This window comes from Streptomyces sp. AP-93 (assembly GCF_022808175.1).
GTDB lineage: Bacteria > Actinomycetota > Actinomycetes > Streptomycetales > Streptomycetaceae > Streptomyces.
On record NZ_JALGBX010000003.1, the window covers coordinates 362,792 to 420,462 of the forward strand.

Consider the following 57,671-nt stretch of genomic DNA (forward strand, 5'->3'; position numbering starts at 1 on the left):
GTCACGAGCAGCACGTTCTCCGGATGGTCCGGGGCCTCGAAGCTGCGGTAGAGGCTCTCCAGGAAGGCCCCGACCCGGTCGTACACGTCCGCGCCCGACTCCCCCTGCGCGAAGCGGTAGAAGAAGTGCCCGTACGCGTCCCGGTAGGCCTTCTGCAGCCGTACGTCCTCCCGCTCCTGCCAGTTCCCCCAGTCCTGCTCGCGCAGCCTCGGCTCCTCGCGCATCCGCACGCGCGTGGGGTCCAGACGCAGCTCCCGGAAGGTCTGCAGGGTCCGGCGGTACGGGGAGACGTACGCGCTGACGTGCTCGTCCCCGAAGAGCTCGCGCAGGCGTCCGCCCGCCTCCGCGGCCTGCTCGCGCCCGGTGTGGGTCAGCCGGAGGGCGTGGTCGGGCTCCCGCTCGTACACCGTGTCATCGGCATTGCCCTCCGATTCCCCGTGCCGGACAAGGACGATGCGCCGTGGTCGAACCATTCCACGACCCTATTCGGCCACCGCCGGGCACACCGACCGGGCTCGCCGGTCGAGCCGGCTGCGGCCATACAGTCAGCTCGTCAGTCAGCTCGTCAGGCAGGTCGGCAGGCAGGTCGGCAGGCAGGTCGTCACACCGTCCAGGACGCTTCGAGGTCGACGACGTCCCCGGTGAGGGCCTCCACGTCGGCCTGGATCTGGGCGCGCAGCGACAGCCGTTCGACGCGCTCCTGCCGGTACTTCCCGTGTTCGGCCGCCGCGTGCCACATCGACAGCACCAGGAACTCACGGCCCGGGGCCTCGCCGAAGAGGCCCCGGACCATGCCGGGCGAGCCCGCCATGGCCGGGTTCCAGACCTTCTCCTGCATGAGCGCGAAATGGTCCACGCGCCCCTCCCGCACCCTGGTGTGGGCGACCCTGACGACGTCGGCGTCGGTGAAACGTGGCTCAAAACCGGTCTTCACGTCGAAGCGGTGGTCGAAGAGCGTGACCCGCGCGTCGGTGTAGGTGCCGTTCTGCGAAGCGGCCAGCCGGTCGTGCGAGCGGGCCATGAAGGAGTCGTAGAAGGAACGGCTCTCCCAGAAGGTGAAGACGTGCGCCACCCCCTGCCGGCCCCGGCTCCAGCCGCCGCCCTGCCCCCGGAATCCCGGCTCGCCCGGCAGTCCCGCCCATTTGCGCTGCCCGCGCTCGAACCCGCGTCGGTCCGTCACCGTGCAGCGAATCCACTTGACCAGCACTGCGCCATCGTACGGTCCCGGTGGGGCCCGGGTCAGTCCTCGGCGCGGTACAACCGAAGCAGTTCGTCCACGTCCCGCTCGGACAGCCGAAGTCCGAACTCCCGGACGAGCAGGGCCGGCACCTCCTCGGCCGGCACCTCCCGCCGCTCGATCCGCCCGTCGGGCAGCAGCCGGGAGAGCTCCCGCCCTACGAGGGCCAGCCGGGCGCAGTCGCCCGGGTACTGGACGATGGCCCGGGCGAGGAAGGCGGAGCGGGGGTGCGAGGAGCTGTAGTGGTTCAGCACCACGTAGTCGACGGGATGATAGGGCTGCGGGGTGAAGGCGTACAGGTCGCGCCAGGCGCCCTCGCGCCATGCGCAGAGCGCGAGGACCCCGTCCGCTTCCTCCCGGACGCGGAACACCCATTCCTCCTGCCGCACTTCGACCCCGGGGCTCGCCAGCGGGACGGGCTCCCTCGGTCCCTGCCAGCCGAACCCGGCGTCACAGAGCCACGGTTCCCCTTCGACGGTGACGACGAGGACGGCGTGCGTCACCGCGAGCAGGGAGTCCCCCCGGGTGCGGTTGCGGGCGCCGCGTCCGCAGACCGCGAAGCCGATCCGCTCCAGGGCCGCGGCCAGCAGGGTGTTCTGCTCGTAGCAGTAGCCGCCGCGGCGCTCGTGCACGAGCTTGTCCTCGACCGTCTTGACGTCCAGCCCGACGGGGCGGCCGAACAGCACGTCCAGGCTCTCGAAGGTGATCGCACCGGTGTGGGCCCGGTGTACTGCCTTCAACGTCGCGAGGTCCGCCCGGAGTTCCCCGCCGTTCCATCCGATCCTCGCCAGATAGGCGTCCAGATCCAGCTCGTCACCGCTCCACATGGCTTCCCCGCTCTACGCATCGCGACATCACGGGGCGTTCCGGCGGCCCCGCCCCCACACAATGATCACGGCGATCGCCCTGTGCGCCATCCCGTTCTTCCCCCGCCGAAGCGGAACGCGGGGACCGGCACGCGGCCGGTCCCCGCTCCTTCGATCAGTCGGTCCGATCGGCCGTCAGGCGCGGCAGCGCAGCATCTCCAGCGGCGGGTTGGCGTGGAGGTCCGCCCAGTGGTCCGCACCGAACTCGCGCAGACCTGCCTCCGACACCTCCAGCGGGACCCAGGTCAGCTCGCTGAACCCGGCCGCCTCCAGGCACTTCTCGTAGACCTCTCGGCGCGGGCGGTTGGCGACGAACGAGACCGGCGGGTCGAGCAGCGCCGTGGTCCGGACCTTCGGTCCGGTCTCGCCCTCCTCGCCGGTGAGCACGCTGCGGAAGCCGTACTTCTCCGGTGTCGGCCCGTCGAAGCGGTAGTCGGGCGACTGGTTGAGCAGGAACAACTCGGCGCCCGGCTTCAGGCTCCGGTGGATGTTGCGGCACATCCGCTCCGTGGTGGCGGTGTCCGGCGCGTAGTTGAGCAGTTGGACCGCCAGGCCGATGTCGAAGCGCTGCTCGAAGGGCCGCAGTTCGGACGCGTCCCCCACCTCGTAACGCACACCCAGCGGATGCTGCTCCTCCAGCTTCTGCGCGACGGCGACCATCTCACCGGAGATGTCGATGCCGAGCACGTCCGTGGCACCGCGCCGCTTGAACTCACGGCTGTAGAAGCCGGTGCCGGAGGCCAGGTCGAGGACCGACTTGCCGCTCACATCCCCGACCAGGGCCAGGAAGCCGGGCACCACCGCGTACTGCTCCAGAGGCAGGGCCTTGAAGCCCTCGTAGGCCTCACCTATCTCGTCGTACTGCTGTGCGCTCACTGTGCTCTCCCCCGTACTTCGTCGTCTTCAGGCCTCGGCCCCCGTCCCCGGGATGCGCCTCGGCCCCTGACGGGCAGTCTTCCCGCACTCCGGCGGACCGCCGTACTGGCAAAACCCACAAAGATCATCACTGCGTACAGGGCACAGACACGACAAAGGGGACCGGCCTTAGGCCGGTCCCCTTCGTGAAGCTGCTGGTCAGCTACCTGCGCGGGCTACGTCGGACGTCGTGTCCGACGCGATCCCGCCCCGTATCAGCTGCAGCCGCTGGTGGAGCCGCAGCCCTCGCAGATGTAGCAGGAGCCGGCGCGCTGCATCTTCGTACCGCAGGAGAAGCAGAGCGGGGCGTCGGCGGAGACGCCGAGCTGCATCTCGACCAGTTCGGCGTTGGAGTGCGCCGTCTTGGGGGCCGGGACCGCCGCGACCGCGACCGGCTTGGCGGCCGGGACGGCCGGGACCGCGACGAGCGGGGCCGCCTGGGTCAGGGACTCCGTGTCGAGCTCCTCGTCGAGGGGCTCGTAGGAACCGGTGTCCAGGTGGCGCTGGCGCTCCTCGGCGGAGTGGATGCCGAGGGCCGAGCGGGTCTCGAAGGGCAGGAAGTCGAGCGCCACGCGGCGGAAGATGTAGTCGACGATCGACTGCGCCATCCGCACGTCCGGGTCGTCCGTCATGCCGGCCGGCTCGAAGCGCATGTTCGTGAACTTCGCGACGTACGTCTCCAGCGGGACGCCGTACTGCAGGCCGACCGAGACGGCGATCGAGAAGGCGTCCATCATGCCCGCGAGGGTCGAACCCTGCTTGGACATCTTCAGGAAGACCTCGCCGAGACCGTCGTCCGGGTAGGAGTTCGCGGTCATGTAGCCCTCGGCGCCACCGACCGTGAAGGAGGTGGTGATCCCCGGGCGGCCCTTCGGGAGGCGCTTGCGGACCGGGCGGTACTCGATGACCTTCTCGACGGCCGTCCGGATGGTGTCCTCCGCCTTGGCGGTGACCTCCTCCTTCTCCTCTTCCTTCTTCTTCGCGGAGAGGGGCTGGCCGACCTTGCAGTTGTCGCGGTAGATCGCGAGCGCCTTGACGCCCAGCTTCCACGCCTCGAAGTAGATCTCCTCGATCTCCTCGACGGTCGCCGTCTCCGGCATGTTGACCGTCTTCGAGATCGCGCCGGAGATCCAGGGCTGGATCGCGGCCATCATGCGCACGTGGCCCATCGCGGAGATGGAACGCTCGCCCATCGCGCAGTCGAAGACCGAGTAGTGCTCCTGCTTCAGGCCCGGGGCGTCGACTACCACGCCGTGCTCGGCGATGTGGGCGACGATCGCCTCGATCTGCTCTTCCTGGTAGCCCATGCGGCGCAGGGCCTGCGGAACGGTGCCGTTGACGATCTGCATCGAGCCGCCGCCGACGAGCTTCTTGAACTTGACCAGGGCCAGGTCCGGCTCGACACCGGTGGTGTCACAGGACATCGCGAGACCGATGGTGCCGGTCGGCGCGAGGACGGAGGCCTGCGAGTTGCGGAAGCCGTTCTTCTCGCCGAGGCGGATCACGTCCTGCCAGGCCTCGGTGGCCGCGGCCCAGATGATGTTGTCCAGGTCCTCGGTGCGCGGCGCGACGGCGTTGGCGTCGGCGTGCTGCTTCATGACGCGCTTGTGCGACTCGGCGTTGCGGGCGTAGCCGTCGTACGGGCCGACGATCGCGGCCAGCTCGGCGGAGCGCTTGTACGCGGTACCGGTCATCAGCGAGGTGATCGACGCGGCGAGGGTGCGGCCGCCGTCCGAGTCGTACGCGTGGCCGGTCGCCATCAGCAGGGCGCCGAGGTTGGCGTAGCCGATGCCCAGCTGGCGGAAGGCGCGGGTGTTCTCGCCGATCTTCTGCGTCGGGAAGTCCGCGAAGCAGATGGAGATGTCCATCGCGGTGATGACCAGCTCGACGACCTTGGAGAAGCGCTCGGCGTCGAAGGACTGGTTGCCCTTGCCGTCGTCGTCGAGGAACTTCATCAGGTTCAGCGAGGCGAGGTTGCAGGACGTGTTGTCCAGGTGCATGTACTCGCTGCACGGGTTGGACGCGGTGATGCGGCCGGACTCGGGGCAGGTGTGCCAGTTGTTGATCACACCGTCGTACTGGATGCCCGGGTCGGCACAGGCCCACGCGGCCTCGGCGAGCTTGCGGAAGAGCGACTTGGCGTCGACCGTCTCGATGACCTCGCCGGTCATGCGGGCGCGCAGGCCGAACTCGGTGCCGTTCTCGACGGCCGTCATGAACTCGTCGTTCACGCGGACGGAGTTGTTGGCGTTCTGGTACTGGACGGACGTGATGTCGTCGCCGCCCAGGTCCATGTCGAAGCCCGCGTCGCGCAGGGCGCGGATCTTCTCCTCTTCCTTCACCTTGGTCGCGATGAAGTCCTCGACGTCCGGGTGGTCCACGTCCAGGACGACCATCTTGGCCGCGCGGCGGGTGGCGCCGCCCGACTTGATCGTTCCGGCGGACGCGTCGGCGCCGCGCATGAAGGAGACCGGGCCGGAGGCGTTGCCGCCGGAGGAGAGGAGCTCCTTGGAGGAGCGGATGCGGGAGAGGTTCAGGCCGGCTCCGGAGCCGCCCTTGAAGATCATGCCCTCTTCCTTGTACCAGTCGAGGATCGACTCCATGGAGTCGTCGACGGCCAGGATGAAGCAGGCGGAGACCTGCTGCGGCTGGGGCGTGCCGACGTTGAACCACACCGGCGAGTTGAAGCTGAAGATCTGGTGCAGGAGCGCGTAGGTCAGCTCGTGCTCGAAGATCTCCGCGTCGGCGGGCGACGTGAAGTAGTCGAAGTCCTCGCCGGCCTTCGTGTACGTCTTCACGATCCGGTCGATGAGCTGCCTCAGACCGGTCTCGCGCTGCGGGCTGCCGACCGCACCGCGGAAGTACTTGCTGGTGACGATGTTGACCGCGTTCACCGACCAGAAGTCGGGGAACTCGACGCCGTACTGCTCGAAGTTGACCGAGCCGTCGCGCCAGTTGGTCATGACGACGTCGCGGCGCGCCCAGGTCACCTCGTCGTACGGGTGCACGCCCGGGGTGGTGTGGATGCGCTCGATACGCAGGCCGCTCTTGGCAGTCTTGGTGCCCTTGGCGCGGGAACCTCGTGCCGAGCTGCTCGCCGTCTCTGTCATGCCGTTCCTCCCAATGCGGGCAAAACGCCCTAAAGTGCCAGCGATATTCCGCGGCACGGTGCTGTGTGTCTTGTATCTACGTCTTCTTCGCCAGACCCACCGGCCGTTCCCACGCACGTACGGCGCGGAACGGGCCGTCCGGTCAGTCGGCGGCGGAGGCGGGCACGGGGACCGGAGCGGTCCCACCGGGCTCGCACTCTTCGGGGTGAGGCCGCGGCACGCGGAGTTCCGCGATGGCGGTCTCGAAGTCTTCGAGTGTGTCGAACGCCTTGTAAACGGACGCGAACCGGAGGTACGCGACCAGATCGAGCTCCTGCAACGGGCCGAGTATGGCCAGACCCACGTCGTGGGTGGTCAGCTCGGCGCTCCCGGTGGCGCGCAGCGCCTCCTCGACCCGCTGGCCGAGTTTGGCGAGGGCGTCCTCGGTGACCGGCCGCCCCTGGCACGCCTTGCGCACGCCGGAGATGACCTTGGTACGGCTGAAGGGTTCGGTCACCCCGCTGCGCTTGATCACCATCAGTGAGGCCGTCTCCACCGTCGTGAAGCGACGGGAGCAGTCGGGGCACTGGCGGCGCCGGCGGATCGACGTGCCGTCGTCGGTGGTGCGACTGTCGACGACACGGCTGTCGGGGTGCCTGCAGAAGGGGCAGTGCATGGTTCCCTCACCCTCCTCTTGGCACGACTGAATCACCTCGTGAGACCCCTGAACGGCAGAGTCGAAGCTCTGTCGGAGGCTCTCGAAGCAGCCACAAGCATATGCGATGTCGGGGACCCCGGCAGACCGAGGACCACAACTTCTGGGTGGCAGCGCTCATCCAACCACTAGATCTTGGGTTGTGGTGGATTTACACCGCTCCGCGTGTCGCGGTGTCCGATGGCCGGATGACAGGCCTCTCGGTGCCACACTGGGCGCGGGCCCGGACGGTGGCGACCCGACCCGGAAGGGTACCGTAAGCAGTGGCTCCGCAGCCGAACCCCCATTCGGTCCGGATCACCCATCGGCGGTCCACGCAGCGGTCCATACACCTCACGAAGTGAACACGGTGGGTGATCTCCGATTTTTCACTCGAACGTGTGTTTGGCGCAACCTTTCGAAAGCAACTACCGTTGTCCAGCTAGGGAGAACATTTCGAGAGGGGCCGACGTGACCACCACCGCAGACAGTGCCACCATCACTGCCCAGAACCGCTCCCAGAGCCGACTTGAGCCGGTGCATGCCATGAATGACGCAAGTCTGAACCCGGAGGCGGAGCCCGTACGCCCCGCACGCTCGCTGCCAGGGCGACCTCCAGGCATCCGCGCCGACAGCTCCGGGCTCACGGACCGGCAGCGGAGGGTCATCGAGGTAATCCGCGACTCGGTGCAGCGGCGCGGTTACCCGCCGTCGATGCGGGAGATCGGCCAGGCCGTCGGCCTGTCCAGCACGTCTTCGGTCGCGCACCAGCTGATGGCCCTGGAGCGCAAGGGCTTCCTGCGCCGTGACCCCCACCGCCCCCGGGCGTATGAGGTACGGGGCTCCGACCAGCCCAGCTCGCAGCCCACGGACACCACGGGCAAGCCCGCGGCCTCCTACGTCCCCCTGGTCGGCCGGATCGCGGCCGGTGGCCCGATCCTCGCCGAGGAGTCGGTGGAGGACGTGTTCCCCCTCCCCCGCCAGCTCGTCGGCGACGGCGAACTGTTCTGCCTCAAGGTCGTCGGCGACTCCATGATCGAGGCCGCGATCTGTGACGGCGACTGGGTCACGGTCCGTCGTCAGCCCGTCGCGGAAAACGGGGACATCGTCGCCGCCATGCTCGACGGCGAGGCCACGGTGAAGCGTTTCAAGCGCGAGGACGGCCATGTCTGGCTGCTCCCCCACAACGCCGCCTACCAGCCGATCCCCGGCGACGAGGCCACCATCCTCGGCAAGGTCGTGGCCGTACTGCGCCGGCTCTGATCGCCTGCGCCCCCATCCAGCTCCGGGACCTACTGCGCCGGTCCCGGAGCTGCTTTGCGTCCCCCCTTTGCGGCTAAACCGCCGCCGCTCTCGCGGACGTGGTTGCTCGCCGCTTGGGTTGCTCAATTGATGGTTGCTGCTCGTGCTCCCACAACTACTTCGCGTCGGCCTGTGCGGCGGCGTCGATCGCGGCGAGCGAGCGGCGGACCTGATTGCGGTCCGTGGTGTACCAGAAGTCCGGCAGCGTGGCCCGCAGGAAGCTCCCGTACCGGGCCGTGGCCAGCCGGGGGTCCAGGACCGCGACGACACCCTTGTCGCCGGTGGCCCGTACGAGCCGGCCCGCGCCCTGGGCCATGAGCAGGGCCGCGTGCGTCGCCGCGACGGACATGAAGCCGTTCCCACCGCGCTCCTCGACCGCCTTCTGCCGAGCGCTCATCAGCGGGTCGTCGGGACGCGGGAACGGGATCCTGTCCATGACCACCAGCTGACAGCTGGGCCCCGGCACATCCACCCCCTGCCACAGCGACAGGGTCCCGAACAGGCAGGTCTTCGGGTCGGCGGCGAAGGCCTTGATCAGCTCGCCGAGCGTCTCCTCGCCTTGGAGCAGGATCGGGTTGTCGAGCCGGCCGCGCAGCTCCTCGGCGGCGGCCTTCGCGCCGCGCATGGAGGAGAACAGTCCGAGGGTGCGGCCGCCCGCCGCCTCGATCAGCTCGGCGAGCTCGTCCACCATGTCGCCGCGGGTTCCCTCGCGGCCGGGGGTGGCCAGGTGCTTGGCGACGTAGAGGATGCCCTGCTTGGGATAGTCGAAGGGCGAGCCGACGTCCAGGCCCTTCCACTGCGGCACGTCCTCGCCCTCGACGCCTTCCGGGGACAGGCCCATCGACGCGGCGACCCCGTTGAAGTCACCGCCGAGCTTGAGGGTCGCGGACGTCAGGACCACCGAGCGCTCCGCGAACAGCTTCTCGCGCAGCAAGCCGGACACCGAGAGCGGAGCGACCCGCAGGGTGGCGCCGAAGCGGTCGTGGCGTTCGTACCAGACCACGTCGTACTCGGAGCCGGCCACGATCCGCTCCGCCACCCCGTGCACGCTCTCCACCGCGGCGAGCGCCTGCTTGCGGACGGCGTCCTCGTCGTGGACGGACTTGTCGCGGGTGTTGCCGATCGCCGAGATCACGCTGCGCGAGGCGTCCCGCAGGGCCATCAGCGCGTAGCCGAGGTCCTCGGGGATCTCCTCCAGGCGGCCGGGGAGGGCCAGCTCCATGACCCGCTCGAAGGTCTCGGACGCGGTCTGCAGGGAGTCGGCGGTCTTCTCGTCGACCAGCTTCGCCGCGCGCTTCACGGCGCGGTTGACCTGGCCCGGGGTGAGCTCTCCCGTGGCGACCCCGGTCACCCGGGACACCAGCTCGTGGGCCTCGTCGACGATCAGCACCTCGTGCTGCGGGAGCACCGGGGCGCCCTCGATCGCGTCGATGGCGAGAAGTGCGTGATTGGTGACGACCACGTCCGCGAGCTTGGCCCGCTCGCGGGCGGCCTCGGCGAAGCACTCCGCTCCGTACGCGCACTTCGTGGCGCCCAGGCATTCGCGGGAGGAGACGGAGATCTGCGCCCAGGCCTTGTCGGAGACACCCGGGGTGAGGTCGTCGCGGTCGCCCGTCTCGGTCTCGTCCGCCCAGTCGCGCAGCCGCAGCAGGTCCTGCCCCAGCTTGCTGGTCGGGGTGGCCGCCTCGAACTGGTCGAAGAGGCCCTCCTCCTCGTCCTGCGGGGCGCCCTCGTGCAGACGGTGCAGGCACAGGTAGTTGGAGCGGCCCTTGAGCATGGCGAACTGCGGGCGGCGGCGGAGCTGCGGATGCAGCGCCTCCACCGTCCGGGGCAGGTCGCGCTCGACGAGCTGGCGCTGGAGGGCCAGCGTCGCCGTGGCCACGACCACGCGCTCGCCGTGCGCGAGGGCCGGCACCAGGTAGCCCAGGGACTTACCGGTGCCGGTACCCGCCTGGATGAGGCGGTGGGAGTTGTCGTCGATCGCTTCGGCGACGGCTTCGGCCATGGCCACCTGGCCGGGGCGCTCCGTGCCGCCGACGGCGGAGACGGCGGCGTGCAGCAGGTCGGGGAGGGAGGGCTTCGTCATAGCACTGCCAACCCTACGGGGCCCCGCCGACAGTGACCGCACCGGCGAGCGGTCATGACCGGTGGAGGGGGTTCGGCACGGTCCCGTACCGGACGGCGTGCGGGCGGTCGGGGCGGTCGCGGTAGCCGTCCTCGTAGAGACGGTTCCTGTTGAGACAGAGCCTCCCGATGCGTTCGCCGAGGAGGTCGAAGAGCTCGTAGCGCTCCTTGAGCTCCGGGAAACGGGCCTGGTGGCGGAGGATCTCCGCCCGCACGAGGGACCAGAACGTGTCCTCCGCGACCCCGAGCCGGTCCTCGCAGAGGGCGGAGAGGTAGCGGAAGACGCCGACGAAGAGCCCGGAGTGGATGAACTGGGGCAGGAAGTCCGCGGGCTCGGTGAGCAGGACCGCACGGACCTCGTCGGGCATGGCCGCCAGCTCGGGCAGCGGTTCGGCGCTGATGTTGACGTCGTCCACGAAGTCCTTGACCGCGAGCCGGACCGGGACGTCGTGCTCGTCGAAGATCACGACGGCGTTCTCGCCGTGCGGGGAGAAGACGGTGCCGTAGCGGTAGAGGAAGCGGAGCAGCGGAGGCAGCAGGGCGGCGAAGAGGCGCTGGAGCCAGACGGTGGGGGTCAGGCCGGAGCGGGCGACGAGCTCGGCGGTGAAGGACCGGCCGCGGGGATCGACGTGCAGGAGCGAGGAGAGGGTGCGGGCCCGCTCGCCGGGGGCGAGGTGTCCGGTCAGCGGCTCGCGCCAGATCGCGCCGAGGAGCTCCTTGTACTGGTACGGGACTTCGGGGAGCGCGTCGTAGACGGGGTGGCGGACCGTGACGGAGGCGACCTCGCCCAGCAGGATCACCCCGCATTCCTCGCGGAGGAAGGCATCGCCGTCGCGCAGGGAGTGGATCCAGGCGGTGACGGCGGGCGCCGCGAGGGCCAGGTCCGAGGGGAGGCCGCGCCAGACCATCGTGTTGAAGATCGAGAGCGGCAGTTTGACGCTGTGGCGGTCGGGGCGGGTGAGGTTGAGGAAGGTCCGGATCGACTGCTGGGGGAGGCGGAGGTCGGGGTCGGCGGGGAGCGGGACCAGGGTGCCCGCGGCGAGGGCCGGCGCGAAGAGGGGCAGGACGACCTCGTCCCATTGCCAGGGGTGGACGGGGAGGTAGAGGTAGCCGAGCGGGTCGAGGCCGCGGTCGCGCAGGGTCCGGTCGAAGAGGGCGCGGGTGACGGGGTCGAGCTCGGCGGAGTAGAGCCGGGCGGGGTCTTCGAGGCCGGCGGTGCCGCGGTAGTGCGCGAGGGAGGTGTGCGCGGCGAGCCAGGGCAGGCGCTGGGCGGTGCGGGCCTCGGGTGCCCAGGCGGTGGTGTCGGAGGCGGAGAGTCCGATCCGCCCCTTGTTGAGGACGAGCCAGGGGTGGCCGGTCTGGTGGCCCTCGAGGGCCGCGTAGTCGAGGTCCGCGAGGACGTCCGCGGTCAGCGCGGTGTGATCGATGCGGGCGTCGGCCGCGAGCGTGGCGCTGAGCTCGCGGACGAGGTGACCGAGGGTGGCACCGTCGAGAGCGAGGAGCGTGCGCGCGCGGATGAGGAAGGCGTACGGGTCCCCGAAGGCGGTCGGCGACCCGGATTCGGCGGGCTGCGGGGTGAGGGTGATCGTGTCGGGTGCGACGTGCCAGCTGCCGTACGAGCGGCGGCGGGCCCGGAAGCCGAGGCTGCTGCCGTCGTCGAGGGTCAGCGTCCAGGCGTCACCGGAGGCGGCCGGGGCGGGGACCGGGGTGATGATCTCCTCGTACGCGAACTCGCCGAGCATCTTGGCGAGCAGGCGGCGAGCGGCGAAATCCCAGGTGGGACGGTTCAGTTCGGGCGGTGTGCACGGGTGCTGGGGCGACGGGGGCACGGTGTCGGGGAAGTGCGGGCCTGGGGAGTCGGGGGCTGCGGAGAAATTCTGCACGGGACTCCTCGGGATCGGGAACTTTGCTGCGTGGCGCAGAGTTTTCGAGGTGAGAGGTACGGGAAGTGAAGAGATGTGCGGGAACGGCCTGGAGGTACGGGACGTGCGGGGCGGCAGTCAGAGGAGATTGCGCAGCGCCCGCTCCCGGATCATCAAGGCGGCTCGCTTGCCGGGCAGTTCGATTTCGGCGGGGCAGCGGAAGCCGGAGTTCAGGAAGGCTGATACGGAGGGGGTGTTGCGGATGTCCGGTTCGGCGATGACCCGCATGCAGCGGGGGCGGTTGTCGAGCACCAGGTCGGCGACGGCGCGCAGGAGCTCGGTGCCCAGACCTCGGCCGCGGTTCGTGCCGTCTCCGATGAGCAGGTGGATACCCGTGTCGTGGGGGCGCGCCGGGTAGTGCGCGGCGAGCGGGTCGAGGTCGGCCCGGTAGATCTCCCAGTAGCTCATCGGCGTGCCGTCGAGGAGGCCGAGACACGGGATGCTGCGGCTGCCCCCGGTCAGCTGTGCCCATACGTGGGCGGCGGTGACGGCGGCGGGGCCGGCGAGTCCCCAATAGGCGTCCACCTGCGGGTCGTTCATCCAGGCGGTGAGCAGCTTCAGGTCGCGGCGCAGCCGTACGGGTTCGAGGCTGAAGACGCCGGACCGCGTCGTGACGCCGCCCCAGGCCGCCGGGGAGTCGAGGAGATCGGCCTCGGCGAGCTGGGGCAGCGACTCGGCGCTGAGACGCGGCGCGGCGGTGCGGAGCTCATCGGTGAGGAGCACGCCGGTGTGGAAGTCGGTGGAGGGCATCGGTGGCTCTTCTCCGTTGCTGTGGGGACGCGTCATTCGTGAAGGGGGTTGGCGATGGTGACGTAGACGGACTGGGTGTCGACGGGGCCGACGAGCTCGTCCAGGCCTCCGAGGCGGGTGAGCAGATTCGCCTTGCAGCGCAGGGTGGGCGAGTCGAGCAGCCTCTCGGGGAGCGGGCCGAGGCCCGTGGCCTTGCCGAGGAATCGACGGAAGGCGGCCAGCAGGACGCGTTCGTCGGCGAGCCGCTGGGATCCGAAGGCTCCGATGAGACCGAGCACGTTGTTGATGCCGAGGTAGTAGGCGAAGCGCTCGTCGGTGACGGCGTCGGAGACGAAGGTGTCGCTCGTGGCGCCGATTCCGGGGAGCCGGCGCTCCAGTTCCGCGCGGCGGGAGGCGCGGAAGTAGTAGCCCTGGTTGTCGCGGTAGCGGCCGCCGACCGGCCAGCCGGCCGGGTCGAGGAGGACCAGCGTGTTCTGCTGGTGCGCTTCGAGGGCGATGCCGGCGAGCGCGTCGAAGGCGAGGACCGGCAGGACGACGTGTTCGAGGTAGCGCAGGAACCACTCGGCGGCGACGGCGGAGGTCGTCCGCCCGGTGGTGGTGGCGAGGCGCGAGACGGTCTCGGCGAGGCGGGAGCTCATGGTGGCCCGCCCGGGCCACGGGCGCGGTGCGGTGAGTGCGGCGACGCAGAGGGCGTCGTCGCCCGGTCGGAAGGGGTTGTGACGCAGCAGGACGTCGAGTCCGGGGACGGGGCCGTCGTCCGGGGTGTCGACGGCGACCCAGGCGGGATCGCGGACGATGTCGAAGCCGGGGTGGGCGGCCTGCCACCGCTCGGCGAGTCCGGTGCGGAGCAGTCGGTGCACCTCGATGCCGCGGTGCAGTTCCTTGCGGAGGTTCTCGCGGCGGGAGTTGGTGATGCGCAGGCCCAAGGAGAGCTTGAGCATCGCGGGGGCGCCGGGCTGGTGGACGGTGCGGATGGAGGAGGTCGGGTACCAGGGGGCGCCGTACGGGCCCAGGTCGTGGAGGAGTCCCGCATCGCGGAGGGCGGCGACCGCGGGGCGCTGGAGCAGGTCGCGGACCTGCCAGGGGTGAAGGGGAAGGGGGGTGGCGCCGTCGGGCACCGGGAGGCCGGGGGCGAGGCGGCCCAGCAGCCGGGCGGCGGAGACCGGGCGGCCGCGTTCGGTCCAGGCGGAGTCGGTGGCGAGGGCGGCGGGTTCGACCGCCACCCAGTGCAGGGGGAAGGAGCCGTGGAGTTCGGGTGAGTAGCGGCGCACTTCGGCTTCGGAGAGCCCTTCGCGGCTCTTCGGGGTCGGGTGGAGCGGGTGGCCGAGGAGGAGGGACTGTTCGGCGGTGAGGAACCGGTCCGCGGCGACGGGGCCGGGTGCGGCCGGGCGTTGGCGGCGGTCGCTGATGAACTCGGCGGTCCGGCGCACCGAGTCGGCGACCCGGCCGACGAGGTCGGCGCTGCCGGGGTCGCCGGGGCCGCCGTCGCTGGGGGCGCCGGTTCCGGGGCCGCCGTCGCCTTCGCGGGCGATCAGTGCCGCGAGGGTGACCGCGTCCACGGCGGGGGCGCCGGCGAGTACGCCTTCGATGCGGGCCGGGCCGAAGCGGTGCCAGCCGGCCGCGGACCAGTATCGGACGGCGACGAGCAGGGCGGCGCCCGATGCGGGGAGGGGGATGCGCAGGACGGGGCCGACGGGCTGTTCGAGTCCGGTCTCGCGGACCCAGCAGCGCAGCAGGTTCTCCACCGAGGCGGCCTCGGCGGCGACCCTGGGGTCGGGATGGTCCAAGGGGTCCGCCGCTCCCGCGCGGGGCCGGGCGGTGCCGTCCTTCTGCCGTGGCACCGCGGCGGGTGCCTGCGACTCGGCCGCCCACCAGGGCATGCCCGCGGCCGGCATGCCCGGGAAGGCGCCGGCAGGACCGGTGCAGCCGTCCCCCGGCGACGCGGACGCTGCGGCCCGCTCCCCCGGTTCGGCTGCGCCGGGTCGCGGGGCCTCAGCGTCCTGGGCGGCGATGGGCGCGGTGGTGGAACCGAAGGCCGAAGGGGCCACCTCGGAAGGCCCCTTGGGCACGGCATTGCCCTGCCCCCCCGAGGGCAGCCCGTCCGAACCCCCCGGGCCGGGCGGCGCCGAGTCGGCCGAGGAGCCGGCGCCCGGGCCCGGGCCGGGCGACGCTCCCCGAGCCTCCGCCCCGGGAAGCCCGGCGCGGGCGTCCGCGGACCCCTCGGCCGGCATACCCCCTGCCCGGCTGGCCGGACCAGCGCCGTAGGCCGGCGGCGAGGCCGCGGGCGAAGGCGCACTGCGCGAGTCGTCGCTGGTAGCCGGTACCCCGGACCACGCCACGGCACCGGCCAACGGCGGCCACGCGGTGGGGGCGGGAGAAGATCCAGCGGACACGGCCGGATCAACGGCCGGCCGGGGGGCACTGTCCGCTGGAGCAAGCAGCGGCGGCCATGCGGTGGGGGTGGGCGAGGAACCGGCGGACACGGCCGGATCAACGGCCGGCCGGGGGGCACTGTCTGCTGGAGCGAGCAGCGGCGGCCGCGCGGTGGCGGTGGGGGGCAATCCGCCGGGCCCGGCGGGAGGGGAGGTTGGCTGGGGAGAACGTTCCGCTGGAACGGGTGGCGGCTGCCACGGGGCGGCGGGCGCAGGCTCGGTGCCCGTGGCCGTAGGAGAAGTGGGCGGAGCAGGTTGGGCCGTGGCACCGGACGGCGACGGGCCGGACCTGCCGTCCAGGGAGGCAGAGGGGGCGGCCCACGTGGGCGCAGCCATCACGGCCGAGGTGGCGCCGACTGGAGCCGGCCCGTCCGGGGCCCCTGGGACGGCCAGGGCCGGGCTCGGAGCGGGAGCCGTGGGCTCGGTACCGAAAGGCTTCCCGTGCTGGGTCGGCGGGTGCTCGTTGAAAGCTGTCAGGTACGGAGAAGGGTGGTCATCCGGCGGTGGCGTCGGCGCCCCGCCAAGGGCCGGGGCCGGGGCCGACGGCGGCGGCGTAGGTCCGGCTGGGGTGGTGGGAGACGACGCCGGCGTGCTCTCGGCGACGGGTCGGGCCCCGGGTGCGGGGGTCGGGGGTTGCAGGAGCCCGGCGGAGATGGTCGGAAGCAGCGAGGGCCGGTGCCCGACCGCAGCAGCCGAACCCTGGGCGGCCGCTGGCGGTGCCCCGACGGTGGGCGGGACGCCGGGAGGAGGGGCTGACGCTGTTGAGAGGGCCGCGGTCTCCTCCGGAGTCGACGGTGGCGAGGAGCTGACGGGGGCGGGCATGGAGGACATGGGCCTGTACCCGGGGGAAGGGGGAGAGCCCTGGGCGTGGGAAGGCTCGACCGGACCGCTCCCTGCGCCGGGTGGCGGACCCAGGGCCGGCCCCGACATGGGCTGCAGCGGCGCAGCCGCAGCAAGGGGGGACGGCCGTGGCTGATCGGCGGACGCCGAGGAAGGCGGCACAGAGACACCCGGAGGAATCGGCGAACCCAGCCCATCAGCGGGCACCGACAGCAGATCAGCCGGCACCGGCGGCGGAGGGGCGGACTCAGCCGCCATGAGCGAGGCAGGCGCCGAGAGGGGCGATGCGGCGGCGGCCGGGGCGAGCGGGGAACTCAGCCGGTCAGCGGACACGGACGGCGCCAGGGCGGGGGCAGGCGAAGACCCCGTCGACAGCAGCGGATTGACAGGCTCCGGGGCCGGCGGCGCAGACTCAGCCGCAGCAAGAGGGGACCGTGGCGGATCGGCAGGCACCTCGGCAGGCACCGCCGAGGGCGGCACAACAGCGGCCTGCGGAAGCGGCGGACTCAGCCGATCAGCCGACGCCGACAGCTGCAGGGCGGAGGCGGGCGGAGAGTCCGGCGACGGCAGGGCGTAGGCAGGCATCGGCTTCGGTGGCGCGGACTCAGCCGGAGGCTGCGGGGACCGTAGCGGAGTGGTGGGCGCCACCGGTGGTGGTACGGGGTTGGCCGGTGGCTGCGCGGAAGCGGACTGCGGAAGGGTGGGGCCCAAGGAGGGCACAGGATACGGCGCCTCGGTAGGGGGAGGGATGGGTCCCAAGGAGGGCGCAGGGGGGACCACGTCGGCAGACGGAGAGGCAGGACCCACGGAGGGCACAGGAGGGACCACGTCGACGGACCGAGAGGTGAGGCCCAAGGAGGGCACAGGGGAGACCACGTCGGCGCGCGGAGAGGCAGGACCCAAAGAGGGCACAGGAGGGACCACGTCGACGGACGGAGAGGCGGGACCCACGGAGGGCACAGGAGGGACCACCTCGACGGACGGAGAGGCAGGACCCACGGAGGGCACAGGAGGGACCACGTCAGCGGACGGAGAGGCGGGACCCAAAGAGGGCACAGGAGGGACCACGTCGACGGACGGAGAGGCGGGACCCAAAGAGGGCACAGGAGGGACCACGTCGGCGCGCGGAGAGGAGGGATCCAGGGAGGGCGCAGGGGGGGCCGCGTCGGCGGGCGGGGGGGTGGTGCCCGAGCGCGGTGTGGGGTGGAGCGCGTCGGCGGGCGGAGGGGTGGGGGGCGGGGAGGGGTGGAGGGGGTTGGGCATTGGGGTCCTTAGCGGCGGGTGGCGGCGGAGATGGCGTCGGCGAGGCGGTCGAGGACGGCTGAGGCCTGCTCGTCGGTCAGGGTGAGAGGGGGGAGGAGGCGGACGACGCTGGAGTGGCGGCCCCCGAGTTCGACGATGAGGCCCCGGTCCAGGCAGGCCTGGCGGACGGCCACCGCGAGGTCCGGCGAGGCTTCCCCGGTGTCGGGGTCGGCCAGTTCGACGCCGATCATCAGCCCGCGGCCCCGTACGTCCGCCACGCACGGGTGGGCCGGGATCAGGCCGCGCAGCGCGGCGAGCATGCGCGCGCCCAGGCTCGCCGCGCGCTCCGCGAGGCCGTTCTCCCGGACGTAGGCCAGCGTCGCGGTGCCCGCCGCCATGGCGAGCTGGTTGCCGCGGAAGGTGCCGGCGTGGGCGCCGGGGGCCCACTGGTCCAGCTCCGCCCCGTACACGATCACCGCGAGCGGGAGGCTGCCCCCGATGGCTTTGGAGAGCACCATCACGTCGGGGACGACCCCCGCGTGGTCGACCCCCCAGAAGGCCCCGGTGCGCCCGACCCCCGTCTGGACCTCGTCGGCGATCAGCGGGATCCCCCGCTCCGCCGTGATCTCCCGCATCCTGCGCAGCCAGGCGTCGGGGGCGGGGTGGACTCCGCCCTCTCCCTGGACGGGTTCGACGATCATCCCGGCGGGCGCGGGCACCCCGCTCTTGGGGTCGTCGAGCAGGTTCCGCGTCCAACGGGCCGACAGTTCCGCGCCCTCGGCCCCGCCGACTCCGAACGGGCAGCGGCGGTCCTGCGGGTACGGCAGCCGGGTCACCCGTACGTCCGCGGCCCCGCCGGAGACGGCCAGCGCTCCCGTGGTCATGCCGTGGTAGGCGCCCGTGAAGGCGAGCATCCCGGACCGTCCGGTCGCGGTGCGGACGAGGGTGAGCGCGGCCTCCACCGCGTCCGTCCCGGCCGGTCCGCAGAACTGGATGCGGGCGTCCGCGGCCAGCTCCGCCGGCAGGCTGGCGAACAGCTCGGTGGTGAAGGCGTCCTTGACCGGAGTCGCGAGGTCCAGCACGTGCAGCGGGGCTCCCGAGTCGAGGACCCCGCGGATGGCTTCGAGCACCACCGGGTGGTTGTGGCCGAGGGCGAGGGTTCCGGCGCCGGAGAGGCAGTCGAGGTAGCGGCGTCCGTCCGCCCCCTCGATGGTCAACCCCCGTGCGCGCACCGGCACGATGGGCAGGGAGCGCGCGTACGTCCGTGCGGCGGACTCCCGTTGCGCCTGCCTGCGCAGGATCCCCTCGGCCGCGGCCGGCCCGGGCCCGCGCCCCACCGCCGGAGCTGCCACCGGAGCCGCCACCGGAGCAGCCGCCGGACCGGCCGGCAGACCCGCCACCGCACCCGCCGCCGGGCCCGGTTCCGCGAACTGCCCTGCCTCCGGAACCCGGTTCGTCTGCGCCGGAACCTCCGCCCCGGCCGTGGCCTGCTCGCCCGTCCAAGCCGTCAAAGGCACGAGTGTCGCTCCTCCCGCACGGTTGCTCTTCCGGGGTGCGCTTCGAACACCCACGCTGCTCCCCCATCCCCCGTACGTACCAACGACGGTGGCGGCGACGGATCACGGGTGAGCCCAAGATCCTTGTCCCGCCCGGGGGAACCGGTGCCCCGGGCTGTGCCGTCCCCCACGGCAGCGGCATAGTGGGGTGCTGCAACCCAGACGCCCGCCAACCCAGGCACCATCCCGAACCACCAGGGGGATTCACGACATGCGACCGATCCGACCGGTCACCGCGATCCTGTGCGCGGCCGCGCTCGCGCTGACCGCCGCGGCGTGCGGGCCCGGCGACGGTGAGACCGACGCCAAGCCGACCGTGGCGGCGAGCCTGCCCACCAGCCTGGACGGGGTGAAGATCCCGGACGGGCTGAAGGACAAGCTCAAGGAGCACGGCATCGACCTGGAGAGGTGGAAGGGGGGTGAGTGGAAGAACTGGAAGAAGGAGGACTGGCTCCGCGAGGCGGGCGACTACATCAACCCGATCATCGAGGACCTCTGGGACTCCGACCGGATGCGCGACGCGGACAAGATGCCGCAGCCTCCCGCCGTCGACCAGGACGCGGGCAAGGACCAGGGCGTCACCGACCCGACCCCGGCTCCGGTGGCGGCCAAGGTCGCGGCCCCGCCCTACCACCAGAGCGTCCCCGCCTCCGGCAAGGTCTTCTTCGACGGCCCCGAGGGGTCGATGGTCTGCTCGGCGACCGTGATCAAGGACCCGGCGCACCCCGGCAGGTCCAACATGGTCTGGACGGCCGGCCACTGCGTGCACGCGGGCAAGTCCGGCGGCTGGTACCGCAACATCGCCTTCGTCCCGTCGTACAACAACAAGGGCAAGTCGGCGGCCGCGCTCAAGGGTGCGCCCCGCGAGGAAGTGGCCCCGTACGGCGTGTGGTGGAGCGACTGGGCGCAGACCTCCGACCAGTGGATCGCGACCGGCGGGCCGACCGGCGGCGCGGGTGCCCCGTACGACTTCGCGGTGCTGCACGTGACCCCGGAGAAGGGTGGCGGCAAGTCGCTGGAGGAGACGGTCGGTACGGCGCTCCCGGTGGAGTTCAACGCTCCGGCCGCGCCCAAGATCGCGAAGATGACGGCCACCGGCTACCCGGCGGCGGCTCCGTTCGACGGCCAGAGGACCTTCCAGTGCGCCGACAAGCCGGGCCGGCTGTCGCTGAACGCGACCGACCCCACGATGTACCGCATCGGCTGCACGATGACCGGCGGTTCCTCGGGCGGCGGATGGGTCGCGGCAGGTAGCGACGGCAAGCCCGCGCTGGTGTCGAACACCTCCATCGGTCCCGCCAAGGCGGGCTGGCTGGCCGGGCCGCGGCTGGGCCCGGAGGCGAAGGGCGTCTTCGACGCCGTGAGCGGCAAGTTCAAGTAGCCGCATCGGCGCACCACATGGCTGAGGGCCCCCGCTGCTGCGGGGGCCCTCAGTCGTTCATCCGGTGGGCGTCAGTGCTTCGCGAGCACGTACGGAGCGAACTCCGCCGCCAGCTCCGCGTGCACCCGCGCCTTGAGGAGGGTGCCCTCCGCCGTGTGCTCCTCGGAGATCACCTCGCCCTCGGCGTGGGCACGGGCGACCAGCCCGCCGCGCGTGTACGGAACGACGGCCTCGATCTCGATCGCCGGCCGCGGCAGCTCGGCGTCGATGAGCGCGAGGAGTTCCTCGATGCCCTGACCCGTGCGCGCCGAGACGGCGATGGAGCGCTTCTCGATCCGCAGCAGGCGCTGGAGCACCAGCGGGTCGGCCGCGTCCGCCTTGTTGATCACCACGATCTCGGGCACCTTGACGGCGCCGACCTCGCGGATGACCTCGCGGACCGCCGCCAGCTGCTCCTCCGGCGCCGGGTGCGAGCCGTCCACGATGTGCAGGATGAGGTCGGAGTCGCCGACCTCCTCCATCGTGGAGCGGAACGCCTCGACGAGGTGGTGGGGCAGGTGCCGGACGAAGCCGACCGTGTCGGCCAGGGTGTAGACCCGGCCGGACGGGGTCTCGGCCCGGCGCACGGTCGGGTCGAGGGTGGCGAACAGTGCGTTCTCCACCAGGACGCCCGCGCCCGTGAGGCGGTTGAGCAGAGAGGACTTGCCTGCGTTGGTGTATCCGGCGATGGCGACCGAGGGCACCTTGTTGCGGCGCCGTTCCTGCCGCTTGATGTCGCGGCCGGTCTTCATCTCCGCGATCTCCCGGCGCATCTTCGCCATCTTCTCGCGGATCCGGCGCCGGTCGGTCTCGATCTTGGTCTCACCGGGGCCGCGGGTGGCCATGCCGCCACCGCCGCCGCCACCCATCTGCCGGGACAGCGAGGCACCCCAGCCGCGCAGTCGCGGCAGCATGTACTGCATCTGCGCGAGGGCGACCTGCGCCTTGCCCTCCCGGGACTTGGCGTGCTGGGCGAAGATGTCGAGGATGAGCGCGGTCCGGTCGACCACCTTCACCTTGACGACGTCTTCGAGGGCGATGAGCTGGCCGGGGCTGAGCTCGCCGTCGCAGACGACGGTGTCGGCGCCGCTCTCCATCACGATGTCGCGCAGCTCGCGCGCCTTGCCGGAACCGATGAAGGTGGCCGGGTCGGGCTTGTCGCGGCGCTGGATCACTCCGTCGAGTACGAGCGCGCCCGCCGTCTCGGCGAGGGCGGCGAGCTCCGCGAGGGAGTTGTCCGCGTCCTGCACCGTGCCGGAGGTCCATACGCCCACGAGGACGACCCGCTCCAGGCGGAGCTGGCGGTACTCGACCTCGGTGACGTCTTCGAGCTCGGTGGAGAGGCCGACCACGCGGCGCAGGGCCGCGCGCTCGGAGCGCTCGTACTGGGCGCCGTCCCGGTCTCCGTCGATCTCGTGGCTCCAGGCGACGTCCTCTTCCATCAGGGCGTCGGCCCGAAGGCTCTCGGTGAAGCTCTGCGGATCCGGCGCACCCTGTGCGTCGTCCCGCGCGTCCTGGGAAGGGGAAGAAGAGGAGGTCATTGGATCCTTACGTCGTTTTCGAATGCGTCCGCGTCAGGCGAAGCGGAGCCAAGGCCAAAGCTACTCCCGCGCGTGACATAACACTGTCACGTCCAACGTGTGACACTCCCCCGAGATTCCCCCGGAGATCCCCCGGAGAGCCCGGAGGTCCCCCGGAGCGCATCCCGCGGAACGGCCTCGTCGATGGTGGCATGCCCGTTCCGCACGCGTCACACGCTTTTCGGGGCGCTCCACTCCGGGTGCCCCGGCATCGCCGGCGTCTTCTTCCCGTACAGCCACGGCTCCAGGAACGCCCCCAGGTCCCGCCCCGCCTCCTGCGAGGCCAGCCGTACGAAGTCCTCCGTGCCGGCGACCCCGTCCCGGTGCTCCCCCACCCAGCGCCGCTCCACCCGGTCGAAGGCCTTGACCCCGATCTCCTGCCGCAGCGCGTACAGGATCAGCGCGGCGCCGTCGTAGACCGCCGGCCGGAACAGCCCGATCTTCTCGCCCGGGGCGGCCGGCTTGGGCGCGGCCGGGGGGCCGCCGGCCGCGCGCCACTGGTCGGAGCGCTGGTACGCCTCGCGCATCCGCCGCTCCAGGGAGTACTTGCCGAGGCCGTCCGCGTACAGGGCTTCGTACCAGGTGGCGTGGCCCTCGTTGAGCCACAGGTCGGACCAGGTGCGCGGGCTCACGCTGTCGCCGAACCACTGGTGGGCCAGCTCGTGGACCATCACGGACTCGACGTACCACTCGGGGTAGCCGCCGCTGCCCGCGAACAGTGCGCTCTCGAACAGCGACAGGGTCTGCGTCTCCAGCTCGAAGCCGGTACGGGCCTTCGCGATCAGCACGCCGTAGTTCTCGAAGGGGTAGCGGCCGACCCGTGCCTCCATCCACTCGATGTGTCCGGCGGTCTTCTTCAGCCACGGCTCGAGCCGCTCCCGGTCCGCCGCGGGGACCACGTCGCGCAGCGGCAGCCCGTGCGGGCCCGTGCGGTGGACCACGGCCGAGTCGCCGATCGAGACCTGGGCGAGCTCGGTGGCCATCGGGTGCAGCGTCCGGTACGTCCACGTGGTCGCGGCGCCCGTCAGGCGGGCCGGCAGCGCGCTCGGCACTCCGTTGGCCACGGCCGTCATCCCGGCCGGCGCGCTCACCCGGAAGGTGAAGTACGCCTTGTCGGCGGGGTGGTCGTTGCACGGGAAGACCCGGTGCGCGGCGTCGGCCTGGTTCGCCATGGCCAGCCCGTCCTCGGTGACCACCCAGCCGCCGTCGCCGCGGCCGCGCGGGTCGCTCGTGTGCCGGACGGTGATGTGGAGGGGCAGGTCCTGCTCCACCGGCCGGGCGGGGGTCAGCACGAGGTCCTCGCCGACGTATCCGAAGGCGGCGGGTTCCCCGTTGACCTCGGCGGAGGCCACTTTGCCGTGGGTGAAGTCGAGGTTGACGGTCTCGAGCCGCGCGAGGCTGCGCGCGTCGATGACGGTGACCGCGTCGAGGGGGCTGCTGTTGTTCTTGTAGGCGAAGGACAGGTCGTACGAGAGCACGTCGTACCCGGGGTTCCCCAGCTCGGGGAAGAGCGGGTCGCCGATGCCGAGCGCCTGGGGCGGGGGCACGACGGCGGCGACGAGGGTGAGGGAGGCCGCGGCCAGCAGGGCGGCGCGCAGGCGCGGGGAGGTGAGCTGCATCCCCCACCGCTTATCAGCGCCCGCCACGCGCCTGCGAACGGCGCGCGACGGCTCCACCCGAAAGGGGTCGGGCGGGCTACGCCCGGCTGACGTCGTGGCTACGCCCGGCTGCCGTCGTGGCTACGCGGCTGACGTCGTGGCTACGCCCGGCTGACGTCGTAGACCCCGGGCACGTCCCGCATGGCCCGCATCAGCGCCGGGAGGCCCGTCGCGTCGGGCAGCTGCAGGGTGTAGCTGTGCCGGACCCGCTGCTCGACCGGCGGCTCCACCGTCGCGGAGACCACCTCGACCCCCTCGCGGGCGATGGCCTCGGTCAGATCGGCCAGCAGGTGCGGGCGGCCGAACGATTCGGCGAGCAGGGTCACCCGGCAGTCCGCGGTCGCCCGCCAGTGCACGGCGACCGGGGTCCGCCCCACGGCGCGCATCTGGGCCACCGTCGCGCAGTGGACCCGGTGCACGGTGACGGCCCCGCCGCGTACGACGAACCCCTCGACGGCGTCCGGCGGTACAGGGGTGCAGCATCCGGCGAGCCGCACGGTGGCGTCCGGCAGGTCGGCGACGGCGTTGCCCCCGCCGCTGCGGAGGCCGATCACCGACAGCGGCGGCCTGGGTGCGGCGTCGGCGGGCCGGGCCCCGTCGGGGTGGGCCTCCAGCCAGCTGCTGACGGCGATCCGGGCGGCCGGGGTCCTGGCGTGGTCCAGCCAGTCGGCGGTGGGCCCCGAGGAGGCGTCGTGCGCGAGCAGGAGCTGGACGGTGTCCCCGTCGGAGAGCCGGGAGGACAGGGAGGTCAGGCGCCCGTTGACCCGGGCGCCGATACAGCCGTGGGCCGCCTCGCCGTACTGCGCGTAGGCGGCGTCGATACAGCTGGCGCCGGCCGGCAGGCCCAGGGTGCCCCCGTCGGCGCGGAACACGGTGATCTCCCGGTCCTGGGCCAGCTCCGAGCGCAGGACGTCCCAGAAGGTGTCGGGGTCGGGCGCCGACTGCTGCCAGTCGAGCAGCCGCGACAGCCAGCCGGGCCGGGTCGGGTCCACCCGCTCCTCGTCGCAGTCGGCCGCCGCGATCTGCTCCGCGGACGGCGGGCCCGTGTACGGATTGCCGAGCGCCACCACGCCCGCCTCCGCGACCCGGTGCATCTGCCGGGTCCGGACGATGACCTCCGCGACGTAGCCCTCGGGCGTGGCGAAGGCGGTGTGCAGGGACTGGTAGAGGTTGAACTTCGGGGAGGCGATGAAGTCCTTGAACTCGGAGATGACCGGGGTGAAGCAGGTGTGCAGCTCCCCCAGCACGGCGTAGCAGTCCGCGTTCTCCCCGACGAGGACCAGCAGGCGGCCGAAGTCGGAGCCGCGCAGCTCCCCGCGCTTGAGGGAGATGCGGTGCACGGAGACGAAGTGCCGGGGCCGCACGACCACCTCGGCGGCGATGCCCGCGTCGCGCAGGACGGCCCGTACCGAGTCGGCGATGGCGGGCAGCGGGTCGCGTTCGCCCGCGTGGGCCGCGATGAGGGCGCGGGTGCGCTCGTACTCCTCGGGGTGCAGGATCGCGAAGACGAGGTCCTCCAGCTCGGTCTTCAGGGCCTGTACGCCGAGCCGTTCGGCGAGCGGGATGAGGACGTCTCGGGTGACCTTGGCGATGCGTGCCTGTTTCTCGGGCCGCATCACCCCGAGGGTGCGCATGTTGTGCAGCCGGTCGGCGAGTTTGATGGACATCACGCGGACGTCGTTGCCGGTGGCGACGAGCATCTTGCGGAAGGTCTCGGGCTCGGCGGCGGCGCCGTAGTCGATCTTCTCGACCTTGGTGACGCCGTCGACGATGAAGCAGACCTCGTCGCCGAACTCCTCACGGACCTGATCGAGGGTCACGTCGGTGTCCTCGACGGTGTCGTGGAGGAGCGAGGCCGTCAGAGTGGTGGTTTCGGCGCCCAGTTCGGCCAGGATGAGCGTGACGGCGAGCGGATGTGTGATGTACGGCTCACCGCTCTTGCGCATCTGGCCGCGGTGCGAGGTCTCCGCGAGCAGGTACGCGCGGCGCAGCAGCGACAGGTCCGCGTCGGGGTGATGGGCGCGGTGCGCTTCGGCGACGTGGCCGATGGCGTCCGGCAGCCGATCCCGGGGCGTGGGCCCGAGCAGCGCGGCGCGTCCGAGTCGTCGCAGGTCAAGCCTGGTCCTGCCACGTCTGCGAAGTTCAGGGAGCGCTTCGGGACGTGCTTCGGGGTTCGTGGCCTCTGCACTCATGGGCACCTCCGACGGCATCGGCCGGCGGTGGTGGGCATGGGGTGAGCCCTCAGGGCCGGTGCCTGATGCTACCGACCCCACCACGTGGCGCAGTCCACCTCTCGCTCAGCGTGAAACGGATCACCCATTAGAGGGAAGCTTCAGGCGAAAGCCGTTTCGGTGAGCCAGGCGGGATCGAACTCGCCCTCGGCCACGATCACGGCGGGTCCGGTCATCTCGATCCGCCCGTCGGGGTGCTCGGTGATGACCAGGGTGCCACCGGGCAGATCGACGGTGTACGTGACGGGCGCCCCGGTGACGGCCGGGTCCGCGCCGTCGCGGCGGATGGCGGCCACGGCGACCGCGCAGGCGCCGGTGCCGCAGGAGCGGGTCTCGCCGGAGCCGCGCTCGTGGACGCGCATGGCGACGTGCCGGGGGCCGCGGTCGACGACGAACTCGACATTGACACCCGTCGGGTAGGCGGACGCCGGGCTGTACGGGGGCGGGTCCAGCAGCTTCCCGGCATCGTCCAGGCTGTCAACGAACGCCACCGCGTGCGGGTTCCCCATGTTGACGTTGCGCGCGGGCCAGGAACGGGCCCCGACGGAGACGATGACGTCGCCCTCGGGCAGCTCGGCGCGGCCCATGGAGACGGTCACGTCGCCGGTCTTGTCGAGATGCACCCGCTTGACTCCGCCGCGGGTGGCGACGGCCAGGTCTCCCGGCTCCACGTGCCCCGCGTGCTGGAGGTAGCGGGCGAAGACGCGGACGCCGTTGCCGCACATCTCGGCGATGGAGCCGTCGCTGTTGCGGTAGTCCATGAACCACTCGGCCTCGTCGGCCAGGTACGCCGCCTCGGGGTGCGCGGCGGAGCGCACGACGTGCAGCACGCCGTCCGCGCCGATCCCGGCCCGCCGGTCGCACAGCCGGGCGACGGCGGAGGCCGGCAGTTCGATGGCGTTGTCCGGGTCCGGGACGATCACGAAGTCGTTCTCGGTGCCGTGGCCCTTGAGGAAGGAGAGGCTGGTCTGCGTCACCCGCCCATGGTACCGAGCCGGCGCCCGGCGCAGCCGGGCCGCCCCTGGGGACGACAGGCCCTAACGGAGCCGGGCCACCCGGTACACCGCGAGCGCTACGACACCCAGCGCGACCAGCGCGTACAGCAGGGCGAGGCGCCAGTCGGGCCGCTGCCCGGAACCGCGTGCCGGGAGCCCCGGCAGGGCGTAGCCCACGCGGCGCGCGGCCATCAGGCCCCAGCCGCCCGCGCAGCAGCTGATGAGGAATCCGAGCATGGCGACGACCGCTCCGCCGTCGCCGAACTCGAAGGCGAGCGGGAAGGCGAACATCAGGGATCCGGCCGCGGCCAGCATGACGATGGGGGCGATCTGCCACAGCCTCAGCCGGCGCTGGGGGCGCAGTTCCACCTCGAAGGCGGGGGCGGCGGCCGCCTCCGCCTCGGCGGAGTCCGGCGCGTCGGGGCCGTCGGGGGTCAGCCGCGCGGGATCCGCGGGCAGTCCGAGGCCGTCGGCGTCCGCGGGCAGTGCGAGCCCGTCGGGGAGGTCGTCGGGAAGGCCGTCGGGGAGGCCGTCAGCGAGCCCGTCGGCGGTCACCGGCGCTCCGCCGGGCAGGCCGTCGCCGTCGGCGAGGGCGCCGTGAAGCATCGGGTCCGTTTCCCGTCGGGTGTCGTCCCGACCGGTGTCACGAGGGCCGGCCTCCATCGCCACGCGCCCTCCCCACTTGGACTTCGCACGCCGTCGTTCACCGCCGGTGACGGCACCGGCGGAAGTTCGATGATGGCACGCCGTCAGGCCCGGGACGGGCGTGCGGGGCGTCCCGATGCCATCACGTGATCAGGCTGTGACCGCTCGTTCGACCAACGACTGCGCGAGTCCGGCGAGTTCCCCCCGGTCCTCGGCGGCCCCGCTGAGCCAGTGCACCCGCGGGTCGCGGCGGAACCACGAGTCCTGCCTGCGGGCGAACCGCTTGGTGGCGCGGACGGTCTCGGCGCGCGCCTCCTCCTGCGTGCACTCCCCGGCGAGGGCGGCCAGTACCTGCTGGTAGCCGAGCGCCCTGGAGGCGGTGATTCCGTCCCGCAGGCCGGCTGCCTCCAGCGTGCGGACCTCGTCCACCAGCCCGGCCTCCCACATCCGGTCCACGCGCAGCGCGATCCGCTCGTCGAGCTCGGGCCGGGCCACGTCCACGCCGATCTGGACCGTGTCGTAGACGGACTCGTGGCCGGGCAGGTTGGCGGTGAACGGCCGTCCGGTGATCTCGATGACCTCCAGCGCGCGCACGATGCGGCGGCCGTTGCTGGGCAGGATGGCCTGCGCGGCGGCCGGGTCGGCGGCGGCGAGGCGGGCGTGCAGGGCGCCGGGGCCGCGCAGGGTGACCTCGGCCTCCAGCCGGGCCCGGACCTCGGGGTCGGTGCCGGGGAACTCCATGGCGTCGAGCGCGCCGCGGACGTAGAGGCCGGAACCGCCGACGAGGACCGGCGTACGGCCCTGGGCGAGCAGCTTGTCGATCTCGGCGCGGGCGAGGCGCTGGTACTCGGCGACGCTCGCCGTCTCGGTGACGTCCCAGATGTCGAGGAGGTGGTGCGGAACCCCTTCGCGCTCCTCCGTCGTCAGTTTGGCGGTACCGATGTCCATCCCCCGGTACAGCTGCATCGAGTCGGCGTTGACGACTTCGCCGTCGAAATGACGGGCCAGGGCTACGCCCAGATCGGACTTTCCGGCCGCGGTGGGTCCTACGACGGCGATGACCCGCGGGGCGGGGGCTGCTTTCCTCACCGCACCAGTCTCGCAGCCCCCGGTCAAGGCCATGCCATGTACCCGATCGAGCTACGTGACGGGACCGGACCGGGGTCGTTGCCTTGGCGGGGTTCCGGCCCGGCGCGCGCCTGCCGTACTGCGGCCCGTCCACGGCGGAACTTCACTCACACGAGTAACGTTATAGGAGTAGACATGGGCATTTTGGACCGGCTTCTCGGCCGTAAGACCCAGGCGACGACCGACGAGGTCGTTTCCGCGGATCTGACGGTGGAGTCCGCGACGGCCGACGAGGCCGGGACCGAGCAGGCTGTGGCGGAGGAGAGCGCGGTGGAAGCCGTCGAGATCCCGAAGCAGCAGTCGGCGGAGGTCAGCGCGGACAGCGAGGCCGCAGAGGGTGCCCGTAAGTAGCCTCGCAATTGGAAGGTGACCCATGGGCCTGCTTGACAATCTGAAGGCCAAGCTCGCGCCCGCCAAGGACAAGGTCGGTGACCTTGCCGCACAGCACGAGGGCAAGATCAGCCAGAATCTGGAGAAGATGGCCAAGGCCGTCGACTCCAAGACCAAGGGCAAGTACAGCGGCCAGATCTCTAGCGGCGCGGACAAGGCGAAGGACGCCCTGGGCAAGATCGCGCACAAGGACTCTCCCGGCGGCCCGACGCCGCCGGCCGCTTCCTGACGCGGTCCCGGAATCACGGAAGGGGCGCGGCACCTGCGGGTGCCGCGCCCCTTCTCCGTTCTGTGCAGGCCCTGCCGCCGCCGCTACGACCAGGCCGCGACGAAGTACCCGACCCCGTACGGGGCATCCTCGTACAGCAGCCGTCCTTCGAGCCCGGCGCCCTCGGCCGCGCCCGCGAGCACCTGCCAGGGGGCCCGGCCGGCGGCCTGGAGCTCCGCGGCGAGTCCCGCGTCGAGGGCGGCGAGGGCGGGCAGGTCGGCGGCGCCGAGCGCGCGGGCGGCTTCCGCGTCGAAGGCGGCGGAGCGTTCGTCGAGGTAACCGGGGGCCTTGAGGGAGCGGCAGGCGCTGCCGTCGCCCATGACGAGCAGGGCGACCCGCTCCTCGCGCGCGGCGAGCTCCCGGCCCGCCTCCAGACACCGCTCGGTGTCCAGCGGCCCGGCGACCCCGAACCCCTCCAGGGGCGCGGCGCCCCACCCGGCCCGGCCGAGCAGCCAGGCCCCGACGGCGAGCGGCGTGGGCAGCAGGCGCGGGCCCTCCTCACCCTCGCCCAGCCGTACGTCGGCCCCGGCGCCGAATCCGCGGAAGGTGCCGCGGGCTCCCTGGGGGTAGGCGCCGTGGTGATCCGGGTCACAGGCTCCGACCACGACGAGCAGATCGGGCCGGGAGGCGGCGAGCACGGACAGCGCGTCGGAACACGCGGTCCGGGCGTCGCCGAGTTCGGCGGCGGCTCCCGTGGCGAGCTCCGGCAGGAGCATCGGCGGGGCGGGGCAGACGGCGGCGGCTACGAGCATGATCCGCAGCGTAGCCGCCCCGCTCCTTCTTGACGCGTCCCTCGCACCACTCGGCCCTGACGGGCCTCCTGGGCTTCGCGCCGCTGCGCCGGACTCCGTCCGGCGGTGGCCGGTCGGGGTGCTCGCCACCGCCGTCCCAGCGGGGCCCGGTGGGCAAGTGCGGCTGGGTTGGCCCCGCGGGGCGAGGTCCCCTACCCGCCCTTCGCCCGTTCCCCGGGCTCCGCCCGGACCCGTTCCCGCGTGCGGCGCCGTTCCCGGGGGCAGCCCCCGGCCCCCCTGCCTTCAGCCCGTCCGGCGTTTGAGGACCGGGGTCCGGGCAGAGCCCGGCGAACGGTGGAAGGGCGGGTAGGGGAGTTCGCCCCGCAGGGCCAACCCACCCGCGCCGGGACGGCGGTGGCGAGCACCCCGACCGGCCCCCGCCGGAAGGAAGTCCGGCGCAGCGCCGCGAAGCCCGCGCAGCGGTGCGAGTGGTGCGTCAGGAAGGCATGGGGCTGGCGCAGCCCGACGTCGTCACCGGGAGGGGGGCCGGGACGCCCAGGGTCGGGATGCCGAGGAGGACGCCCTTCGGCTGCGCCGGAGCCTCGTTGCGCTTCTGCCAGGCATCGCCCGCACGGGTCCGGCGTACCGCACCCGTCGGGCCCTCCGCGAGGAGGTGGTGGGGAGCCGCGTAGGTGATCTCCACCGTCACGACGTCACCGGGACGGACCTCGCCCTCCGGCTTCGTGAAGTGCACCAGGCGGTTGTCGGGGGCCCGCCCGGACAGCCGGTGCGTGGCGCCGTCCTTGCGGCCTTCGCCCTCCGCGACCATGACCTCCAGGGTCCGGCCGACCTGCTTCTTGTTCTCGTCCCAGGAGATCTCCTCCTGGAGGGCGACCAGGCGCATGTACCGCTCCTGGACGACCTCCTTGGGGATCTGCCCCTCCATGTCGGCGGCCGGGGTCCCGGGGCGCTTGGAGTACTGGAAGGTGAAGGCGTTCGCGAAGCGCGCCTCGCGCACCGCGTGCATGGTCTGCTGGAAGTCCTCCTCCGTCTCACCGGGGAAGCCCACGATGATGTCGGTGGAGATCGCCGCGTGCGGGATGGAGGCGCGGACCTTCTCGATGATGCCGAGGAAGCGCTCCTGGCGGTACGAGCGGCGCATCGCCTTCAGGATCGTGTCCGATCCGGACTGCATCGGCATGTGCAGCTGCGGCATGACGTTGGGCGTCTCGGCCATCGCCGCGATCACGTCGTCGGTGAAGTCGCGCGGGTGCGGGGAGGTGAAGCGGACCCGCTCCAGGCCCTCGATGGCGCCGCAGGCGCGCAGCAGCTTGGAGAAGGCCTCGCGGTCGCCCAGGTCGGAGCCGTAGGCGTTGACGTTCTGGCCGAGCAGGGTGATCTCGGAGACGCCCTCGGCGACCAGTGCCTCGACCTCGGCGAGGATGTCGCCGGGACGGCGGTCCTCCTCCTTGCCGCGCAGCGCCGGGACGATGCAGAAGGTGCAGGTGTTGTTGCAGCCGACGGAGATCGAGACCCAGGCGGCGTACGCGGACTCGCGCCGGGTCGGGAGCGTGGAGGGGAAGGCCTCCAGCGACTCGGCGATCTCGATCTGCGCCTCTTCCTGGATGCGCGCGCGCTCCAGGAGGACGGGCAGCTTGCCGATGTTGTGGGTGCCGAAGACCACGTCGACCCAGGGGGCGCGGTCCACGATCGTGTCGCGGTCCTTCTGCGCGAGGCAGCCGCCGACGGCGATCTGCATGCCGGGGCGCTTGGTCTTCATCGGCGCGAGCCGTCCGAGGTTGCCGTAGAGCTTGTTGTCGGCGTTCTCGCGGACGGCGCAGGTGTTGAACACGACGACGTCGGCGTCGCCGTCGGAGCCCTGGGGCGCGCGGACGTACCCGGCGTCCTCCAGCAGGCCCGACAGCCGCTCGGAGTCGTGCACGTTCATCTGACAGCCGTACGTCCGGACCTCGTACGTTTTCACAACAGTCGCCTCGCCGCTCTCGGTACTCACCCAGCAAGGGTACGGGTCGGGCGTGGCGCCCCGGGCCGGGCGTGGGCCGGGCGGGCCGGGAGGGCGGGGCCGTGACAGGACGGCGGGTCGGTGGCAGGATCGCGGCCATGCCTCTCGTACCGCCCCGGATCAGCAGGCGCCGTGCCCTGCGGGCCCTGGTGGCCGTACTGGCGGTGCTCTGCGCCCTCGTCTGGTGGCTGCGGCCCTTCGGCCGGCCCGAGCTCACGGGCGGGATCACCCTCAGCACCGGCGTCCAGACCGGGGTCTACCACCGCTACGGCCAGCTGCTGGAGCAGGCCCTCGCCAAGGACGTGCCCGGGGTGCGGGTCCGGCTGAAGACCAGCGAGGGCTCGCAGCAGAACCTGCAGCGGGTGGCCGCGGGCGAGGCCGACTTCACGGTGGCGACGGCCGACGCGGTGGCCAAGTACCAGGTCGACCGGAAGCCCGGAGCGGACCGGCTGCGCGGTCTGGCCCGCCTCTACGACGACTACGTGCAGCTCGTGGTGCCCGCCGATTCTCCCGTCCAGTCCGCCCGGGACCTGCGGGGCAAGCGGGTCGCCGTCGGCCAGGACGGCTCTGGGGTGCGGCTGATCTCGGAGCGCATGCTCCGGGCGGCGGGGCTGGACCCGGTGCGCGACGTCACCCCGGTGGCCATCGGCATCGACACCGTGCCGGCGGAGCTGGAGGCCGGCCGGATCGACGCCTTCTTCTGGTCGGGCGGGCTGCCCACCAACGCCGTACGGGAGCTCTCGGAGCGGTTCGAGATCCGGCTCGTGCAGCTCGGCGACCTGGTGGAGGCGCTCCAGGCCAGCGGCAGCCCCGCGCGGTACTACCGGGCGGCGGTGATGCCGCAGGACGCCTACGCCCGCGCCCTCAACACCTCGGCGGTGTCCACCGTGGCGGTGCCGAACCTGCTGGTGACCCGGGAGGACGCGGGCGCCGAGCTGACGGAGCAGTTCACGCGCACGGTGATCGACAGCCGGGACGGCATCGGGAGCCAGGTGCACGCGGCCCAGCTCGTGGACCTGCGGACGGCGATCTACACGGATCCCCTGCGGCTGCACGAGGGCGCGGCCCGCTACTACCGCTCGGTCAAGCCGTAGGGCGTGCCCCGGCCGTCTTCACCACGGCCGCCGTCACGAAAGCAGCCTTCACGACGGCAGCCTTCACGAAGGCAGCAGCATCGTCGCCGCCGCGGCGGCCCCGATCAGGCCCGCGTGGGTGCCCAGCGTCGCCGGGACGACCTGGAGGTCCTTGACGAAGGACAGGGTCGCGTACGAGGCCAGGTGCGCCCGGACAGGTCCGAAGAGGGTGTCGCCCGAGGCGGCGACCCCGCCTCCGATGACGGCGATGTCGGTCTCGACGAGGGTGGCGGTGGCCGCGATGGCGGCGGCCAGCGCCCGGCCGGCGCGGTCGAAGGCTGCCAGGGCGACGGGATCGCCCGCGGCCGCGGCGGCGGCCACCCCGGCCGCGGTGGCGTCCCCGGCCGGGACCCAGCCCTGGGCCAGGGCCCAGGCCGCGATGGCGGTGCCGGAGGCGAGGGACTCCACGCAGCCGCGGCCTCCGCAGGCGCACGGCTCCCCGTCGAAGGCGACGCTGATGTGGCCGATGTGACCCGCGTTCCCGGTGGGGCCGGGGTGCAGCTGGTTGTTCAGGACGAGTCCGCCGCCGACGCCGGTGGAGACCACCATGCAGAGCGCGTTGGCGTGCCCGCGGGCGGCGCCCAGCCAGTGTTCCGCGGCGGTCATCGCCACCCCGTCGCCGGCCAGCACCGTCGGGATCCGCAGCCCGTGCCGCGCGAGCTCGGCGTCCACCCGGGCCTGTACGGGGAAGCCCCGCCAGGCGCCGATGTTGACCGGGCTGACCGTGCCGCGCGCGGCGTCCACCGGGCCCGCGCTGCCGATCCCGCACCGGACGGCCGAGCCCCACAGCGGAGACTTCGCGAGCTCCGCGACGACCTGCGCGACGGCGGCGAACACGGTGTCCCCGTCGGCGCCGCGCGGGGTGGGCCGGCGGGTGGTGGCCGTCATGGCGCCGTCGCGGTCCACCAGCGCTCCGGCGATCTTCGTACCGCCGATGTCGATCGCGACCGTGAGGCCGGAGCCGGCCGGCGCACCGGCACGGGGCGCGGGGAACGCGGAGGTGGGGGTGGGAGTGGGAGGAGTGGTCACGGTGGCGCTCCAGGAAGGGGTCGGTTTCAGTATGCGGCCGGCGGCGGCGCCGTACTCTCACGGGGCTCCAGCCTGGGACGCTCGCTCTCGCGTGACCGCGGCGGGCCCCCCGCGAGGAGGCCGAGGAGCTCCTCGGCGGCGAGCCGGCCGAAGCCGGCGGTGTCGCGGACCAGGGCGGTGAGCCGGGGACGGGTGACCCGGCAGAGCGCGGAGTCGTCCCAGGCGACGACGGAGAGCCCGCCCGGGACCGGGATGCCCAGCTCGGAGGCGACGGCCACGCCGGCCACCGCCATCACGTCGTTGTCGTAGACGATCGCGGTCGGCGGCTCCGGCTCGGCGAGGATCCGGCGGGTGGCCTCGGCCCCCTCGGCGTCGGAGTAGTCGGTGGTGACCGAGCGCACCTGTCCGGAGCCGAGGCCCAGCCGCTCGGCCTCGGCGCGCAGCGAGGCGATCCGGCGCTCGGTGTGGGCGAGTCCGGGCAGTCCCGCGACGTGCGCGATCCGGCGGTGGCCGAGCCCGTACAGGTGGTCGAGCACCTGCGCCATGGCGCCGGCGTCGTCGGCCCGGACGGCGGACAGGGCGGACAGGGCGGACAGGGCGGCTGGGGCAGAAGGGGCCGGGGCCGCGGAGTCGGGAGAAGCGGAGGCCGGCCCCGTCTCCCCCACCGTGACGGCGGGCAGGGCGAGCTGTTCGAGCAGGGCCGGGCGCGGGTCGTCGGTCCTCGGGTCCACGACGACGACCCCGTCGACGCGCCGCTCGGCCCACCAGCGGCGGTAGACGGCGCATTCGGCGTCGAGGTCCTCGACCACCTGGAAGAGCAGGGCGATCCGGCCGGCGGCCAGGACCTCCTGGATGCCGGAGACCAGCTGGAGGAAGAAGGACTCGACCCCGAGGGTGTGCGCGGGCCGGGCGAGGACCAGGCCGACGGCGCCGGACTGTTCGCCGGAGAGGGCGCGGGCGGCGCTGTTGGGCTGCCAGCCGAGCTCCTCGGCGACCCGCCGGATGCGGGCGCGGGTGTCCTGGGAGACCCCGGGCCGGTTGTTGAGCGCGAAGGAGACGGCGCTCTCCGACACCCCGGCCTGGCGGGCGATGTCCTTGATGGTGGGTCTGCGGGCCATGGCCTGTCTCATCCCTCGCTGACGTGGACGGCAATGGCCGGACCGTACGCGATCCTGCCCTGGCAGACCGCCTTGACCACGACCCAGTACTCCCCGGCGGGGGTTCCGAGCGGCGGCCGCAGCTCGAAGACGGCCCGGGCCTCGCCGTCCGCCGGGACCTCGACCGGTAGGACGGCGGGGGCCGTCAGCTCCCAGGTGCCGAACGGGGAGACGGCGTACGCCTGCCCCGTCAGGGCGGTGCGGATGCCGGTGGAGCCGATGCGTGCCCGTACGAGGGCCCGCCCGCCGGGGGCGACGGTGACGGCGGGATCGGGCGCGTCCACCCACAGCCCGGCCGGAGTCCCGGCCGGGCCGCCCGGGACGGTGACGGTGAGTACGTCCTCGAAGGTGCCCGCCGGGGTGGTGGCGAGGATCCGGACCAGGTGGTCGCCGGGTTCCGCTCCGGCGGCGGGCTCCAGGGTGAGGGGGTAGGAGACGTGGCCGCCGGGCGGGAGCTCGGGGCGCTGCCGGGTCCAGGAGGTGGTCCAGCCCTCCGGGGCCCGGACCTCCAGCCCGGCCGGGCCGCCGGCCGCCTGCCCGTGGGCGGCGAGGGTGACCGTGGCCCCGGCGGGCATCCCGTCACACGTCACGGTGTACGGGGCGTCGCCGAGCGGAGCCGTCCCGGTGTTGTGCAGCCAGTACCGGCTGAACACCGGCTGGTTCGGCTCCCGTTCGCCTGCCCGCAGGGGCATGCCGGATTCCGTGAGCAGCAGGAGCGTGGTCGTCGCCGCGCCCTGGACCCGCCCCTCGAAGAAGCCGGTGGGGCGGTCCAGCAGATCGGCCTCGGCGGCCGGATCCGTCGGCCACAGGGTCTCCGCCATCACCGGACGGCCGTGCGTTTCGCGCAGCCGGACGGCGAGGTCGCCCCGGTCGCCGGAGCCCTCGGCCCGCTTGACCGTCTCGATCAGCACCCGGCCGGCCGGCTCCACGCCGAGCAGCGAGCGCGCCGGCGGGCGGGGGCCCGCGCCGGGGGCGGCCGTGACGGCGGTGAGCGGCTTGTTGAACTCCCGTCCGCGGCGCACCAGGTCCGCCGCCCGCCAGTCCCCGGCGCCCGCGACGAGTGCGTGCTCGAAGACGTGGGTCCAGTGCTGGAGCTGGAAGGAGCTGCCGTCGGGCGCGGTGCGCCGCGGCGGGTCCATCCACTCCCCGCTCGGGCGGCCGGTGCAGGACCGCATCAGGGTGCTGTGCAGCCGCCCGGCGGTGTCGACGGCGAAGCTGGGCGTGCCGCGCACCAGGATCCCGACGGTGCGGTCGGCGTACGGCTCCTCGTGCGGGTACGCCGCCTCGTGCGCGCCCGCTGCGTCCGCCGGGGCCGGAGCCGGAGCCGGAGCCGGGGCCGGAGCCGGGGCCGGAGCCGGAGCCGGGGCGTCGATGCGGCCCGACGCGGCGACGGCCCGGGCGAGCTGCTCCGGGGGCCCGGCGTGGACCAGGACCGGCAGGTCCCCGAGGCCCGTCAGGTCGCAGCCGGGGCTCCAGAGCGAGCGCAGCCCCGCTCGGGCCGCTACCCAGACCTGCCCGTGTTCCCGTAGGGCTTCTCGCAGGGCCTTCTCCCGGGCGGGACCGGCCGACGCCAGCAGCGCCGCCGTGAAGGGGTTCTCCTCGGGGCCGCCGAGTGCGATGCGGAAGTCGGGCAGGCTGCTGTCCACCGCCAGGTCGCCCCAGCGCGGCCCGGCCGCCCGCGTCGGGGTCGCGGTGACCCCGTGCCGGCCGAGGGCGGTGACCAGCTCGCGCAGTCCCGGAGCCCTGTACTGATCACGCAGCCCCGCGTCCGGGAGGACGATCTCCGCCGCGCCCAGGGCCCGGCCGCCCGGCCCGGTCATCGGCGCCGACAGCGCGAACCAGTTCAGGCAGGGGCTGTCCAGGGTCCAGGGGGCCCGGGTGTGATCGGCCCCGGTGTCCGCCTCGGGGAAGGCGAACCCGCGCCCCACCGCGGACGCCGCGGTCTCGGCGACGGGCAGCGCCCCGGGCACGTCCGCCGGGATCCGCAGCCGCAGCAACTGGTCGGAGCCTTCGAACGCGTGCACCGTCGTGGTGAGTTCCGCCCGGTCCAGGCCGGCCCACAGGGTGGTGGTCCGGGTCCAGCGGACGGGCCCGGTCCGCCCGGTGGCCACGATGCGCGAGCCGAGCGGCCCGCGCTCCGCGCGGCAGGACTCGGCGGGCGCGGCGCCCGAACCGGTGCCCGGGCCCTTGGGCAGCAGGTGCCAGGGGCCCTCTTCGAAGTAGGGGTGCTTGTCGTACTCCTCCTGCACGACGAGCTCGTCCACCTCGCCGGGGGTGAGGATCTCCTGCCCGGTGCGCCGGTCCAGCAGCCGGGCCAGGCCCCCGCCCCGCGCGGGATCGGCCTCGGCGCGCAGGAACTCGTTCTCCACGGTGTGCCCGGGCGCCGGCGCCCACCCGCCCGAGAGCGGCAGCTCCGACGCCGCGAGCCACCAGGTGCGGTGGCCGAGCGAGGGCACGTCCCGGGCGAGGAAGGCCACCTCGGCGGTCCCGTCGGCGACGGCCTCGACGTGCACGGGCGCTCCGCGGCCCGCCTCGTCCAGGACGGTGATCAGGTCGGCACGGTCCGCGCGGTCGTCCGCGAGGCCGAGCGCCGCCAGCTCGACGCGGGTGCGGACCAGGTCGGTACGGGTCCACGAGACCGGGTTGTGCACGGTGACCGCGAGCGGTCCGGGGCCGCGGGTGTCGGCCGCGGCGGTGAGCGCCGCGAGCGCCTCCTCCCGTACGCCGTCGGCCAGTTCGTACGCCTCGCGCCAGGTGGGGAGCAGGTCGAGGTACACCTGATCGGAGAAGGTCCCGGTGACGGCGTCGTGGTGGGCGGCGTGCAGCAGGTGGCGCCAGGCCTTGGACAGGGTCTGCGCGGGGTAGTCGGTCAGACCTTCGGCGCAGGCGAGGGCGGCGAAGGTCTCGGCCTGTTCGAGGAGGTTCTCGGCGGCCCGGTGCGCCTGCTTCACGTCGGTGTAGGTGACGTCCTTGCCGGTGTAGACCGGGCCCATCTCCCGGGTGACCGGCAACGGCTGCTCTCCGCGCGCCGCGAGCTCGGCGCGGACGGCGTCGAAGTGGGCGCGCGGGCCGGTGTGTTCCATGCGGGGCCAGCAGTAGCGGCGGTTCCAGGCGTGCTGCACGTCCAGGCCCCAGCGATGCGGCCAGGAGAAGTCGGTGCCCATCGGGATCAGGACGTTCTTCGTCGCGGCGGCGGTGCGCAGCAGCTCGTAAAGGTCCAGCAGCTGTTCGGCGGCGGCCCCGGCGTCCGGCGCCTGGTGGGAGAACCAGCCGGCGGAGTAGTGCGCGGGCAGGTAGTGCAGGAGCAGCCCCTCACCGCCGGGGGCGATCCACTCGTACTCGGCGGGCAGCTGCATGGCGGCGGGGGCGCGCAGCTCGTCGCCCCAGGTGTCCATCATCGGGCCCCACTGGTGGTGGGGGCCGCGGGCGAGGACGGCGGAGTCGAGTCCGGCGCCGGCCATCAGGGCGGGGAAGGAGGGGTCGTGGCCGAAGACGTCGAGCTGCCAGGCGGTGCGCGGGTCGGCGCCGAGGGTGCCGCGGTGCAGGGCGAGGCCGTGGACGGCGGAGCGGATGGTGGTCTCGGCGGAGGTGAGGTTGGTGGAGGGCTCGTTGTAGGTGCCGCCGACGATCTCGACGCGGCCTTCGGCGATGAGCGCGCGCAGCTCGGCGCGTTCGGCCGGGTGGGTGTCCCAGTAGGGCTTGAGGTAGTCGACCTCGGAGAGCACGAAGCGGTACGCCGGGTCCTCGCGCGCCTGCTGGAGGTGGAGCGGGATCAGGGTGAAGGCCGGGACGCCGGTGTACTCCCAGCCGCGCTCGGCCTCGCCGGGTTTCGGCGGGGCGTCCCAGAGGGCGGTGTAGGCGGCCTGGGTGTTCCACCACATGGGGTCGTAGTGGAAGTGCGGGACCAGGCGGACGGTCCAGCCGGGCTCGGCGACGACCAGGCCGAAGGGCAGCTCGGCGAGCGGGCGCCCGTCGGGGGTGGTGACGCGGACGGCGGCGGGCAGGACGGTCCCGGGGGCGGCGCCGGGGGTGCGGACGGCGACCTCGACGGTGGACTCCGGGACGGGCCGGGGGCCGGACCCGGTCGGATCCGCCAGATCCGCCAGATCCGTCAGATCCGCGCGGGCATCGGTGCCCGCGTAGGCCTCGGCGGTGTCGGCCCGCACGATGCGGGGGTGCGGGGTGGTGATGCCGTCACCGTGCACCGCCACGTGCAACGGGCCGGCCGGGCGGGCCCTGCGGATGCGGACCCGGACGATCTGCGAGGGGCTTTCCGGCGGGCCGGCGAAGAGGGCCGGGGTGGTGACCGTCGTGACGGTAATTCCGCTGTCCATTTCTGCACACTTCCCTGTGGGACAACACCGCTCATCAACAACTAAACCGCATTAGTGCGCTTAGCTTCAGGCGACCGGAACCCGTCTGTCAACTGGCCTGAAGCGCATAAGTACCCCAGCCGTGGAGGTCAGGACTTTCATCCCGCCAAGTCGGGACGTTCGGAGATATGGATCCTGTTGACTTATCCCCCGCACAGACGGCAGGTTGTGGGCATCCCGCGAATTCCCCCTGAACTCCAGGACCCTTCATGCACGACGGCAACGCCGCCTCCGCACCCGCCCGCGCCCTGCGTTTCGGCGCCAACTACACGCCGACGCGCGGCTGGTTCCACCACTGGCTCGACTTCGACCTCGACGAGGTCAAGGCCGACCTCGACTCGATCGCCGGCCTCGGCCTGGACCACGTACGGGTCTTCCCGCTGTGGCCGGTGTTCCAGCCGAACCGGACGCTGATCCGGCCGCGCGCCGTCGAGCAGCTCGTCGCCCTCGCCGACGCGGCCGCCGACCGCGGGCTCGACGTCAACGTGGACGGGCTCCAGGGGCACCTGTCGAGCTTCGACTTCCTGCCCGCGTGGACCGGCACCTGGCACCGGCGCAACATCTTCAGCGACCCGCAGGTCGTCGCCGGGCAGGAGGAGTACCTGCGCACGCTGGCCGCCGCCCTCGCCGACCGGCCGAACTTCCTGGGCATGACGGTCGGCAACGAGATCAACCAGTTCTCCGACGACCCGCACCCCTCCCCCGACCGGATCACCCAGGAGCAGGCCGGGCGCTGGCTGGAGCGGATGCTCGCCGCCTGCGAGGCGGGCGCGCCGGGCCGCATGCACCTGCACGCCGAATACGACGCCGCCTGGTACCAGGACGGCCACCCCTTCACCGTGGCCCAGGCGGCCCGTCTGGGCGCCGCGACCGCCGTGCACTCCTGGGTGTTCAACGGCACCGCCCAGCGGCACGGCCGGACCGGGACGGCGACCGAGCACCACGCCGCGTACCTGATCGAGCTCTCCAAGGCCTGGGCCCGCGATCCGCACCGCCCGGTCTGGCTCCAGGAGGTGGGCGCGCCCGCGCCGCTGATCCAGCCCGAGCACGCGGCCTCCTTCACCGAGGCGACCGTGGCGAACGCCCTGGACTGCCCCGGCCTGTGGGGCGTGACCTGGTGGTGCTCGCACGACGTGTCCCGGGAGCTCGCGGACTTCCCCGAGCTGGAGTACGGGCTCGGGCTGCTCACCAACGACCGCCGGACCAAGCCCGCCGGAGAGGTGATCGCCCGGATCACCGCGGAGTGGCGGGGCCGCGAGCACCGCCCGGCGGTGCGCAGGGCCGCGCTCGCCGTGGATGTCGGCGGCGCCGAGTCCGCGCCGAACCGCTCGGTGTGCGCCCCCGGCGGGGCCTTCTTCGAGGCCTGGGCCGCGCTCACCGCCCAGGGGGTCCGGCCGGCCGTGGTCCTGGCGGAGCTGGCCGGGGACGCGGAGCACCTGGCCGCCCGCGGCATCACCGAGGTACTGCACGTGTCCGACGTCCCCACCCGGGCCTGACCGGCCCCTACCGAGGAGATCCCTCATGTCCGAGACCGACAACGGCGTCGAACCTCGAACTTCGAACCGCCCGACCGCGAACCGCCCGACCGCGCCCCGGCCCGCCTCCCTACGCCCGACCCGGCGCGGGATGCTGCTCGCCGGAGCCGGGGCGGGCGCGGCCGGCCTGCTCTGCGGGACGGCCGCCCCCGCGGTGGCCCTCCCCGCCGCCCCGGCGGCCTCCCCCGGGCCACCCGAGCCACCCGCAGACCTGTCCCCGTACGCCTCGTACTGGTTCCCGGACTCGCTGCCCGCCGGGACCCCGGGTCCCGGGATCACCTGGCGCTCCCTCCTGCGGTGGAGCCCGGAGTCCGACCCCGATCTGGCCTACAACACCGCCACCGTGCCGCTGGCGCCCCGCTTCACCCCGGTGCCGCCGAACACCACGGCGCGCGCCGGCCAGGCCCGTATCGCCTCGCTCGTCTCCTTCGGGAACACGGCCGGCAATCCGGCGCAGGGCTCCCCCACCGCCGACTACTACGCCCTCACCCACTGGGCGTACATCGACGAGCTCGTCTTCTGGGGCGGCTCCTCCGCCGAGGGCATCGTGCTCGCCCCGAACGCGCCCGTCACCGACGCCGCGCACCGCAACGGCGTCCGGGTGATGGGCAACGTGTTCCTGCCGCCCGTGCCCTACGGCGGCGACCTCCGGTGGACCCGCGACCTGGTCCAGCAGGACTCCCTCGGGCGGTTCCCGGTCGCCGAGAAGCTGGTGGAGGTGGCGCGGGCGTACGGGTTCGACGGCTGGTTCGTCAACGCCGAGACCGAGGGCGGAGACAGCGAACTTGCCGCCCGGATGCAGCGGTTCCTGCGCGCCCTGCGCGCCGCCGGTGAACCGCACGGACTCACGATCACCTGGTACGACGCGATGAACTCCACCGGCAGGGTCGGCTGGCAGGGCGCCCTGAACGAGCTCAACCAGGAGTTCTACGAGGACCGCCGCGGCAAGGTCGCGGACACCGTGTTCGTGGACTTCCGCTGGACCCCGGCGAAGCTCGCCGCCTCCGGCGACCTCGCCGACCGGCTCGGGCGCAGCCGCCACGAGCTGTGGGCGGCCGTGGACATGGAGTCCAACGGCTGGAACTCCAAGGTGGACTGGGACGCGATCGTCCCGCGCGGGAGCGACCACGTCGTCTCCTACGGCTTCTACCGGCCCGAGTGGACCCGCAACCACCTCGCGGACCGCTCCCCCGGCGCCTTCCACCGCGCCGACGACCGGTTCTGGACGGGCGGGTCCCTGGACCCCGCCCACCCCTCCCCCGAGGACGCCTGGCGGGCCCCCGCCACCGTCGTCGCCGACCGGTCCACCGTGACCGCGCTGCCCTTCGCCTGCTCCTTCAACACCGGTCACGGGGAACGCTGGTACGAGGACGGCGAGCCCGTCTCCGACACCGGGTGGAACCACCTCGGCCTCCAGGACCGGCTCCCGGGCCGCCGCTGGGCCGTGCACACCACCGGGACCCGCCCCGAGGTCACCCTCGACTTCGCCCGCGCCTGGCGCGGCGGCTCCAGCCTGCTCGTCACCGGCGGGCTCACCGCCCCGGCGACCGTGGGACTGCACGCCGTGCGGCTGCCGCTGACCCGCTCCTGCGTCGCCGAGCTGGTGCACCGCACCGAGTCGGGCCCGGTGACGGTCGAGCTGGGCGTGGCCACCCGCGAGCCGTCCGGCCCGGGGCAGGAGGTCCCGTACACCTGGCTGAAGGCGGAGACCCTCGCCGCCGGGCAGGGGTGGCGCACGACCAGGGTCCGGCTGTCGGAGCTGGCGGGCCGCACCGCCCACGGTCTGGCCGTACGGATCACCCGACGCGGGAAGGAGCCGGTGCGCTGGCGACTCGGAGCATTGACGGTACGCGAGGCCGCCGCGCGGCCCCGCCCGGCGACTCCGGGCCCACCGGCCGTGTCCGCCTCGGCCCAGCAGTCCGGCAAGGCCTTCGTACGCCTGACCTGGCAGCGGGCAGCGGAGCCCGTCCGCCACTACGAGGTGTCCCGCGTCCTGCCGGACGGCGCCCGCCGCTTCCTCGGCGGCACCTGTGGCACCGCCCTCTACCTGCCCGGCGTCGAGCGCGCCGGACGGGAGAAGGCGGCCGTCTTCGAGATCCGGGCCGTGGACGAGCTGTACGTCGTCTCCGCCCCCGCCCGTACCACCCTGACCTGGACTGGAGCCTCTGATGCATGACGACCGCGCAGTGCTGGAGGGACGCCTGAAGCGGGTCCTCGACGAGCGGATCCGCCCGGCCGTGTACCCCCGGTCCGCGCCGCTGGCCATCGAGGCCTGGACCGCCCCGGGCCGCGAACCGGTCCCGGTCTCCGAGGGACTGGCGGCCCCGCACGGCCCCGCCACCGTCGGCGACGCCTGGGGCGCGCCCTGGGACACCACCTGGTTCAAGGTGACCGGGACCGTGCCCGCGGACTGGGCCGGCCGGGAGGTGGAGGCCGTCATCGACCTCGGCTTCGACGAGCGGATGCCGGGCTTCCAGTGCGAGGCGCTGGTGTACACCCCGGAGGGCTCCCCGCTGAAGGCGATCAACCCGCGCAACCAGTGGGTCCGGGTCGCCGAGGGCCCGGTGGCGGGCGGCGAGCGGGTCGAATGGCACCTCGAGGCCGCCTCCAACCCGGTGATCCTGGACGTCGAACCGTTCCGGCCGACGGGCCTGGGCGACCGGCACACGGCCGGCGACGAGCCGCAGTACCGCCTGACCCGGGTCGAGTTGGCCGTCTTCGACCGGACGGTGTGGGAGCTGGTCATCGACCTGGAGGTGCTCGGCGAGCTGATGGCCGAACTGCCCGTCGACGGGGCCCGGCGCTGGGAGCTGCTGCGCGCGGTCGAGCGCTGCCTGGACGCCCTGGACCTGCAGGCGGTGAACGAGACGGCGGGCGCCGCCCGCGCCGAGCTCGCCGGGGTGCTGTCCGCACCCGCCGACGCCTCCGCGCACCGGATCAGCGCGGTCGGGCACGCCCACATCGACTCGGCGTGGCTGTGGCCGCTGCGCGAGACGGTGCGCAAGGTGGCCCGTACGACGTCGAACATGACCTCGCTGCTGGAGGGCGAGCCCGATTTCGTCTTCGCCATGTCCCAGGCCCAGCAGTACGCCTGGCTCAAGGAGCACCGGCCGGAGGTGTACGCGAAGGTCAAGAAGGCGGTCGCGGAGGGCCGGTTCGTGCCGGCGGGCGGCATGTGGGTGGAGTCGGACACCAACATGCCGGGTTCGGAGGCGATGGCCCGGCAGTTCACGCACGGCAAGCGGTTCTTCCTCGAAGAGTTCGGGATCGAGAACGACGAGGCGTGGCTGCCGGACACCTTCGGCTTCGCCGCCGGGCTGCCACAGATCATCAAGGCGGCCGGGTCCAAACGGCTGCTGACGCAGAAGATCTCCTGGTCGCAGGTGAACACGTTCCCGCACCACACCTTCCAGTGGGAGGGCATCGACGGGACCCGGATCTTCACGCACTTCCCGCCGGTCGACACCTACAACTGCTCGGTGGACGGCCGGGAGATCGCGCACGCGGCCCGCAACTTCAAGGACAAAGGCGCGGCCCGGCACTCGCTCGCCCCGACCGGCTGGGGCGACGGCGGCGGCGGCACCACCCGCGAGATGATCGCGAAGGCCCGCCGGCTGCGTGACCTGGAGGGCTCCGCGCAGGTGGTGTGGGAGTCCCCGGCCGCCTTCTTCGACAAGGCGCAGGCCGAGTACCCGGACCCGCCCGTGTGGGTCGGCGAGCTCTACCTGGAGCTGCACCGGGCAACCCTGACCAGCCAGGCCAAGACCAAGCAGGGCAACCGGCGCAGCGAGTCCCTGCTGCGCGAGGCCGAGCTGTGGGCGGCGACGGCGGCGGTCCGCGCCGGGTTCCCGTACCCGTACCGGGAGCTGGACCGGATCTGGAAGACGGTGCTGCTCCACCAGTTCCACGACATCCTGCCCGGGTCCTCGATCGCCTGGGTGCACCGGGAGGCGGAGCCCACGTACGCGGCGGTCGCCCAGGAGCTGACCGGGATCGTCGCCGCGGCGCAGCGGGCCCTGGCGGGCGACCCGGCGGGTGGCCGCGAGCTGGTCTTCAACGCCTCCCCGCACGCCCGCGCCGGGGTCCTGGCCGGGGGCAGCGCCCCGCTCGGCGTCCCGGTGGGGCAGGTCTCGGCCGGTCCGCGCGAGGGGGGCGGTTTCACCCTCGAGAACTCCCGGCTGCGGGTGGAGGTCGACGCGCGGGGCCTGGTCGTCTCCGCCTACGACCTGGTCGCCGGGCGGGAGTCGGTGGCCCCGGGCCACGCGGCGAACCTGCTCCAGATCCACCCGGACTTCCCGAACATGTGGGACGCCTGGGACGTGGACTCCTTCTACCGGAACACGGTCACCGATCTCACGGAGGCCGACTCCGTCACCCTCACGGAGGAGGCGGGTGCGGCGACGGTGACGGTGGTGCGCTCCTTCGGCTCCTCGCGGGTGGTGCAGCGCCTGACCGTGCGGGCGGGGCTGGGCCGGCTCGACATCGACACCGAGGTGGACTGGCACGAGACGGAGAAGTTCCTGAAGGCGGCCTTCCCGCTGGACGTGCACGCCGACCGGTACGCCTCCGAGACCCAGTTCGGGCACCTCTTCCGCCCCACCCACACCAACACCAGCTGGGAGGCGGCCAAGTTCGAGGCCTGCCACCACCGGTTCCTGCACGTCGCGGAGCCCGGCTGGGGCGCCGCGATCGTCAACGACTCCATGTACGGGCACGACGTCACCCGTGACGTCCGGGCCGACGGCGGTACGACGACCACGGTGCGGCTGTCGCTGCTGCGGGCCCCGCGCTTCCCGGACCCGGAGACCGACCAGGGCCTGCACCGGTTCGGCTACGCGCTGGTGCCGGGCGCCTCGATCGGGGACGCGGTCCGCGAGGGCTTCGCGATCAACCTGCCCGAGCGCCGGCTGACCGGCAGCCGGGAGACGGCCCCGCTGGTCCGCGTCGACAACGAGAAGGTGGCCGTCTCGGCGGTGAAGCTCGCCGACGACGGCAGCGGCGACCTGGTGGTCCGGCTGTACGAGACCACGGGCGGCCGGGCCGCGGCCCGGCTGGCCCTGGACTTCGACCACGCCGGCGTGTCCGCCACGGACCTGCTGGAGCGGCCGCTGGCCGAAGCCCCCGCGCTGGTGGCGGCCTCGGGCGCGCTGGCCGACGTACGGCTCGGTCCGTTCGAGCTGGTGACCCTGCGGTTCAGTCGGCCCTAGCGGTTCACTCGGCGCTAGCGGTTCACTCGGCGCTAGCGGTTCACTCGGCCCTAGCGGTTCACTCGGGCAGGGCGGCGGGATCGGTGCGCGGGACGGCCAGCGTCACGCGCAGCCCGTGCGGCGGGTTCTGCTCGTAGGAGAGGGACCCGCCGCCCGCGGCGAGCAGGATGCGGGAGATGGAGAGGCCGAGCCCGGAGCCCTTGATGTTCTGGTGGCGTCCGCTGCGCCAGAACCGGTCCCCGATCCGCAGCAGCTCCTCCTCGGTGAGCCCGGGGCCCCGGTCCGCGACCACGATCAGCACCCGGTCGCCCTCCACGGAGAGCTCCACCTCGACGGCCTCACCCGTCGGAGTGAATTTGAGGGCGTTGTCGATGACGGCGTCGAGCGCGCTGGAGAGCGCGATCGGGTCGGCCCAGCCGGTGGCGGCGATCCGCCCCGTCCCGGTGAGCCGGACGCCCTTCTCCTCGGCGTACGGGCGCCAGGCGGTCACCCGCTCGGCGGCCAGCCCCGCGATGTCGATCAGGCAGATCTCGGCGGTGGCGTGCTCGGCCAGGGCCAGGTCGAGCAGGTCGTCCAGGACCTGGGTGAGGCGCTTTCCCTCGGTCCGTACGGAGGCGATCTCCTCGTTGCCCTCGGGCAGTTCGAGGGCGAGCAGCTCGATCCGCAGGAGCAGTGCGGCGAGCGGGTTGCGCAGCTGGTGGGAGGCGTCGGCGACGAAGGCGCGCTGCTGTTCCAGGACCTCTTCGACGTTGTCGGCCATCTCGTTGAACGAGCGGGCCAGGCGCCTGAGTTCCGGGGGCCCGCCGCCTGCGGCGACACGGGAGTTCATCCGCCCGGTGGCGATGCCGTGGGCGGCCGCGTCGAGGGTCTGCACGGGCTTGAGCACCCAGCTGGTCAGCCGCAGGGCGGCGCCGAAGGACATGAGCATGGCCGCGCTGAGCCCTGCGGCGATGAGCAGCCACCCCCGCAGGATCTTGCCGCGCATCTGGCCGGTGGGCGACTCGGTGGCGACCACGGCGACCACGTCCCCGTCCAGGACGACGGGGGAGACGACGAGGATCCTGCCGTTGGTCTGCCAGGGCCACACCTGGCCGGGATCGTGGCTGCGCCGCCCGGCGAGCGCCTCCTTGAACGCCTCGCGGCCCTCCCCTTCCGCCGGCAGCTCCCACTCGCTGGGGGACCGGGCGATGGCGGTGTCGTCCCGGCGGAAGATGCCGACGCGGATCCCGTACAGCTCCTGGTAGCGGGCCAGTTCGAGCTGGAGGGTCGCACGGCGCTCGTCGGCTCCACTGGACTTCGAGCCCTCGGCGTCGATGACGAACTGGGCCAGCGCGGCGAAGCGGGCGCTGTCGTCGATCCGGTCGACGACCACCCGCTGCTGCTGCCCGGCCGCGAGGGCCACCGCGAGCGGGAAGCCGAGGGCGAGCAGGACGCCCGCCATGAGGACGACGAGCAGCGGGAGCAGACGGGCGCGCACGACGGGTGGCCGCTAGACGGCGGGCGGGGCGGAGGCGGCGGGCGAGGCCGGGGCCGCCGGGGCGGGCGGCACGACGAGCCGGTACCCCACGCCGCGGACGGTCTCGATGAGCGCCGGCATGCGCAGCTTGGACCGCAGCGAGGCCACGTGCACCTCGAGGGTGCGGCCGGTGCCTTCCCAACTCGTGCGCCAGACCTCGCTGATGATCTGCTCGCGGCGGAAGACGACCCCGGGGCGCTGCGCGAGCAGGGCCAGCAGGTCGAACTCCTTGCGGGTGAGCGGTACGTCGACACCGTCCACGCTGACGCGGCGGGTGGACAGCTCGATGCCGACGGCCCCGAGGTGGACCACGCCGGGCGTACCCGCGGGGCCGGCGGCGGCGCTCTCCTCGGAGACGCCGGTACGGCGGGCCACCGCGTGGATGCGGGCGAGGAGTTCGCCGGTGTCGTAGGGCTTGGTGACGTAGTCGTCGGCGCCCATGTTGAGTCCGTGGATGCGGGACCGCACGTCGGCCCGCGCGGTGACCATGATGACGGGCGTACTGGTGCGCTTGCGGATCTTGCCGCAGACCTCGTACCCGTCCTGGTCGGGCAGGCCGAGGTCGAGCAGGATCACCCCGTAGGGAGAAGGGGCGGGCGGTGCGCCGGCCGACAGCAGGGCCTGCAGGGCCTCCTCACCGCTGCGGGCATGGGTGACCTTGAAGCCGTGCCGGGCCAGGATCGCGGACAGGGCGGCGGCGACGTGGTCGTCGTCCTCGACGAGCAGCAGTTTCATGTCGTCCCCCTCTCCATCTCTTGATCTCTCGGTCTCTTCACGTTCGCTCGGCGGCCATCATGGGCCATCAAGCATCCACGCCGATACGCACTCCCACGTCAAGGCGGTTCCGGTCCGGCGGGGCTTCCGTTACGCACCCGGTACGCCGCGGCCGGTGCCGGACGCCCGCGGGTACGGAGCGTATCGGTGCGAGGCCGGATCGTTATGCTCAATTCTCCCTCAGATGTACTGACGCTGTGCGTGCCACGTCACTACTGTCCTCCCAACCGAGGAGGACGGAGCCACAAGCCGATGAGCGGAGTATCAGTGACCAAGGACGTGCGGGACGCGGCCGGTGCCGCGGACGACCTGGTCGTGCTGAGCAACGTCAACAAGCACTTCGGCGCGCTGCACGTGCTTCAGGACATCGATCTGAGCATTGCCCGCGGTGAGGTCGTCGTGGTGATCGGCCCTTCGGGGTCGGGCAAGTCCACGCTGTGCCGGACCATCAACCGCCTGGAGACGATCGATTCGGGCAGCATCACGCTCGACGGCAAGCAACTGCCGTCGGAGGGCAAGGCACTGGCCAAGCTGCGTGCCGATGTGGGCATGGTCTTCCAGTCGTTCAACCTCTTCGCGCACAAGACGGTGCTGCAGAACGTGATGCTGGGCCAGCTCAAGGTCCGCAAGACGGACCAGGCGGCGGCCCTGGAGAAGGCCAAGTCCCTCCTCGACCGGGTGGGTGTCGGCTCGCAGGCCGACAAGTACCCGGCGCAGCTCTCGGGCGGCCAGCAGCAGCGCGTGGCCATCGCCCGCGCCCTGGCGATGGAGCCGAAGGTGATGCTGTTCGACGAGCCGACCTCGGCCCTCGACCCGGAGATGATCAACGAGGTGCTGGAGGTCATGCAGCAGCTCGCCCGGGAGGGGATGACCATGGTCGTCGTCACGCACGAGATGGGCTTCGCCCGCTCTGCCGCCAACCGGGTCGTCTTCATGGCCGACGGGAAGATCGTCGAAGAGGCGACGCCCGAGCAGTTCTTCAGCAACCCGCGGAGCGACCGGGCCAAGGACTTCCTCTCGAAGATCCTGCACCACTGACCTTCGTATCTGGTAGTGATCCGGTGACGGATCGTCGTCCAGCACGCACGTCGTACGTCTCACTTCACTGCTGTCTCACGTCTCACTTCGAGGGAAGTCCACCATGAAGCTCTCCAAGGTCGGCGCGGCCGCCGCCGTCGCCGTTGCTCTCGCCCTGACCGCGACCGCCTGTGGCGGCGACAGCACCAAGCCCGGCAGCGACGCCGGTGCGTCGGGCGGGGCCAAGAAGGACAAGATCGTCATCGGCATCAAGTTCGACCAGCCGGGTGTGGGCCTCAAGACCCCCGACGGCAAGTTCACGGGCTTCGACGTGGACGTGGCGACGTACGTGGCCAAGGAGCTCGGCTACGCGCCTGACCAGATCGAGTTCAAGCAGGCCGTCAGCGCCGAGCGCGAGAACCTGATTTCCAACGGCGACGTCAAGCTGGTCGTGGCGAGCTACTCCATCAACGACAAGCGCAAGGAGAAGGTCGACTTCGCCGGCCCGTACTTCCTCGCGCACCAGGACCTGCTGGTCCGTGCCGACGACACCTCGATCACCAAGGCCGAGGACCTCAACAAGAAGAAGCTCTGCTCGGTCACCGGCTCCACGTCGGCGCAGAACGTCAAGAACAAGCTGGCCCCCGAGGCCGACCTGCAGCAGGTGGGTGGCTACTCCGAGTGCCTGACCGGCCTCGAGAACAAGACCCTCGACGCCCTGACCACGGACAACTCGATCCTGGCCGGCTACGCGGCGCAGGACAAGAACAAGGGCAAGTTCAAGCTGGTCGGGCTGAGCCTGAGCAACGAGAACTACGGCATCGGTCTGAAGAAGGGCGACAAGGAGCTCCAGACCAAGGTCAACGCCGCCATCAAGAAGATGGAGGCGGACGGTGCCTGGGCAGCGGCCATCGAGAAGAACTTCGGCCCGTCCGGCTACAAGAGCGAGCCGGCTCCCGCGGTCACCGAAGGCAGCTGACCCGGCGGCCGGTTCGCCGGCCGATCCATCGGTGAGGACCGTCGCCGCCCGCCTGCCGCGGGCGGCGCCGTGCCCCACCGGCCAACCTGGCCATCCTGGGGAGAGCGCAGGCCATCGTGTTCGATTTTCTTGATTCCGGGCAGTACGACGTGCTCGGAGCCTTCTGGGTGACGGTTCAGCTCACCCTCTACTCGGCCGTCGGGTCCCTGATCTGGGGCACCGTACTGGCCGGGATGCGGGTCAGCCCGGTCCCGCTGATGCGGGGCTTCGCCACCGCGTACGTCAACCTCGTACGCAACACCCCGCTGACCGTGCTGATCATCGGCTGTTCGCTGGGCCTCAGCCAGACCCTCGGCGTCACCCTCGGCGGCGGCACCTTCAAGGAGATCGGTTTCCGGCTCGCGGTCCTCGGGTTCATCGCCTACACCGGCACCTTCGTCTGCGAGGCGCTGCGCTCGGGCATCAACACGGTCCCGGTCGGCCAGGCCGAGGCCTCCCGGGCCCTGGGCATGAGCTTCGTCCAGACGCTCACCCTGATCGTGCTCCCCCAGGCCTTCCGGTCGGTCGTCGCACCACTCGCCAACGTACTGATCGCCCTCACCAAGAACACCACGGTGGCCGCGGCGATCGGCGTGGCCGAAGCCGCGCTGCTGATGAAGGAAATGGTCGAGAACGAGCCGCAGGACCTGTTCGCCGTCTTCGGCGTCTTCGCCCTCGGATTCGTCCTTCTGACCCTGCCCACCGGCCTGCTCCTGGGCTGGGTTGCCAAGCGAGTGGCGGTGAAGCGATGACCTCGGTGCTGTACGACGCCCCAGGCCCCCGGGCCAAGGCCCGCAACTGGATCTACAGCGGCATCTTCCTCGTGGTGGCCGCCGCCGTCGCGTGGTGGGTGCTGTCCACCCTGGCGGACAAGGACCAGCTCGACGCCGACAAGTGGAGCCCCTTCTTCACCGAGGGCCAGGTGTGGACGACGTTCCTGCTCCCCGGCCTCGGCGAGACCCTGAAGGCCGGCGCCATCGCCATGGTGATCGCCCTGCCGCTGGGCGCCCTACTCGGTATCGGCCGACTCTCCGACCACGCGTGGGTACGCACCGCCGTGGGCACCTGGGTCGAGTTCTTCCGGGCCATCCCGGTGCTGATGCTGATGCTCTTCGGCTCCGCCTTCTTCGTGCAGTACACCGGCGTGGACTCCGCGGTGCGGCCGCTGTACGCAGTGATCACCGGGCTGGTCCTCTACAACTCCGCGGTCATCGGCGAGATCGTCCGGGCCGGCATCGAGTCGCTGCCGAGGGGCCAGACCGACGCCGCGAAGGCCATCGGCATGCGCAAGGGCCAGGTCATGACCTACGTCCTGATCCCGCAGGCGGTGACCGCGATGCTGCCCGCGCTGGTCAGCCAGCTCGTGGTGATCCTCAAGGACACCGCGATCGGCGGCGCCGTGCTGGGCTTCGCCGAGCTGCTGACCACATACCGGCAGATCTCGGCGAACTACAGCAACACCATCCCGACCCTGATCGTGATCGCGGCGATCTACATCGCGGTCAACTTCGCCCTCACCTCCTTCGCCTCCTGGCTGGAGGGCCGCCTGCGCAAGTCGAAGCGGACCACCGATGCGATCGTGCCGGTGGACCTGATCAACGCGGGCGAGAACACCGGCGCCTGACCATCCTCCCGGCGCGCGTCGGACACATGCTCGGACATCTGCTCGGATTCACGTCCGGCATCCGGCCTGACAGCCGGTCAGTACACTGGCGGGACACGTGTGGTGCGGCGGAACTCATCCGCCGCACCACTCGGCATTGTCCGGACCGGCGTCACTTGACGCAGGCACCTCCAGTGGGTTGCATACGTTCTGTGATCACATACCGGACACCGGGAGCCACATCATGGACCCGGTGATCGTCGTCGGCGCGGGGCCCGTCGGGCTGTCCCTGTCCCTCGCCCTGGCCGGCCAGGGCGTGCCCTGCGTCGTGCTCGACGAGGGATCCGGCAAGGACGAGCCCCGCCCCGCCCGCACCGTCGCCCTGCACGCCGACACCGCCGCGATGGTGCACCGGCTGGGCTGTACGACACTGCGCGACGAGGGCGCGTACTTCACCGCCTGGCGGACCATGCGGCGCGGCCGCGAGTCCCAGCGGATCACCTTCGAGGACGGCCCGGCCCCGATCCACCTGCCCCAGCACGCCCTGACCCGCGGCCTGCGCGACGCCGCCGCCTCGCACCCCCTGGTCCAGCTGATCACCGAGAGCAAAGTCGACTCCCTGGAGCAGGACGACCGCGGGGTCACCGCCCACACCCGGGGCGCCGAGACCACGTGGTGGCGCGGGAGCCACCTGGTCGGCTGTGACGGGGCCCGCTCCACCGTCCGCAAGCTGCTCGGCATCCGCTTCCCCGGCCGCACCGCCGTCGAACGGCACGCGGTGGCCGCCCTGCGCACCGAACTGCCCTGGCCGGGCGAAGCGTTGCTGCACCGGAGCCCGCCCGAGGAGGTCACCGCCAGGCCGCTGGCCGACGGGGTGTACCGGCTGGACTGGCTGCTCCCGCCGCGCGGGGACCTCGTCACCCCCGACGCGCTGGTGACCCTCATCCGCGACAGCCTCTCGCTGTGGTGCGGGGGCACGACGCCCCCGTACGAGCTCCTCGACACCGGGGTCCACACCCTGCACCACCGGCTCGCCCGGCGCTGGCGCGACGGCCGCTGCTTCCTCGCCGGGGACGCGGCGCACCTGCTCGGCGCGCTCGGCACCCAGGGCGTCGAGGAGGGGCTCCGGGACGCCGAGAACCTCGCCTGGAAGCTCTCCCTCGCCTGGCACCAGGGGGCTTCCGAAGAACTCCTCGACAGTTACGAGGCCGAGCGCCGCAGGGCGGTGGCCGCCCGGCTGCGCGCCGCCGACCAGGCCATGCCCGTGCTGCGGACCGGGGGCGGCCTGCGCACGTACCTCCCCGGAGCCTCACGGGCCGCCGAACTGCTCCTGACCGACGGCCACTTGGGGCGCGGCCCGCTCGGCGCGGAGCCGGTGTACGCCCCGCCCGTGGCCGTCCACGACGTGCCCACCGCCACCGAGCCGGGCGGTCCCGTCGCGAACGTCCCGGTGACCGCGCCCGACGGCTCGACGGTGCCGCTGCGCGACCAGCTGGGTCGGGGCCGGCTGCTCGTCGTCCTCGTCGCCCCGGGCACCGGGGTCTGGGACCGGCGGCACTGGCTGGGCGCCGGCCTGATGCCCCGCCTCGCGGCGGCGGTGGCCGCGCTGCCGGTCCGGGCGGAGCTGCTCGTGGCGGACGGCTACCCGGGGGCGGCGGCGCACACCGTGCTCCTCGTACGGCCGGACGGGCATCTCGCGGCCACCTTCGCCGGGGTCCATCCCGCCGGGCTGTACGAGGCCGCGGACGCGGTCCGGCACGGCGCACCGGCCGCCGCACCGGCCCCGGCGCCCAGGGGTTCGCCCGCCGCGGCACCCGTCATCGACTGAGCGTCCGTTGACCATCCGTTGAGCGATGATCGATTGACCCTCCGGTCGACTCGTGCTTCACTCGCGGACATGACCGGCAACGACGTACGCCTGTGGCGGAGGGTCCATATGGACCTGCTCCGCTATGCGGGCTGCGTATGTCGCCCTTCCTGCTGATTCGCCCTTCCCCCGCGCGCCCCCATGCGGATGTGCCGCGCACTCTCGCGAACCCCCAGGACGGTCATCCTCCATGTCTGCACCCACGCACGCCCCCGCCGCGCCCTCGGCTGCGGCTTCCGCCCCGGCCGTCTCGGCGGCGGATCTCCTCGCCTTCACCCTGCGCATCGCCTCCGACCCCGAACTGATCGCCGCCCTCCCCCTCGATCCCGAGGGCCGGACGTGGATCCGGCTCGACGGCCCGGGCGGCAGCGAGGCCTGGCTGATCGGCTGGCCGCCCGGCACCGGCACCGGCTGGCACGACCACGCCGAGTCACGGGGCGCGTTCACCACCGCGCGCGGGCGCCTCACGGAGAACTCCCTGGCGGTCCGCCTCCCCTCGGAGGGCTGGCAGTCCCTCTCCCTGGCCCCCGACGTGGACCGCACGCGCGCACTGGGCGCGGGCACCGGGCGGGCCTTCGGCGAGCACCACGTGCACGAGGTGCTGAACGAGTCCGCGACCGAGCACGCGATCTCCGTCCACGCGTACCACCCGCCGCTCCCCCTGATCCGCCGCTACAGCCGCACCGGCCCGGTGCTCACGCTGGAGCAGGTCGAGCGCCCGGCGGACTGGCAGTGAGCGGCATCGACGCGCTGGTCGACCGGCTGCGCACCACCTACACCCGTGTGGACCCGGCCCAGGCGCACGCGGAGTCCCTGACCGGGGCCCTGCTGGTCGACATCCGGTACCAGGCTCTGCGCGAGCGGGACGGACTGATCCCGGGCGCGCTGGTCATCGAGCGCAACGAACTGGAATGGCGCCTCGACCCCGAGGGCTCCCACCGCCTCCCGGAGGCGGTGGACCACGACGTCCGCATCATCGTCATCTGCAACGAGGGCTACGCCTCCACCCTGGCTGCGGCCTCCCTCCACGCCCTGTCCCTCCCCAACGCCACGGACCTCGCGGGCGGCTTCCAAGGCTGGAAGGCCGCTGGCCTGCCCGTTGCCTGACGCGCCGTGTTTCCAGCGGTTCACGGCTGTCGTTGCTGTATGAGTGAAATGTGAAGCGTCGCGATTTCATCATCCTGGCCGCGGCAGCCGGAATCGCCGGCTGTGACTCCGCACCGGACCGGACCGGCAGAACAACGGGCCGGGCAACGGACGGAACACCGGACGGAACAACGGACAGAACAACCGACACCCTCGCCTTCGCCAACCGGCTGAGGATCCCGCCCCTGCTGGAGCCCGCTGCCGATGCGAGCGGCGTCAAGGCGTTCACCCTGACCATGCAGCGGGGCCACACCGAGTTCCTGGCGGGCAAACCGGCCCCGACCTGGGGTTTCAACGGGTCCTACCTGGGCCCGACGCTGCGCGCCGCGCGCGGCGACAAGGTCCGGCTCGAAGTCCTCAACCAGCTCGGTGAGGAGACCACCGTGCACTGGCACGGGATGCGGGTGCCGGCGGTGATGGACGGCGGCCCGCAGCGGATCATCGAGCCCGGCTCCACCTGGACCCCGTACTGGACCGTCGACCAGCCCGCCGCCACCACCTGGTACCACCCGCATCCCCACGGTTTCACGGCGCAGCACGTGTACCGGGGCCTGGCGGGGATGTTCCTGCTGGACGATCCGCAGTCGCGGGCGCTGGGCCTTCCGGACACGTACGGGGTGGACGACTTCCCGCTCGTCGTCCAGGACAAGGTCATCAACTCCGACGGCACGCTGTCGGAGGACAAGCTGGACGAGTCCGTGTTCTTCCTCGGCGACCGGATCCTGGTCAACGGCACGTACGACCCCTACCTGGAGGTCGGCTCGGAACGGGTGCGCCTGCGGATCCTCAACGCGTCCAACGCCCGCCTGCTCCACATCGGATTCGCCGACGGGCGCGGCTTCCAGGTCATCGGCACGGACGCCGGCCTGCTCCCGGCTCCGGAAGCGGTCGACCGGGTATCGCTGAGCCCGGCCGAACGGGTCGAAGTCGTCGTCGCCTTCACACCGGGCGAGAACGTCGTCCTACGCAGCTTCGGCGGCCGCGACGACATCGACAGGGGCGATTTCGATCTGCTCAAGATCGTCGCCGCTGAACGGCTCAGGCCGTCACCGGCAGTGCCGGGGCGGCTCGCCCAGACGCCGCCGATCGAGGTGCCCGCCGGCGCCCGCGTACGCCGCTTCGAGCTCGACGGTACCGACGAGATCAACGGCCGCGACTTCGACATGAGCCGGATCGACGAGATCGTGCCCGCCGGCGCCCGTGAGATCTGGGAGGTCAAGGCATCGCACTACGCGCACAACTTCCATATCCACGAGGTCGCTCTCCGGGTGCTCGACATCGACGGCAAGCCGCCCCCCGCGTGGTACCAGTCGCAGAAGGACACCGTGTACCTGCCGGCGAAATCGACGGCCAGGCTCGCCGTGGAGTTCGGCCGCTACGTCGATCCGAGGGCGCCCTACATGTATCACTGCCACATGCTGCGCCACGAGGACAAGGGCATGATGGGGCAGTTCGTCCTCGTCGAGCCCGGGACCGAAGCACAGACCTCGCGCACCATCCCGGCCGGCACCGGCACCGGCACCGGCACCGCCGACGGACACGGACACGGCTGACGCCGACTCCTCCGGCCCCGGAACCACCCCCCGGGCAGCTCCTGCGCCACCCGCCGGACCTCGGCGACGGAGCGGAGTTCCGCGAACACGGAAACGTCGGAGTACTCGCGGCGGCCGAACTCCATGAGGCGGCGCGCGGTGCTCAGGGCGAGCGCGAGGTCGGGGGTACGGAACACGGGATAGGCAATGTCAGTGGACATGCCGCGACGGTGCCACGGTCCGTCATCGCAGGTCACCGCACTTTTCGGCACGGTCGTACGTACCGCCCACGCCGGGAGCGAGGCCCCGCCGGGGCCCCGCTGGGCGCAGACCGGCCCACCGGAACTCAGGGGCCGGCTACGGCACCACGTCATACCGGTGCGGCCGCTAGCTCCTGGCTGCCGCGAGGTCCACCGGGCGGGGCCGCATCGCCACCCGCCCGGCGAAGCCCGTGGCGCACAGCGCCACCAGCCCCGCCCCACCCACGACCACGCCGTACACCAGCGGAAGCACCACCGCGGCCGCCGCGCCCGTCATGCCCACGCTGAACGCGGTGAGGACCGCCAGCGAGATCCCCGACCCCAGCACCACCCCCATCAGGAGCACCGCCAGCGCCTCCGCCCGCAGCATCCCCCGCACCTGCCGACGCGTCGCCCCCGCGAGCCTCAGCATCGCGAACTCCCGCAGCCGCTCCCCCGTGGACATCGCGAGGGTGTTGGCCACCGC

42 protein-coding genes (2 of these 42 running past the window's edge) are annotated in these 57,671 nt (G+C 72.5%); 17 read left to right on the top strand and 25 right to left on the bottom strand.

The features are described from left to right. From MTF69_RS07475 to nrdR, 6 genes are all read right to left on the bottom strand, one after another. Nucleotides 1-473: the 5' portion of a histidine phosphatase family protein gene (locus MTF69_RS07475; RefSeq protein WP_243331788.1), read on the bottom strand. 187 nt of this gene lie to the left of the window's left edge; the window shows 473 of its 660 coding nt (coding positions 1-473); its start codon is at nucleotides 471-473; its stop codon lies off the left edge, out of view. Nucleotides 474-601: 128 nt separating this feature from the next. Next, the gene (locus MTF69_RS07480) at nucleotides 602-1,207 is read right to left on the bottom strand and encodes a YdbC family protein (RefSeq protein WP_243331790.1); all 606 of its coding nucleotides are present in this window, start codon (nucleotides 1,205-1,207) and stop codon (nucleotides 602-604) included. A gap of 32 nt (nucleotides 1,208-1,239) precedes the next feature. Then, a complete protein-coding gene (locus MTF69_RS07485; RefSeq protein ID WP_243331792.1) occupies nucleotides 1,240-2,064 on the bottom strand; it encodes an arylamine N-acetyltransferase in 825 nt (274 codons plus the stop codon). Between the two features lie 174 nt (nucleotides 2,065-2,238). Continuing rightward, nucleotides 2,239-2,979 carry a class I SAM-dependent methyltransferase gene (locus tag MTF69_RS07490; RefSeq protein WP_243331793.1) on the bottom strand — a complete coding sequence of 247 codons (741 nt, stop codon included), beginning with the start codon at nucleotides 2,977-2,979 and terminating at the stop codon, nucleotides 2,239-2,241. A gap of 254 nt (nucleotides 2,980-3,233) precedes the next feature. Continuing rightward, nucleotides 3,234-6,128: a vitamin B12-dependent ribonucleotide reductase gene (locus MTF69_RS07495; protein ID WP_243331795.1), complete on the bottom strand. Its 2,895-nt coding sequence runs from the start codon at nucleotides 6,126-6,128 to the stop codon at nucleotides 3,234-3,236. Between the two features lie 142 nt (nucleotides 6,129-6,270). Next, nucleotides 6,271-6,783 carry a transcriptional regulator NrdR gene (gene nrdR / locus MTF69_RS07500; RefSeq protein ID WP_214953276.1) on the bottom strand — a complete coding sequence of 171 codons (513 nt, stop codon included), beginning with the start codon at nucleotides 6,781-6,783 and terminating at the stop codon, nucleotides 6,271-6,273. Nucleotides 6,784-7,272: 489 nt separating this feature from the next. Between nrdR and lexA the strand changes: the two genes are divergently transcribed. Next, nucleotides 7,273-8,064: a transcriptional repressor LexA gene (lexA, locus tag MTF69_RS07505; protein ID WP_243331797.1), complete on the top strand. Its 792-nt coding sequence runs from the start codon at nucleotides 7,273-7,275 to the stop codon at nucleotides 8,062-8,064. A 154-nt stretch (nucleotides 8,065-8,218) separates the two neighbouring features. Here the strand turns inward: lexA and MTF69_RS07510 are convergent, their stop codons facing one another. The 5 genes from MTF69_RS07510 to MTF69_RS07530 form a co-directional block, all read right to left on the bottom strand. Next, nucleotides 8,219-10,189 (bottom strand): ATP-dependent DNA helicase, encoded by a 1,971-nt coding sequence (locus MTF69_RS07510; protein ID WP_243331800.1) that lies wholly within the window; start codon nucleotides 10,187-10,189, stop codon nucleotides 8,219-8,221. A gap of 52 nt (nucleotides 10,190-10,241) precedes the next feature. Next, on the bottom strand, nucleotides 10,242-12,110 hold the full coding sequence (locus tag MTF69_RS07515) for an IucA/IucC family siderophore biosynthesis protein (protein WP_374322361.1): 1,869 nt from the start codon (nucleotides 12,108-12,110) through the stop codon (nucleotides 10,242-10,244). A gap of 117 nt (nucleotides 12,111-12,227) precedes the next feature. Beyond that, nucleotides 12,228-12,899 carry a GNAT family N-acetyltransferase gene (locus MTF69_RS07520; RefSeq protein ID WP_279345470.1) on the bottom strand — a complete coding sequence of 224 codons (672 nt, stop codon included), beginning with the start codon at nucleotides 12,897-12,899 and terminating at the stop codon, nucleotides 12,228-12,230. A 32-nt stretch (nucleotides 12,900-12,931) separates the two neighbouring features. Further along, nucleotides 12,932-14,794 (bottom strand): IucA/IucC family protein, encoded by a 1,863-nt coding sequence (locus MTF69_RS07525; protein WP_243331928.1) that lies wholly within the window; start codon nucleotides 14,792-14,794, stop codon nucleotides 12,932-12,934. A 2,648-nt stretch (nucleotides 14,795-17,442) separates the two neighbouring features. Next, nucleotides 17,443-18,777, bottom strand: a complete 1,335-nt coding sequence (locus MTF69_RS07530; protein ID WP_374322414.1) for a diaminobutyrate--2-oxoglutarate transaminase family protein — start codon at nucleotides 18,775-18,777, stop codon at nucleotides 17,443-17,445. A 403-nt stretch (nucleotides 18,778-19,180) separates the two neighbouring features. Here MTF69_RS07530 and MTF69_RS07535 point away from each other — a divergent pair, with 403 nt between their 5' ends. After that, nucleotides 19,181-20,350: a serine protease gene (locus tag MTF69_RS07535; RefSeq protein WP_243331802.1), complete on the top strand. Its 1,170-nt coding sequence runs from the start codon at nucleotides 19,181-19,183 to the stop codon at nucleotides 20,348-20,350. Between the two features lie 71 nt (nucleotides 20,351-20,421). Here MTF69_RS07535 and hflX read toward each other — a convergent pair whose 3' ends face one another. From hflX to miaA, 6 genes are all read right to left on the bottom strand, one after another. Next, the gene (hflX, locus tag MTF69_RS07540; protein WP_243331804.1) at nucleotides 20,422-21,930 is read right to left on the bottom strand and encodes a GTPase HflX; all 1,509 of its coding nucleotides are present in this window, start codon (nucleotides 21,928-21,930) and stop codon (nucleotides 20,422-20,424) included. A 209-nt stretch (nucleotides 21,931-22,139) separates the two neighbouring features. Further along, nucleotides 22,140-23,588 carry a M1 family metallopeptidase gene (locus MTF69_RS07545; RefSeq protein WP_243331806.1) on the bottom strand — a complete coding sequence of 483 codons (1,449 nt, stop codon included), beginning with the start codon at nucleotides 23,586-23,588 and terminating at the stop codon, nucleotides 22,140-22,142. Nucleotides 23,589-23,728: 140 nt separating this feature from the next. Beyond that, the gene (locus MTF69_RS07550) at nucleotides 23,729-25,819 is read right to left on the bottom strand and encodes a bifunctional (p)ppGpp synthetase/guanosine-3',5'-bis(diphosphate) 3'-pyrophosphohydrolase (protein ID WP_243331808.1); all 2,091 of its coding nucleotides are present in this window, start codon (nucleotides 25,817-25,819) and stop codon (nucleotides 23,729-23,731) included. 140 nt (nucleotides 25,820-25,959) lie between these two features. Continuing rightward, a complete protein-coding gene (gene dapF / locus MTF69_RS07555; RefSeq protein WP_243331809.1) occupies nucleotides 25,960-26,835 on the bottom strand; it encodes a diaminopimelate epimerase in 876 nt (291 codons plus the stop codon). 60 nt (nucleotides 26,836-26,895) lie between these two features. Next, the gene (locus MTF69_RS07560; RefSeq protein ID WP_374322416.1) at nucleotides 26,896-27,516 is read right to left on the bottom strand and encodes a hypothetical protein; all 621 of its coding nucleotides are present in this window, start codon (nucleotides 27,514-27,516) and stop codon (nucleotides 26,896-26,898) included. A 132-nt stretch (nucleotides 27,517-27,648) separates the two neighbouring features. Beyond that, nucleotides 27,649-28,587: a tRNA (adenosine(37)-N6)-dimethylallyltransferase MiaA gene (gene miaA, locus MTF69_RS07565; protein WP_243331813.1), complete on the bottom strand. Its 939-nt coding sequence runs from the start codon at nucleotides 28,585-28,587 to the stop codon at nucleotides 27,649-27,651. A 174-nt stretch (nucleotides 28,588-28,761) separates the two neighbouring features. On the opposite strand from miaA, the gene MTF69_RS07570 reads away from it, so the two are divergent. Beyond that, nucleotides 28,762-28,977 carry a gliding motility protein gene (locus MTF69_RS07570; protein WP_243331814.1) on the top strand — a complete coding sequence of 72 codons (216 nt, stop codon included), beginning with the start codon at nucleotides 28,762-28,764 and terminating at the stop codon, nucleotides 28,975-28,977. Nucleotides 28,978-28,999: 22 nt separating this feature from the next. Next, a complete protein-coding gene (locus tag MTF69_RS07575; RefSeq protein ID WP_243331816.1) occupies nucleotides 29,000-29,245 on the top strand; it encodes an antitoxin in 246 nt (81 codons plus the stop codon). 83 nt (nucleotides 29,246-29,328) lie between these two features. Here MTF69_RS07575 and MTF69_RS07580 read toward each other — a convergent pair whose 3' ends face one another. Then, the gene (locus tag MTF69_RS07580) at nucleotides 29,329-30,036 is read right to left on the bottom strand and encodes a hypothetical protein (protein ID WP_243331818.1); all 708 of its coding nucleotides are present in this window, start codon (nucleotides 30,034-30,036) and stop codon (nucleotides 29,329-29,331) included. A gap of 475 nt (nucleotides 30,037-30,511) precedes the next feature. After that, nucleotides 30,512-32,029, bottom strand: coding sequence for a tRNA (N6-isopentenyl adenosine(37)-C2)-methylthiotransferase MiaB (gene miaB, locus MTF69_RS07585; protein WP_308401374.1), 1,518 nt, complete (start codon nucleotides 32,027-32,029; stop codon nucleotides 30,512-30,514). A 107-nt stretch (nucleotides 32,030-32,136) separates the two neighbouring features. Between miaB and MTF69_RS07590 the strand changes: the two genes are divergently transcribed. After that, on the top strand, nucleotides 32,137-33,132 hold the full coding sequence (locus tag MTF69_RS07590) for a TAXI family TRAP transporter solute-binding subunit (RefSeq protein WP_243331820.1): 996 nt from the start codon (nucleotides 32,137-32,139) through the stop codon (nucleotides 33,130-33,132). A gap of 63 nt (nucleotides 33,133-33,195) precedes the next feature. On the opposite strand, the gene MTF69_RS07595 is transcribed toward MTF69_RS07590, so the two are convergent. The 3 genes from MTF69_RS07595 to MTF69_RS07605 form a co-directional block, all read right to left on the bottom strand. Then, nucleotides 33,196-34,113, bottom strand: a complete 918-nt coding sequence (locus MTF69_RS07595) for an ROK family protein (protein ID WP_243331933.1) — start codon at nucleotides 34,111-34,113, stop codon at nucleotides 33,196-33,198. A gap of 113 nt (nucleotides 34,114-34,226) precedes the next feature. Then, the gene (locus MTF69_RS07600) at nucleotides 34,227-35,318 is read right to left on the bottom strand and encodes a LacI family DNA-binding transcriptional regulator (protein WP_243331822.1); all 1,092 of its coding nucleotides are present in this window, start codon (nucleotides 35,316-35,318) and stop codon (nucleotides 34,227-34,229) included. An 8-nt stretch (nucleotides 35,319-35,326) separates the two neighbouring features. Then, nucleotides 35,327-39,691, bottom strand: a complete 4,365-nt coding sequence (locus MTF69_RS07605; protein WP_243331824.1) for an NEW3 domain-containing protein — start codon at nucleotides 39,689-39,691, stop codon at nucleotides 35,327-35,329. 248 nt (nucleotides 39,692-39,939) lie between these two features. On the opposite strand from MTF69_RS07605, the gene MTF69_RS07610 reads away from it, so the two are divergent. The 3 genes from MTF69_RS07610 to MTF69_RS07620 all read left to right on the top strand — a co-directional run bounded on the left by MTF69_RS07610 (nucleotide 39,940) and on the right by MTF69_RS07620 (nucleotide 46,472). Further along, nucleotides 39,940-41,226: a glycosyl hydrolase gene (locus MTF69_RS07610; protein WP_243331826.1), complete on the top strand. Its 1,287-nt coding sequence runs from the start codon at nucleotides 39,940-39,942 to the stop codon at nucleotides 41,224-41,226. Nucleotides 41,227-41,356: 130 nt separating this feature from the next. Continuing rightward, a complete protein-coding gene (locus MTF69_RS07615; protein ID WP_243331934.1) occupies nucleotides 41,357-43,441 on the top strand; it encodes an endo-beta-N-acetylglucosaminidase in 2,085 nt (694 codons plus the stop codon). Next, nucleotides 43,434-46,472 carry a glycoside hydrolase family 38 C-terminal domain-containing protein gene (locus MTF69_RS07620; RefSeq protein ID WP_243331827.1) on the top strand — a complete coding sequence of 1,013 codons (3,039 nt, stop codon included), beginning with the start codon at nucleotides 43,434-43,436 and terminating at the stop codon, nucleotides 46,470-46,472. The genes MTF69_RS07615 and MTF69_RS07620 overlap by 8 nt, the downstream gene beginning before the upstream one ends. A 58-nt stretch (nucleotides 46,473-46,530) precedes the next feature. Here MTF69_RS07620 and MTF69_RS07625 read toward each other — a convergent pair whose 3' ends face one another. Together MTF69_RS07625 and MTF69_RS07630 are read right to left on the bottom strand one after the other, a co-directional pair. Continuing rightward, a complete protein-coding gene (locus MTF69_RS07625) occupies nucleotides 46,531-47,949 on the bottom strand; it encodes a sensor histidine kinase (protein WP_243331829.1) in 1,419 nt (472 codons plus the stop codon). A gap of 12 nt (nucleotides 47,950-47,961) precedes the next feature. Continuing rightward, nucleotides 47,962-48,723, bottom strand: a complete 762-nt coding sequence (locus MTF69_RS07630) for a response regulator transcription factor (protein ID WP_243331832.1) — start codon at nucleotides 48,721-48,723, stop codon at nucleotides 47,962-47,964. 291 nt (nucleotides 48,724-49,014) lie between these two features. Between MTF69_RS07630 and MTF69_RS07635 the strand changes: the two genes are divergently transcribed. The 9 genes from MTF69_RS07635 (at nucleotide 49,015) to MTF69_RS07670 (ending at nucleotide 56,966) form a co-directional block, all read left to right on the top strand. Next, nucleotides 49,015-49,800: an amino acid ABC transporter ATP-binding protein gene (locus tag MTF69_RS07635; RefSeq protein WP_279345471.1), complete on the top strand. Its 786-nt coding sequence runs from the start codon at nucleotides 49,015-49,017 to the stop codon at nucleotides 49,798-49,800. A gap of 103 nt (nucleotides 49,801-49,903) precedes the next feature. Continuing rightward, nucleotides 49,904-50,758 (top strand): glutamate ABC transporter substrate-binding protein, encoded by an 855-nt coding sequence (locus MTF69_RS07640; RefSeq protein WP_243331833.1) that lies wholly within the window; start codon nucleotides 49,904-49,906, stop codon nucleotides 50,756-50,758. A gap of 116 nt (nucleotides 50,759-50,874) precedes the next feature. Continuing rightward, nucleotides 50,875-51,549: an amino acid ABC transporter permease gene (locus MTF69_RS07645; protein ID WP_243331835.1), complete on the top strand. Its 675-nt coding sequence runs from the start codon at nucleotides 50,875-50,877 to the stop codon at nucleotides 51,547-51,549. Next, nucleotides 51,546-52,421, top strand: coding sequence for an amino acid ABC transporter permease (locus MTF69_RS07650; protein WP_243331837.1), 876 nt, complete (start codon nucleotides 51,546-51,548; stop codon nucleotides 52,419-52,421). Before MTF69_RS07645 ends, MTF69_RS07650 begins: the two co-directional genes overlap by 4 nt. 223 nt (nucleotides 52,422-52,644) lie before the next feature. Continuing rightward, on the top strand, nucleotides 52,645-54,228 hold the full coding sequence (locus tag MTF69_RS07655) for an FAD-dependent monooxygenase (RefSeq protein WP_243331839.1): 1,584 nt from the start codon (nucleotides 52,645-52,647) through the stop codon (nucleotides 54,226-54,228). A gap of 69 nt (nucleotides 54,229-54,297) precedes the next feature. Next, nucleotides 54,298-54,384 (top strand): putative leader peptide, encoded by an 87-nt coding sequence (locus tag MTF69_RS43685; RefSeq protein ID WP_311318651.1) that lies wholly within the window; start codon nucleotides 54,298-54,300, stop codon nucleotides 54,382-54,384. Nucleotides 54,385-54,457: 73 nt separating this feature from the next. Then, nucleotides 54,458-55,003, top strand: coding sequence for a cysteine dioxygenase (locus MTF69_RS07660; RefSeq protein WP_243331840.1), 546 nt, complete (start codon nucleotides 54,458-54,460; stop codon nucleotides 55,001-55,003). Continuing rightward, complete coding sequence (locus MTF69_RS07665) at nucleotides 54,994-55,374, top strand: rhodanese-like domain-containing protein (protein ID WP_243331936.1); 381 nt, start codon at nucleotides 54,994-54,996, stop codon at nucleotides 55,372-55,374. Before MTF69_RS07660 ends, MTF69_RS07665 begins: the two co-directional genes overlap by 10 nt. Nucleotides 55,375-55,424: 50 nt before the next feature. Beyond that, a complete protein-coding gene (locus MTF69_RS07670; protein ID WP_243331842.1) occupies nucleotides 55,425-56,966 on the top strand; it encodes a multicopper oxidase family protein in 1,542 nt (513 codons plus the stop codon). 366 nt (nucleotides 56,967-57,332) lie between these two features. Here the strand turns inward: MTF69_RS07670 and MTF69_RS07675 are convergent, their stop codons facing one another. Further along, nucleotides 57,333-57,671 carry the 3' portion of an ABC transporter permease gene (locus tag MTF69_RS07675; protein ID WP_243331844.1) on the bottom strand. It continues 2,220 nt past the right edge of the window, so only the last 339 of its 2,559 coding nucleotides appear in the window; its start codon lies off the right edge, out of view — the gene reads right to left on this strand; its stop codon occupies nucleotides 57,333-57,335.

What these genes read in the sequence shown, in the direction of transcription:
- MTF69_RS07525 (WP_243331928.1), bottom strand. Translation starts at nt 14,794, where the DNA reads ATGCCGGCCGCGGGCATGCCCTGGTGGGCGGCCGAGTCGCAGGCACCC.
- MTF69_RS07560 (WP_374322416.1), bottom strand. Translation starts at nt 27,516, where the DNA reads ATGGAGGCCGGCCCTCGTGACACCGGTCGGGACGACACCCGACGGGAA.
- MTF69_RS07580 (WP_243331818.1), bottom strand. Translation starts at nt 30,036, where the DNA reads ATGCTCGTAGCCGCCGCCGTCTGCCCCGCCCCGCCGATGCTCCTGCCG.
- MTF69_RS07605 (WP_243331824.1), bottom strand. Translation starts at nt 39,691, where the DNA reads ATGGACAGCGGAATTACCGTCACGACGGTCACCACCCCGGCCCTCTTC.
- MTF69_RS07630 (WP_243331832.1), bottom strand. Translation starts at nt 48,723, where the DNA reads ATGAAACTGCTGCTCGTCGAGGACGACGACCACGTCGCCGCCGCCCTG.
- MTF69_RS07520 (WP_279345470.1), bottom strand. Translation starts at nt 12,899, where the DNA reads ATGCCCTCCACCGACTTCCACACCGGCGTGCTCCTCACCGATGAGCTC.
- MTF69_RS07655 (WP_243331839.1), top strand. Translation starts at nt 52,645, where the DNA reads ATGGACCCGGTGATCGTCGTCGGCGCGGGGCCCGTCGGGCTGTCCCTG.
- MTF69_RS07485 (WP_243331792.1), bottom strand. Translation starts at nt 2,064, where the DNA reads ATGTGGAGCGGTGACGAGCTGGATCTGGACGCCTATCTGGCGAGGATC.
- MTF69_RS07550 (WP_243331808.1), bottom strand. Translation starts at nt 25,819, where the DNA reads ATGAGTGCAGAGGCCACGAACCCCGAAGCACGTCCCGAAGCGCTCCCT.
- MTF69_RS07575 (WP_243331816.1), top strand. Translation starts at nt 29,000, where the DNA reads ATGGGCCTGCTTGACAATCTGAAGGCCAAGCTCGCGCCCGCCAAGGAC.
- MTF69_RS07545 (WP_243331806.1), bottom strand. Translation starts at nt 23,588, where the DNA reads ATGCAGCTCACCTCCCCGCGCCTGCGCGCCGCCCTGCTGGCCGCGGCC.
- MTF69_RS07620 (WP_243331827.1), top strand. Translation starts at nt 43,434, where the DNA reads ATGCATGACGACCGCGCAGTGCTGGAGGGACGCCTGAAGCGGGTCCTC.
- MTF69_RS07600 (WP_243331822.1), bottom strand. Translation starts at nt 35,318, where the DNA reads ATGGCCCGCAGACCCACCATCAAGGACATCGCCCGCCAGGCCGGGGTG.
- hflX (WP_243331804.1), bottom strand. Translation starts at nt 21,930, where the DNA reads ATGACCTCCTCTTCTTCCCCTTCCCAGGACGCGCGGGACGACGCACAG.
- MTF69_RS07635 (WP_279345471.1), top strand. Translation starts at nt 49,015, where the DNA reads ATGAGCGGAGTATCAGTGACCAAGGACGTGCGGGACGCGGCCGGTGCC.
- MTF69_RS07615 (WP_243331934.1), top strand. Translation starts at nt 41,357, where the DNA reads ATGCTGCTCGCCGGAGCCGGGGCGGGCGCGGCCGGCCTGCTCTGCGGG.
- MTF69_RS07535 (WP_243331802.1), top strand. Translation starts at nt 19,181, where the DNA reads ATGCGACCGATCCGACCGGTCACCGCGATCCTGTGCGCGGCCGCGCTC.
- MTF69_RS43685 (WP_311318651.1), top strand. Translation starts at nt 54,298, where the DNA reads ATGACCGGCAACGACGTACGCCTGTGGCGGAGGGTCCATATGGACCTG.
- MTF69_RS07590 (WP_243331820.1), top strand. Translation starts at nt 32,137, where the DNA reads ATGCCTCTCGTACCGCCCCGGATCAGCAGGCGCCGTGCCCTGCGGGCC.
- MTF69_RS07660 (WP_243331840.1), top strand. Translation starts at nt 54,458, where the DNA reads ATGTCTGCACCCACGCACGCCCCCGCCGCGCCCTCGGCTGCGGCTTCC.
- MTF69_RS07640 (WP_243331833.1), top strand. Translation starts at nt 49,904, where the DNA reads ATGAAGCTCTCCAAGGTCGGCGCGGCCGCCGCCGTCGCCGTTGCTCTC.
- MTF69_RS07495 (WP_243331795.1), bottom strand. Translation starts at nt 6,128, where the DNA reads ATGACAGAGACGGCGAGCAGCTCGGCACGAGGTTCCCGCGCCAAGGGC.
- MTF69_RS07610 (WP_243331826.1), top strand. Translation starts at nt 39,940, where the DNA reads ATGCACGACGGCAACGCCGCCTCCGCACCCGCCCGCGCCCTGCGTTTC.
- MTF69_RS07510 (WP_243331800.1), bottom strand. Translation starts at nt 10,189, where the DNA reads ATGACGAAGCCCTCCCTCCCCGACCTGCTGCACGCCGCCGTCTCCGCC.
- nrdR (WP_214953276.1), bottom strand. Translation starts at nt 6,783, where the DNA reads ATGCACTGCCCCTTCTGCAGGCACCCCGACAGCCGTGTCGTCGACAGT.
- MTF69_RS07570 (WP_243331814.1), top strand. Translation starts at nt 28,762, where the DNA reads ATGGGCATTTTGGACCGGCTTCTCGGCCGTAAGACCCAGGCGACGACC.
- MTF69_RS07650 (WP_243331837.1), top strand. Translation starts at nt 51,546, where the DNA reads ATGACCTCGGTGCTGTACGACGCCCCAGGCCCCCGGGCCAAGGCCCGC.